This is a genomic window from Pseudonocardia hydrocarbonoxydans (assembly GCF_006539565.1).
GTDB classification, from domain to species: domain Bacteria; phylum Actinomycetota; class Actinomycetes; order Mycobacteriales; family Pseudonocardiaceae; genus Pseudonocardia; species Pseudonocardia hydrocarbonoxydans.
Genome location: NZ_BJNG01000006.1, coordinates 114,002 through 164,445 on the forward strand (window position 1 = coordinate 114,002; position 50,444 = coordinate 164,445).

General features: G+C 74.7%; 58 protein-coding genes and 3 pseudogenes. 21 read left to right on the top strand and 40 right to left on the bottom strand.

What is annotated here, in order from left to right:
- Positions 1–53: 53 nt before the first annotated feature.
- Positions 54–488, top strand: coding sequence for a DUF308 domain-containing protein (locus PHY01_RS04400; RefSeq protein WP_141277213.1), 435 nt, complete (start codon positions 54–56; stop codon positions 486–488).
- Here PHY01_RS04400 and PHY01_RS04405 read toward each other — a convergent pair.
- Genes PHY01_RS04405 through PHY01_RS04430 form a run of 6 tightly spaced genes read right to left on the bottom strand, consistent with a single transcriptional unit; the run spans position 485 to position 4,730 of the window.
- Entirely contained in the window at positions 485–1,420 is a 936-nt protein-coding gene (locus tag PHY01_RS04405; protein ID WP_141277271.1) for an ROK family protein, read from the bottom strand. The genes PHY01_RS04400 and PHY01_RS04405 overlap by 4 nt on opposite strands.
- Positions 1,421–1,443: 23 nt before the next feature.
- Positions 1,444–1,809, bottom strand: coding sequence for a hypothetical protein (locus tag PHY01_RS04410; protein ID WP_141277214.1), 366 nt, complete (start codon positions 1,807–1,809; stop codon positions 1,444–1,446).
- Positions 1,806–3,029, bottom strand: a complete 1,224-nt coding sequence (locus tag PHY01_RS04415; protein ID WP_141277215.1) for an ArsA family ATPase — start codon at positions 3,027–3,029, stop codon at positions 1,806–1,808. Before PHY01_RS04415 ends, PHY01_RS04410 begins: the two co-directional genes overlap by 4 nt.
- Before the next feature lie 21 nt (positions 3,030–3,050).
- Complete coding sequence (locus PHY01_RS04420) at positions 3,051–3,491, bottom strand: SRPBCC family protein (RefSeq protein WP_141277216.1); 441 nt, start codon at positions 3,489–3,491, stop codon at positions 3,051–3,053.
- Between the two features lie 22 nt (positions 3,492–3,513).
- On the bottom strand, positions 3,514–4,302 hold the full coding sequence (locus tag PHY01_RS04425) for a metallophosphoesterase family protein (RefSeq protein ID WP_141277217.1): 789 nt from the start codon (positions 4,300–4,302) through the stop codon (positions 3,514–3,516).
- Between the two features lie 32 nt (positions 4,303–4,334).
- Positions 4,335–4,730, bottom strand: coding sequence for a polyketide cyclase / dehydrase and lipid transport (locus PHY01_RS04430; protein ID WP_246085697.1), 396 nt, complete (start codon positions 4,728–4,730; stop codon positions 4,335–4,337).
- A 106-nt stretch (positions 4,731–4,836) separates the two neighbouring features.
- Between PHY01_RS04430 and PHY01_RS04435 the strand changes: the two genes are divergently transcribed.
- Positions 4,837–6,633: an AMP-dependent synthetase/ligase gene (locus tag PHY01_RS04435; protein ID WP_141277218.1), complete on the top strand. Its 1,797-nt coding sequence runs from the start codon at positions 4,837–4,839 to the stop codon at positions 6,631–6,633.
- Between the two features lie 3 nt (positions 6,634–6,636).
- On the opposite strand, the gene PHY01_RS04440 is transcribed toward PHY01_RS04435, so the two are convergent.
- The 6 genes and pseudogenes from PHY01_RS04440 to PHY01_RS04465 form a co-directional block, all read right to left on the bottom strand.
- Positions 6,637–7,770, bottom strand: coding sequence for a glycosyltransferase family 4 protein (locus tag PHY01_RS04440; RefSeq protein ID WP_141277219.1), 1,134 nt, complete (start codon positions 7,768–7,770; stop codon positions 6,637–6,639).
- Between the two features lie 74 nt (positions 7,771–7,844).
- Positions 7,845–8,072: pseudogene (locus tag PHY01_RS04445) on the bottom strand (C40 family peptidase); the annotation flags it as partial.
- 605 nt (positions 8,073–8,677) lie between these two features.
- The gene (locus PHY01_RS04450; protein WP_141277221.1) at positions 8,678–8,968 is read right to left on the bottom strand and encodes a hypothetical protein; all 291 of its coding nucleotides are present in this window, start codon (positions 8,966–8,968) and stop codon (positions 8,678–8,680) included.
- Positions 8,969–9,276: 308 nt separating this feature from the next.
- Positions 9,277–9,639, bottom strand: coding sequence for a hypothetical protein (locus PHY01_RS04455; protein ID WP_141277222.1), 363 nt, complete (start codon positions 9,637–9,639; stop codon positions 9,277–9,279).
- Positions 9,636–10,250, bottom strand: coding sequence for a DedA family protein (locus PHY01_RS04460; protein WP_141277223.1), 615 nt, complete (start codon positions 10,248–10,250; stop codon positions 9,636–9,638). Before PHY01_RS04460 ends, PHY01_RS04455 begins: the two co-directional genes overlap by 4 nt.
- A 26-nt stretch (positions 10,251–10,276) precedes the next feature.
- The gene (locus tag PHY01_RS04465; RefSeq protein WP_141277224.1) at positions 10,277–11,419 is read right to left on the bottom strand and encodes a phosphodiester glycosidase family protein; all 1,143 of its coding nucleotides are present in this window, start codon (positions 11,417–11,419) and stop codon (positions 10,277–10,279) included.
- A gap of 150 nt (positions 11,420–11,569) precedes the next feature.
- Here PHY01_RS04465 and PHY01_RS04470 point away from each other — a divergent pair, with 150 nt between their 5' ends.
- Entirely contained in the window at positions 11,570–11,851 is a 282-nt protein-coding gene (locus tag PHY01_RS04470) for a YggT family protein (protein ID WP_141277225.1), read from the top strand.
- Positions 11,852–11,931: 80 nt separating this feature from the next.
- Here PHY01_RS04470 and PHY01_RS04475 read toward each other — a convergent pair whose 3' ends face one another.
- On the bottom strand, positions 11,932–12,363 hold the full coding sequence (locus tag PHY01_RS04475) for an ICP22 family protein (protein ID WP_141277226.1): 432 nt from the start codon (positions 12,361–12,363) through the stop codon (positions 11,932–11,934).
- Between the two features lie 151 nt (positions 12,364–12,514).
- Here PHY01_RS04475 and PHY01_RS04480 point away from each other — a divergent pair, with 151 nt between their 5' ends.
- The 3 genes from PHY01_RS04480 to PHY01_RS26195 all read left to right on the top strand — a co-directional run bounded on the left by PHY01_RS04480 (position 12,515) and on the right by PHY01_RS26195 (position 15,365).
- Positions 12,515–13,201 carry a response regulator transcription factor gene (locus tag PHY01_RS04480; RefSeq protein WP_246085698.1) on the top strand — a complete coding sequence of 229 codons (687 nt, stop codon included), beginning with the start codon at positions 12,515–12,517 and terminating at the stop codon, positions 13,199–13,201.
- 9 nt (positions 13,202–13,210) lie between these two features.
- Positions 13,211–14,533, top strand: a complete 1,323-nt coding sequence (locus PHY01_RS04485) for a sensor histidine kinase (protein ID WP_141277228.1) — start codon at positions 13,211–13,213, stop codon at positions 14,531–14,533.
- Between the two features lie 352 nt (positions 14,534–14,885).
- Positions 14,886–15,365, top strand: coding sequence for a metallophosphoesterase family protein (locus PHY01_RS26195; protein WP_170183626.1), 480 nt, complete (start codon positions 14,886–14,888; stop codon positions 15,363–15,365).
- A 6-nt stretch (positions 15,366–15,371) separates the two neighbouring features.
- Here PHY01_RS26195 and PHY01_RS26970 read toward each other — a convergent pair whose 3' ends face one another.
- The 16 genes and pseudogenes from PHY01_RS26970 to PHY01_RS04555 all read right to left on the bottom strand — a co-directional run bounded on the left by PHY01_RS26970 (position 15,372) and on the right by PHY01_RS04555 (position 27,726).
- A complete protein-coding gene (locus PHY01_RS26970) occupies positions 15,372–15,578 on the bottom strand; it encodes a multicopper oxidase domain-containing protein (RefSeq protein WP_281283591.1) in 207 nt (68 codons plus the stop codon).
- A complete protein-coding gene (locus PHY01_RS04490; protein WP_218029997.1) occupies positions 15,579–16,340 on the bottom strand; it encodes a multicopper oxidase family protein in 762 nt (253 codons plus the stop codon).
- Between the two features lie 58 nt (positions 16,341–16,398).
- Positions 16,399–16,731 (bottom strand): annotated as a pseudogene (locus PHY01_RS04495) (TSUP family transporter); the annotation flags it as partial.
- A 34-nt stretch (positions 16,732–16,765) separates the two neighbouring features.
- Positions 16,766–18,151: an MBL fold metallo-hydrolase gene (locus tag PHY01_RS04500; protein WP_141277229.1), complete on the bottom strand. Its 1,386-nt coding sequence runs from the start codon at positions 18,149–18,151 to the stop codon at positions 16,766–16,768.
- A gap of 61 nt (positions 18,152–18,212) precedes the next feature.
- Positions 18,213–18,533 (bottom strand): rhodanese-like domain-containing protein, encoded by a 321-nt coding sequence (locus PHY01_RS04505; protein WP_246085702.1) that lies wholly within the window; start codon positions 18,531–18,533, stop codon positions 18,213–18,215.
- Between the two features lie 99 nt (positions 18,534–18,632).
- On the bottom strand, positions 18,633–18,902 hold the full coding sequence (locus PHY01_RS04510; RefSeq protein ID WP_141277231.1) for a metal-sensitive transcriptional regulator: 270 nt from the start codon (positions 18,900–18,902) through the stop codon (positions 18,633–18,635).
- Positions 18,893–19,747, bottom strand: coding sequence for a VIT1/CCC1 transporter family protein (locus PHY01_RS04515; protein WP_307723939.1), 855 nt, complete (start codon positions 19,745–19,747; stop codon positions 18,893–18,895). Before PHY01_RS04515 ends, PHY01_RS04510 begins: the two co-directional genes overlap by 10 nt.
- Entirely contained in the window at positions 19,639–20,625 is a 987-nt protein-coding gene (locus PHY01_RS04520) for an FAD:protein FMN transferase (protein WP_218029998.1), read from the bottom strand. The genes PHY01_RS04515 and PHY01_RS04520 overlap by 109 nt, the downstream gene beginning before the upstream one ends.
- On the bottom strand, positions 20,622–21,107 hold the full coding sequence (locus tag PHY01_RS04525) for an FMN-binding protein (protein ID WP_218029999.1): 486 nt from the start codon (positions 21,105–21,107) through the stop codon (positions 20,622–20,624). Before PHY01_RS04525 ends, PHY01_RS04520 begins: the two co-directional genes overlap by 4 nt.
- Before the next feature lie 22 nt (positions 21,108–21,129).
- Entirely contained in the window at positions 21,130–21,558 is a 429-nt protein-coding gene (locus PHY01_RS04530) for a ferric reductase-like transmembrane domain-containing protein (protein ID WP_170183627.1), read from the bottom strand.
- Positions 21,552–22,520 (bottom strand): ferric reductase-like transmembrane domain-containing protein, encoded by a 969-nt coding sequence (locus PHY01_RS04535; protein WP_170183628.1) that lies wholly within the window; start codon positions 22,518–22,520, stop codon positions 21,552–21,554. The genes PHY01_RS04530 and PHY01_RS04535 overlap by 7 nt, the downstream gene beginning before the upstream one ends.
- Positions 22,517–22,963 (bottom strand): hypothetical protein, encoded by a 447-nt coding sequence (locus PHY01_RS26200; protein WP_170183629.1) that lies wholly within the window; start codon positions 22,961–22,963, stop codon positions 22,517–22,519. Before PHY01_RS26200 ends, PHY01_RS04535 begins: the two co-directional genes overlap by 4 nt.
- 44 nt (positions 22,964–23,007) lie before the next feature.
- On the bottom strand, positions 23,008–25,668 hold the full coding sequence (locus PHY01_RS04540; RefSeq protein WP_141277234.1) for an ABC transporter permease: 2,661 nt from the start codon (positions 25,666–25,668) through the stop codon (positions 23,008–23,010).
- Positions 25,665–26,399, bottom strand: coding sequence for an ABC transporter ATP-binding protein (locus tag PHY01_RS04545; protein ID WP_141277235.1), 735 nt, complete (start codon positions 26,397–26,399; stop codon positions 25,665–25,667). The genes PHY01_RS04540 and PHY01_RS04545 overlap by 4 nt, the downstream gene beginning before the upstream one ends.
- Positions 26,396–27,085 (bottom strand): ABC transporter ATP-binding protein, encoded by a 690-nt coding sequence (locus PHY01_RS04550; RefSeq protein ID WP_141277236.1) that lies wholly within the window; start codon positions 27,083–27,085, stop codon positions 26,396–26,398. Before PHY01_RS04550 ends, PHY01_RS04545 begins: the two co-directional genes overlap by 4 nt.
- Positions 27,085–27,726: a hypothetical protein gene (locus PHY01_RS04555; protein WP_141277237.1), complete on the bottom strand. Its 642-nt coding sequence runs from the start codon at positions 27,724–27,726 to the stop codon at positions 27,085–27,087. Before PHY01_RS04555 ends, PHY01_RS04550 begins: the two co-directional genes overlap by 1 nt.
- A gap of 162 nt (positions 27,727–27,888) precedes the next feature.
- Here PHY01_RS04555 and PHY01_RS04560 point away from each other — a divergent pair, with 162 nt between their 5' ends.
- The gene (locus PHY01_RS04560) at positions 27,889–28,827 is read left to right on the top strand and encodes a S1C family serine protease (RefSeq protein WP_218030000.1); all 939 of its coding nucleotides are present in this window, start codon (positions 27,889–27,891) and stop codon (positions 28,825–28,827) included.
- On the opposite strand, the gene PHY01_RS27375 is transcribed toward PHY01_RS04560, so the two are convergent.
- The 3 genes and pseudogenes from PHY01_RS27375 to PHY01_RS04575 form a co-directional block, all read right to left on the bottom strand.
- A complete protein-coding gene (locus PHY01_RS27375; protein WP_307723940.1) occupies positions 28,787–29,656 on the bottom strand; it encodes an FAD-dependent oxidoreductase in 870 nt (289 codons plus the stop codon). The two genes, PHY01_RS04560 and PHY01_RS27375, sit on opposite strands and share 41 nt — an antisense overlap.
- Positions 29,628–29,981: pseudogene (locus PHY01_RS28155) on the bottom strand (FAD-dependent oxidoreductase); the annotation flags it as partial. The pseudogene PHY01_RS28155 and the gene PHY01_RS27375, both read right to left, overlap by 29 nt.
- Positions 29,885–30,268 (bottom strand): FAD-dependent oxidoreductase, encoded by a 384-nt coding sequence (locus PHY01_RS04575; protein ID WP_170183631.1) that lies wholly within the window; start codon positions 30,266–30,268, stop codon positions 29,885–29,887. The gene PHY01_RS04575 and the pseudogene PHY01_RS28155, both read right to left, overlap by 97 nt.
- 132 nt (positions 30,269–30,400) lie before the next feature.
- Here PHY01_RS04575 and PHY01_RS04580 point away from each other — a divergent pair, with 132 nt between their 5' ends.
- The 6 genes from PHY01_RS04580 to PHY01_RS04605 all read left to right on the top strand — a co-directional run bounded on the left by PHY01_RS04580 (position 30,401) and on the right by PHY01_RS04605 (position 35,559).
- Positions 30,401–30,607, top strand: a complete 207-nt coding sequence (locus PHY01_RS04580) for a heavy-metal-associated domain-containing protein (RefSeq protein ID WP_141277241.1) — start codon at positions 30,401–30,403, stop codon at positions 30,605–30,607.
- Between the two features lie 115 nt (positions 30,608–30,722).
- Positions 30,723–31,004 carry a metal-sensitive transcriptional regulator gene (locus tag PHY01_RS04585; RefSeq protein WP_141277242.1) on the top strand — a complete coding sequence of 94 codons (282 nt, stop codon included), beginning with the start codon at positions 30,723–30,725 and terminating at the stop codon, positions 31,002–31,004.
- Between the two features lie 105 nt (positions 31,005–31,109).
- On the top strand, positions 31,110–31,304 hold the full coding sequence (locus PHY01_RS04590) for a hypothetical protein (RefSeq protein ID WP_141277243.1): 195 nt from the start codon (positions 31,110–31,112) through the stop codon (positions 31,302–31,304).
- A gap of 38 nt (positions 31,305–31,342) precedes the next feature.
- Positions 31,343–33,706: a heavy metal translocating P-type ATPase gene (locus PHY01_RS04595; RefSeq protein ID WP_141277244.1), complete on the top strand. Its 2,364-nt coding sequence runs from the start codon at positions 31,343–31,345 to the stop codon at positions 33,704–33,706.
- 80 nt (positions 33,707–33,786) lie between these two features.
- The gene (locus PHY01_RS04600; protein ID WP_141277245.1) at positions 33,787–33,999 is read left to right on the top strand and encodes a YHS domain-containing protein; all 213 of its coding nucleotides are present in this window, start codon (positions 33,787–33,789) and stop codon (positions 33,997–33,999) included.
- A gap of 63 nt (positions 34,000–34,062) precedes the next feature.
- Complete coding sequence (locus PHY01_RS04605; protein WP_141277246.1) at positions 34,063–35,559, top strand: multicopper oxidase family protein; 1,497 nt, start codon at positions 34,063–34,065, stop codon at positions 35,557–35,559.
- Here the strand turns inward: PHY01_RS04605 and PHY01_RS26205 are convergent.
- Entirely contained in the window at positions 35,547–35,720 is a 174-nt protein-coding gene (locus tag PHY01_RS26205) for a hypothetical protein (protein ID WP_170183632.1), read from the bottom strand. The genes PHY01_RS04605 and PHY01_RS26205 overlap by 13 nt on opposite strands.
- Positions 35,721–36,203: 483 nt before the next feature.
- Here PHY01_RS26205 and PHY01_RS04610 point away from each other — a divergent pair, with 483 nt between their 5' ends.
- On the top strand, positions 36,204–36,458 hold the full coding sequence (locus PHY01_RS04610; protein WP_141277247.1) for an MFS transporter: 255 nt from the start codon (positions 36,204–36,206) through the stop codon (positions 36,456–36,458).
- Between the two features lie 823 nt (positions 36,459–37,281).
- Here PHY01_RS04610 and PHY01_RS26975 read toward each other — a convergent pair.
- Genes PHY01_RS26975 through PHY01_RS04625 form a run of 3 tightly spaced genes read right to left on the bottom strand, consistent with a single transcriptional unit; the run spans position 37,282 to position 38,735 of the window.
- Positions 37,282–37,698: a DUF1707 SHOCT-like domain-containing protein gene (locus PHY01_RS26975; RefSeq protein WP_141277248.1), complete on the bottom strand. Its 417-nt coding sequence runs from the start codon at positions 37,696–37,698 to the stop codon at positions 37,282–37,284.
- A gap of 34 nt (positions 37,699–37,732) precedes the next feature.
- Positions 37,733–38,191, bottom strand: coding sequence for a hypothetical protein (locus PHY01_RS04620; protein ID WP_170183633.1), 459 nt, complete (start codon positions 38,189–38,191; stop codon positions 37,733–37,735).
- Between the two features lie 4 nt (positions 38,192–38,195).
- Positions 38,196–38,735, bottom strand: coding sequence for a hypothetical protein (locus tag PHY01_RS04625; protein WP_141277250.1), 540 nt, complete (start codon positions 38,733–38,735; stop codon positions 38,196–38,198).
- A gap of 127 nt (positions 38,736–38,862) precedes the next feature.
- Between PHY01_RS04625 and PHY01_RS04630 the strand changes: the two genes are divergently transcribed.
- Positions 38,863–40,254, top strand: a complete 1,392-nt coding sequence (locus PHY01_RS04630; RefSeq protein ID WP_170183634.1) for a sensor histidine kinase — start codon at positions 38,863–38,865, stop codon at positions 40,252–40,254.
- Here the strand turns inward: PHY01_RS04630 and PHY01_RS04635 are convergent.
- Positions 40,197–40,904 carry a response regulator transcription factor gene (locus PHY01_RS04635; protein WP_141277252.1) on the bottom strand — a complete coding sequence of 236 codons (708 nt, stop codon included), beginning with the start codon at positions 40,902–40,904 and terminating at the stop codon, positions 40,197–40,199. The two genes, PHY01_RS04630 and PHY01_RS04635, sit on opposite strands and share 58 nt — an antisense overlap.
- A gap of 30 nt (positions 40,905–40,934) precedes the next feature.
- Between PHY01_RS04635 and PHY01_RS04640 the strand changes: the two genes are divergently transcribed.
- Positions 40,935–41,612, top strand: coding sequence for a DedA family protein (locus PHY01_RS04640; protein ID WP_246085699.1), 678 nt, complete (start codon positions 40,935–40,937; stop codon positions 41,610–41,612).
- Here the strand turns inward: PHY01_RS04640 and PHY01_RS26980 are convergent.
- The 3 genes from PHY01_RS26980 to PHY01_RS04650 form a co-directional block, all read right to left on the bottom strand.
- Complete coding sequence (locus PHY01_RS26980; RefSeq protein ID WP_218030001.1) at positions 41,592–42,227, bottom strand: hypothetical protein; 636 nt, start codon at positions 42,225–42,227, stop codon at positions 41,592–41,594. The genes PHY01_RS04640 and PHY01_RS26980 overlap by 21 nt on opposite strands.
- 241 nt (positions 42,228–42,468) lie before the next feature.
- A complete protein-coding gene (locus PHY01_RS26985) occupies positions 42,469–43,323 on the bottom strand; it encodes an APC family permease (protein WP_218030002.1) in 855 nt (284 codons plus the stop codon).
- A 291-nt stretch (positions 43,324–43,614) separates the two neighbouring features.
- A complete protein-coding gene (locus tag PHY01_RS04650) occupies positions 43,615–44,169 on the bottom strand; it encodes a PepSY domain-containing protein (protein WP_141277253.1) in 555 nt (184 codons plus the stop codon).
- 372 nt (positions 44,170–44,541) lie between these two features.
- Between PHY01_RS04650 and PHY01_RS04655 the strand changes: the two genes are divergently transcribed.
- The 5 genes from PHY01_RS04655 (at position 44,542) to PHY01_RS04675 (ending at position 50,389) form a co-directional block, all read left to right on the top strand.
- Entirely contained in the window at positions 44,542–45,846 is a 1,305-nt protein-coding gene (locus PHY01_RS04655; protein WP_141277254.1) for an alpha/beta hydrolase, read from the top strand.
- A 95-nt stretch (positions 45,847–45,941) separates the two neighbouring features.
- Positions 45,942–46,262 carry a hypothetical protein gene (locus PHY01_RS04660; protein WP_141277255.1) on the top strand — a complete coding sequence of 107 codons (321 nt, stop codon included), beginning with the start codon at positions 45,942–45,944 and terminating at the stop codon, positions 46,260–46,262.
- Positions 46,263–46,482: 220 nt separating this feature from the next.
- The gene (locus tag PHY01_RS27380) at positions 46,483–47,655 is read left to right on the top strand and encodes a rhomboid family intramembrane serine protease (RefSeq protein ID WP_141277256.1); all 1,173 of its coding nucleotides are present in this window, start codon (positions 46,483–46,485) and stop codon (positions 47,653–47,655) included.
- 266 nt (positions 47,656–47,921) lie between these two features.
- Entirely contained in the window at positions 47,922–49,034 is a 1,113-nt protein-coding gene (locus tag PHY01_RS04670) for a bifunctional lysylphosphatidylglycerol flippase/synthetase MprF (RefSeq protein WP_246085703.1), read from the top strand.
- A gap of 134 nt (positions 49,035–49,168) precedes the next feature.
- Positions 49,169–50,389, top strand: a complete 1,221-nt coding sequence (locus PHY01_RS04675) for a carboxylate--amine ligase (RefSeq protein WP_141277258.1) — start codon at positions 49,169–49,171, stop codon at positions 50,387–50,389.
- The last annotated feature ends 55 nt before the right edge of the window (positions 50,390–50,444 follow it).

The window sequence follows — 50,444 nt, forward strand, 5'->3', positions numbered from 1 at the left end:
TCAGGATGGCCCGACCGTCGTACGGCGGTGGGTGTACGGGGTGGGGAGATCACGTGGGCGGCGATCCGGACGAGCGTCCGCACCCCGGTGGCGGGATCGACGACTTCGATGCCATCGTGGCGGGCTGGCGCCGGGAGGGTCCGGTGCCCCGCTGGCCCGACCAGGAGCCCGACGACGCCCCGGCGGACCCCGCCCCCGCGGCCGCCGCGACCGTCCGCCCCCCGTCGGGCCCCGCGCCCGAGGAGGAGCACTTCGTCCCGCCCGAGCCGCCGCCGCTGCCCCGGCTGGCCCCGCCCGCGGCCGTCGGGTTGGTGCTGCTGGTCCTGGGCATCGTGCTGGTCGCCTCGCCCGGCTGGGTGGGGGTGTCCCAGGCCTACGGGATGCCGCTGGGCCTGCTCACCCTCGCCGCGGGCCTGGGCTGGCTGGTGCTGCGGCTGTGGCCCGCTCCGCCCCGTCCCGGCGAGGACGACGACGGGGCGGTGCTCTAACCCGCCTCCCTGGCCAGCCGGGCCGCCCCCACCACCGCGGCGTCCTCGCCGAGCTGCGCGGTGCGGATCCGGGCCAGCGGGCGGCGCCCCGCCCCGGTGAGCCGGGACGCGTAGTGCTCCCGGGCGTCGTCGAGGAACAGCGGTGCCGACGCCGCCACCCCGCCGCCGATCACCACCAGCTCCGGGTCGAAGACGTCGGCGACCAGCGCCAGCCCCTCGCCCAGCCAGCGAGCGAGGTCGGCGACGGCCGCGCACGCCAGCGGGTCGCCGTCGCGGGCCGCGGCGGCGACCCGGCGGCCGGTGATCCGCCCCGGGTCGTCGACGACGAGCCTGCGCAGCGCGGGCGAGAGGCCGGGCTCGCGGGCGATCATCTCCACCGCCGTCGTGGCCAGCGCGGTGCCGCTGCAGTAGCGCTCCCAGCACCCGGCCTTGCCGCACGGGCACGGCCGCCCGCCGGGGACCACCCGCAGGTGCCCGAGCTCGGGGGCGACGCCGTGCGCCCCGCGGAACAGCACGCCGTCGATGAGCAGGGCGGCGCCGATCCCGGTGCCGAGCGCCACGAACACCGTCGTCGACGGCGGCGGGGCGCCCGCGGCCGCCCCGAAGTGCAGCTCGGCCAGCGCGGCGGCGTTGGCGTCGTGCTCGACGACGACGGGCAGCCCGGTGCGGGCGGCGATCCGGTCGGCGACGGGGGCGTCGCGCCAGGACAGGTGCGGGGCGAAGCGGACGCCGCGCCGGTCGGGGGTGATGAACCCGGCCAGCGCCAGGCCGGCCGCCTCCACCGGGTGGCGGCCGGCCAGCTCCCCGATCACCCGCGCGACGGTGGCCTCGAGCGCCGCCTCGGCCCGGGGGGTGGGGGCGCGCGCGGTGTCGAGGACGGCACCGTCGGCGTCGACGACCCCGGCGCGCACGCTGGTGCCCCCGACGTCCACCCCGACGGTCAGCGCGGCAGCGCTCAGCAACGGGCCGCCTCGCGCACGACCGGGATGTGCTGGACCCGCCGCGCCGGACCCGCCGGAGGCGGCGTGGGCGCGGATGCGGGCGGCGGCGTCCCCGCCCCCTCGTGCAGCGCCGTCTGCAGGACCTCCAGCAGGCCGGCGGCGTGCTCGGCGAGGCGGACGGCGAGCTCGGGGCGCTCACCGCGCAGCAGCGCGACGGCGGCGCACACCGGGCACACCGAGCAGGCGGGCGGGCCGTCGGCGCGGGCGCCCTCGGTCCGCGCGCGGTCGAGCACCGGACCGAGCCGGTCGAGCAGCAGCACCGCGACGGCACGCAGCTCGGCACCCAGCCCCGCGTGCGTGCCGCAACCGGGGGCGCTCACCGGACCCAGACCGCCGGGTCGGGGGTGAACACCACGCACAGGTCGTCGCCGACCAGGCGGGCACCGGTGACCTCGCAGCGGCGCAGCACCGACGGCAGCGCCACCATCCGGCGCGTGCCGCCCGCGGTGACCGCGAGGTCGTCGCCGACGCGGGCGAGGTCGAGGGCGCCGTCGGCGGCGCCGGGCAGGGCGAGGACGAGCTCGAACTCCGAGTCCGCCGACGTGCCGGTGCCCGCCGTGCGCCGCACGTCCAGCAGCGGCGGGGCCTGGCCGCCGGGGGCGGCGGGGTCGTCGTCGCCGTAGAGGCCGCGGGCGATCTCGCGCAGCGCGGGGATCCCGGTCGGCTCGGCCGCGGTGTGGTCGGCGGTGCGCAACGGCACCCCGAGCGCGTCGAGGTCGGCGAGCACGGCCTGCTGCTCGGTGAACCGCTCGCGCAGCCAGCGGGCGGCCGGGCCGCGCAGCGAGGGCGGCGGGCCGGGCACCAGCCGGTTGACCACGCAGTCGTCGACGCGCAGGCCGTGCAGGGCCAGCGCGGTCAGGGTGCGGCGGGTCTCGGCGGCGACGACGCGCTCGGGGGTGAGCACGAGCCGGATCGAGGTGCGGGTGTGGTCGCCCAGCATCGCGCGCAGGCCGCCGAGGTCCTCGGCCAGCGCGTCGAGCGCGACGATCGTGGACTCCCACGCCGACGCGGCCTCCTTCCCGCCCGCCGCCATGCCGGCCAGCATCCCCCGCACGGCCCGGCGGTGCGCGGGGAACAGCCGCTCCACGTAGCCCGACAGCGCCTCGGGCAGCCCGAGCAGCCGCAGCGTCTCCGCGGTCGGCCCGCAGTCGACGACGACGACGTCCCACGGCCCGTCCTCGGCCAGGCGGCGGACCTCGCCGAGGGCGAGGAGGTCCTCGACGCCGGGCAGCACCGTCAGCTCGTCGGCGACGAGCTCGTCGACCCCGGCCCCGGACAGGATGGTGCGCAGGTGGCCCTGCAGCTGCGACCACGAGCGGTCCAGCAGCGCGTGGGTGTCGACGTGGGCCGCGTGCAGGCCGGGCTCCAGCTCCACCGGGTCGCCGCCCAGGTCGGCCTCCAGGGCGTCGCCGAGCGAGTGGGCGGGGTCGGTGGAGACGACCAGCGCGGAGCGGCCGGAGCGGGCCAGGTGGGCGGCGGTCGCCGCGGCGAGGGTGGTCTTACCGACGCCACCCTTGCCGGTGAACAGGACGACGCGCACGGGGCGGAGGGTATCCGGCGGTCAGCTCGTGCTCTCGACCCGCCGCTTCAGACCCTTCAACGCCGTGTCGATGATCACCTTTTCGGCCTTGCGGCGGAGCATGCCGATCATCGGGATGTTCAGGTCGACCGCGAGCGAGTACGTGACGGTCGTGGAGCCCTTCGCCTCGGTGAGGGAGTAGGAGCCGTCCTGCGCCTTCTGCATCTGGCCCTTCACCAGCGTCCAGCTCACGGAGCGGTCGTCGGGCGCCCAGGCGTAGTCGAGGGTGTAGGAGTCCTTGATCGGGCCCGCGTCCATGGTGAACCGGACTCTGGCGGGCCGCCCGCCGTCGCCGGGCTCGAGCACCTCGACGCTCTTCACCTGCTCGGCCCACTCCGGGTAGGCCTCGAAGTCGGCGATCACCGCCATCACCTGCTCCGCGGGGGCGGCGATGTCGATCGATGAGGTGGTCGCGTTGGCCATGCGGGCAGGTTACCGGTGGGTTTCACCACCGCAGCACGTACGGCACGCCGGTACGCCGGAAGTACCCCACGTTGACGCACTCGGTACGCCCGACCCGCGCACGTGCCGCCAGCGGCTGGTGCACGTGGCCGAACAGCGCGGCGCGCGGGCGGTCGGTGCGGCAACGGTCGAGCAGCGCGACCGAGGACGCCTCGGCGCTGCGCGACACCACGTCGTAGGCCAGCTCGGGGACCGCGGGCGGCACGTGGCTGCACAGCACGTCGACGGGTCCGACCGCGGCCACGCGGGCGTCGAACTCCCCCGCGGGAAGCAGGTTGGGCCGCCACGGCCCGCCCCGGCGCGGCTCGGCCCCCACCGGCAGCGGCGCCCCGCCGACGAACCCGAACCGCAGCCCGCCCAGCTCCACGACCCGCCCCTCGGCCGCCACGACGCCGTCGCGCACGAACTCCGGCCACAGCTCGGGCAGGTCGACGTTGCCCGCGATCGCCCAGGTCGGGGCGGACATCGCGGCGAACAGCTCGGCGTACTGCTCGCGCACCGCGTCGGCGACGACGGCGGGCGGGTCGTCCACCGCGGCCCACGCCGTGCGCGCGAACTCCCGCAGCTCGCCCGGGCGGCCGTTCGTCCGGATCTCGCCGAACCGGCGGCTGACCTCGGGCCCGAGGACGCGGCCCAGGATGCCGCGGTGCGGGTCGTGGTAGTCGACGAAGTCGACGAGGTCGCCGAGCACCAGCAGGGCGTCGGCGCCGTCGCCGGCACGGGCCAGCGCCTCGGCGTTGCCGTGCACGTCGGAGACCACGTGCACGCGCATGGCCCCACCGTATCCGCGGCGGCGCGCGGCCGTCAGCGGGGCGGGGGTTCGCCCGGGGCCCGGCCCGCCTCCAGGCGGTCCTTGCAGGCGAACGCGACGGCCTTGGCCGCACGCTGGCGGCGCCGGGCCTCCGCCGCCCCCCGCCGGGGCGAGGCGGGCACCGGGCGCCCGCCGGGCCCGGACGGGTCGGCCCGCAGGAAGTAGTGCAGGACGGTGCCGTCGAGGACCGGTTCGAGCCAGACCTCCATGCTGCCCACGAGCGCGCCCGTGACGGTCCAGCGGATGCCCTGCACCCCGCGGTCGGTGTCGACGGCCACGCTCAGGTCGGGCCACCAGCGGGCCCAGCTCGCGGGGGCCGCGAACTCCGCGGCCACCACCTCCGGCGGCACCGCCAGGAACGTCTCGTCCACCACGTCGACCGAGGGCACCGCGACAGCCTGCCGGAGCGGGCGAATCGGACACCCGTCACCCCTCCCCCACAAGGGTTACGGCGCGGTAGGTTACCGCGAACCGCAGCCGAGGAGGACTGGTCCAGTGCGCGAGTACAGCGTTCCCGCCACCATCACCGTAGGTGACGAGGAGAATCTCGTCGACGCGGTCTACGACAACGCGGCCGCCCACGGCGCCGACGTCGTCTACCGCCGCCGGGGGGCCGACAAGCAGTGGTCCGACGTCACGTCGGCCGAGTTCGCCGAGCAGGTCACGGCCGTCGCGCGCGGGTTGATCGCGTCGGGGGTGTCCGCGGGCGACCGCGTGGCGCTGCTGTCGCGCACCCGCTACGAGTGGTCGTTGCTCGACTACGCGATCCTCGCCGTCGGCGGCGTCACCGTGCCGATCTACGAGACGTCCTCGGCCGAGCAGATCAACTGGATCCTCGACGACTCCGGCGCCGTCGGGATCGTCGTGGAGTCCCCGAAGCACCAGGTGCTCGTCGAGCAGGTGGCGCCCGGGCTGCAGACGTGGCAGATCGACGGGGGCGCAGTCGACGCGCTGACCGCCGCCGGCGCCGACACCCCCGCCGACGAGGTGCACGCCCGCCGCCGCGCGGTGCGCGCGGGCGACCTGGCCACCCTGATCTACACCTCCGGCACCACCGGGCGCCCCAAGGGCTGCGAGCTGACCCACCACAACCTGCTCACCGAGGTCCGCACGATCGCCGGGGTGTTCCCCGAGCTGCTCACCGCGGGCGGATCGGTGCTGCTGTTCCTGCCGCTCGCGCACGTGTTCGGCAAGGTCATCCAGTGCGGGGCGGTCTACACGCGCACGATCGTCGGGCACACCGCCGACGTCACCGAGCTGCTGCCCGACCTGGCCGCGTTCCGGCCGACGTTCCTGCTGGCCGTGCCGCGGGTGTTCGAGAAGGTCTACAACGGCGCGCGGCAGCGGGCCCACAACGACGGCAAGGGCAAGATCTTCGACGCCGCCGCCGACACCGCGATCGCCTGGTCCAAGGCGCAGGACACCGGCGGACCCGGCATCGCGCTGCGCGTCAAGCACGCGCTGTTCGACAAGCTCGTCTACGGCAAGCTGCGCCAGGCCGTCGGCGGCAACGTGGTGGCCGCGGTGTCCGGCTCCGCCCCGCTGGGCGCCCGTCTGGGGCACTTCTTCCGCGGTGTCGGGCTGCCGATCCTCGAGGGCTACGGCCTCACCGAGACCTCCGCGGGCATCACGGTCAACACCCTGGCCGCCCAGCGCGTCGGGAGTGTCGGGCGGCCGGTGCCCGGGCACGCCGTCCGGATCGCCGAGGACGGCGAGATCATGCTCTCGGGCCCGATCGTGTTCCGCGGGTACTGGAAGAACGAGACGGCCACCGCCGACGCGATCGAGGACGGCTGGTTCCACAGCGGCGACATCGGCGAGCTCGACGACGCCGGGTTCCTCACCATCACCGGGCGCAAGAAGGAGATCATCGTGACGGCGGGCGGCAAGAACGTCGCCCCGGCCGTGCTGGAGGACCGCCTGCGCGCCCACCCGCTGGTCAGCCAGTGCATGGTCGTCGGCGACGCGCAGCCGTTCATCGGTGCGCTGATCACCATCGACCCGGAGGCGCTGCCCGGCTGGCGCGAGCGCAACGGCAAGCCGGCCGCCGAGGGGGTCGCCGACCTCGTCGACGACGCCGACCTGCGCGCCGAGATCTCCGCGGCGGTCGACGAGGCGAACAAGGCGGTGTCGCGCGCCGAGCAGATCCGCGAGTTCCGGATCCTGCCCGTCGACTTCACCGAGGCCGGCGGCGAGATGACCCCCACCCTGAAGGTCAAGCGGCAGGTCGTCGCGAAGACCTTCGCCGGGGACATCGCGGCCATCTACACCGGGACCACCACCGGGTCCTGACGCTCACCCGGGCGGGTGCAGGAGCGCGCGCAGCGTCGCCACCCGCCCGGGCCACGTCCAGTCCCGCAGCATCCGCGCCCGCCCGGCGTCGCCCATCGCGGCGGCCCGGGCGGGGTCGGCGAGCAGGCCCGTGACGGCGTCGGCGACGGCGGTGACCCGCCGGCCGTCGACGACGTGCCCGGTCACGCCCGGCCGGACGGTCTCGGGGGCGCCACCGGAGTCGCCCACCACGACCGGCAGCCCGGTCGCCGACGCCTCCAGCACCGCGATCCCGAGCCCCTCGACGTCGAGCCCGCCGCGGCGGGTGCGGCACGGCAGCGCGAAGGCGTCCGCGACGGCGTGGTGTGCCGCCAGCTCGCCGGGCGGCACCTCGCCGGTGAACACCACGTCACCGGCGACGCCGTGCGCGGCCGCCAGCCGGTGCAGCCGTGCGGCGTCCGGGCCGTCCCCGACCAGCAGCAGGCGCGCGCCCGGCACCCGGTCCCGGACCCGCGGCCACGCCCGTACCAGCACGTCCTGACCCTTGCGCCGCACCAGCCGGGACACGCACGCCAGCACGGGGGCGTCGCCGAGCCGGTGGCGGCGGCGCAGCCGCGCCCTGGCGGCCGGGTCGGGGGCGAACCGGACGGCGTCGATGCCCGAGGGCAGCGGCACCAGCGCCGCGGTGGGCCCGAACGCGGCGGCGGTGCGGTCGCGGGTCCAGCGCGAGATGGTGGTCAGCGCGTCGGCGTCGGCCCCGATCCGCCCCAGCGCCTGCCGGGCGCCGGGCAGCAGCGGCCAGCCCGCCTCGTGCCCGTGCGTGCTCGCGACCACCCGGTCGATCCCGCCGTGGCGGCGCAGCCAGGGCCCGAGCAGCGCCAGCGGGGCCGCCGCGCCGAACCAGACCGTCCGTGCACCGTGGCGGCGGGCCAGCTCCGCAGCCCGGTGCGCCACCGCGCGGCCGGGCAGCATCAGCGACGTGGTGTGCCGGTCCACGGGGTGCGGGAACGCGGCGTCGAACTCGCGGTCACCGGGCCAGGCCGGGGCGTAGACGGCCAGCTCGCCCGGCGGCAGGCGGTGGGCCAGCTCGTGGAGGTAGGTCTGGATGCCCCCGGTGCGCGGCGGGAAGTCGTTGGTCACCAGCAGGGTGCGGGGCACGCCGGGAAGGCTAGGGGCCCGGACGGCGGCCGGTGGACCCGACCGCCGCCCGCACCCCGGGGAGCGGACGTGGTCTAGATGCGGCGGGCGCCGCTGAACGCGCTGCTCGACACGGTGGCGTACTTGACGACGTCACCGGTCTGCGGAGCGTTGATCATCTTGCCGTCGCCGGCGTAGATGCCGACGTGGCTGACGGGGCTGTAGTAGAAGACCAGGTCGCCGGGGCGCATGTCGTCCCAGGCCACCGCCCGGCCGACCCGCGCCTGCTGCGACGACGAACGCGGCAGCGTGACGCCGGCCTCGGAGAACGCCCACGAGCGAGCACGTCGACCTGCTGACGGTACTGCTTCCGGCCCGGGCGGCGTCGGCGGCCTGGCCGGCGGGCTCGACGGCCGCGGTCATCCGCGCGAGCTCGTCCTGGCGGGCGGTGAGCTCGTCGTTCGCCGCGTGCCACTCCACGGTGAGGGCCTCGGCCTCGCGCTGCACCTGCTCCAGGGCGGTGGCGGCGTCGGCGGCGTTGTCCGGGGGTGCGGGCTGCGCGGCGGCCGGTGCGACCCCGAGCGTCGGGGCCAGCGCCCCGGCCAGCAGCATCGCCGGCACCGCCGACACACCGGGCCGGGTACCGCCGGGTGACACCACGCGGACGCGTCTCCTTCGTCTGCACCATCGATCGCAACCGTGCGCGCGATCGCTCACCCTTACGGGCTAACAACGCTCGCCGAACGGCGTAACGTTGGTGACCGTGCGTCGACATTCGCGTTCGAATGGCTGACGGTCCGCACGGCTCCGGGAAGGTTACGGAGACGACCGGGGGACGTCCACCAAGGGGGTGCCCCGGCGTGGCGCGGTCGACACGCCCCGCGAGGGCGACGCCGACCAGCGGGAACCGTTCGGTAACGGCGTGATGTCACCCGACGTCACGGCCCGCTCCCCCGCCGTGGCCGGGGCCGGTCGTCCACCGATGCGGCGCGGCCACCAGCCGCAATCTCGGCACCAGGCCTTGATCGGCGAGCACATCGAGGGCACGGCGCTCCGGTGCGTCGAGCTGCACCGTGGACGCGCCGGGCGGTCCGCCGTCCGCCCCCGCGGCGTCGTCGCCGCCCCGCCGGGGCACCGTGGGCACCCCCAGCAGCACCCCGATCACGCAGTCGCCGCAGGCGTCGCCCCGGACCTCGCAGCTGTCGCAGTCGACGATCATGTCGCTCCCCTCGCGGACGGTGGCTCGTGCTCCGCCACGCTAGGGACGACCCCTGACATTGAAGATGTAGGTGCCCCGGCAGGTCGTGACTCAACCCCTGTCTGTCCTCACGGACCGACCTTGGATCGGTCGGTCCGGCCTGCTGGAGTCCCGCTCGCCGGCAGGGCGGACATGACCTGATAGGAGCCTGGCGAGCGTCTCATCCTGTCTGCTCGCCCGACCGGCGTCGACCTCCAGTGCGACGACCATCCAACGCCCGCCGCTCGGCGGTCAAGGCCGCGACCGCGGCGATGAACCAGATCCACGCCCTACTGGTCACCGCACCCGTCGCGGTCCGCGAGCACTACCGCAGGCTCACCGCTGCCCGCCTGGTCGACGCCCTGGCGGGCGCCCGGCCCGACCCCCACACCGGTACCGCCCGGGTCGTGCTGGGCGCGTTGCGGACACTCGCCCAGCGCCACCAGTTCCTCACCCCCCAGGCCGGCGAGCTGCAAGAACACCTCCGGGAGCTGGTCGCCGAGCTCAACCCGACCCTGCTCGCCGCCCACGGCGTCGACCTTGCGGCGCTGTTGATCGCCGTCCACCCTCGAAGCGACCGGCCACGACACCGGCGCCGGCGGCCAGGGCTGCGGCGGTACCTCCGGCGACGAGCACCGCGGGTCGACGGTCATCGGTGCACCGCCCGGCGGCGCCTGAGCAGCTCCACACCGAGCGGGACGAGCGAGGCGACGACGATCAGGCCCACGATCGGCAGCAGGTAGCGATCGACCCCGGGAACGGCGGTGCCGAGCAGGTGCCCGGCGAGGACGAGACCGACGGTCCACACCAGGCCGCCGATCACCTGCCAGACCAGGAAGACCCGGGCAGGGGTGCCGAGTGCGCCGGCCATCGGGTTGAGGACGGTGCGGACGACCGGGACGAAGCGGGCCAGGACGATGGCGCGCCGGTGCCCGTAGGCGTCGAGCAGCCGCTGCGAACGGTCCATCGCGGCAACCAGGCCCGGCCGGGTGGCGCGGTGCCGCAGGGCCGTGCCGGCCCGGCGACCGATGAGGTAACCGGTCTGCGCTCCGAGCAGCGCGCCGGAGGCGGCGGCGATCAGGACGGCGGGCAAGGGCAGCGCGGTGGCCCCGACGGTCGTCGAGGTCAGCAGCCCGGCGGTGAACAGCAGGGAGTCGCCGGGCAGGAAGAAGCCGACGAGCAGGCCGGTCTCGGCGAACAGGATGACGAACACGCCGATGACACCGAAAGTGGCGAGCAGGGTGGCGGGATCGAGGAACGGCACAGGGGTCCTTCCCGGACGTACAGGGTTCAGCGGAGGGTGATGGCCACGAAGTCGCGCTGGTCGGGTACCAGGTAGCGGTCGGCCGGGCCGGGCATGTTCGGCAGCAGCTTCGTCGCCGTGCTCAGCGCGCCCGACGGGTCGTGCCGGTATGTGAACAGGTCGACCATGTTGTCGTGGATGTCGAGCTCCATGCCCGTGACCGCGCCCGCCCGGGTGAGGGCGTCCGCGAGTGAGGCGAGGGTGAGGTCCTTGCCCCCGACGTAGATCAGGTTGCCGGCGGCGTCGGTGCCCAGGCCGGACCGCCACGTGTACTGCAGCTGGTTGCGCGCGCTCCCCCACGTCCCGAAGGCGTTGACGTCGAGCCCCGGCACGGGCCGGCCGCCGTCGACGATCAGGTCGAGGTTCTGGCGCACGGTGACCACGTCCGGCCCGGCGGTGACGTCGCGTCCCCACCGGCCGATCGTGGCTGTGCCGTCCCGGTGGATGACCAGCGAGGCGGCTCCGTCCCGCAGCGGCACGCGGACCTGCCCGTCGGCGTAGTAGCCGCCGTTCGCATCCTTCATCTTGAAGCCGGAGTTGAACGTCGCGACCAGCGCAGAGCGGGCGACCGCGGGGACCTGGGCACCCTCGGGCCCGGCGGACCCGGTGGGCTCGCGGGTGCCGGCGATGACCTGGGTGCGGGTCAGGCCCTGGTCGAAACGGGCGACCCCGGCGACGACGCTGGGGTGCTGCGGATCGGGCCGGATGAACGTGGTGTAGACGGCGGGGGTGCCGCCGGGTGCGGCCTGCCCGGCGGTCCAGACGCCCTCGCCGGGAACGGGTGTCGCTCCCTGCAGCACGGGCAGCGGTGCCGGCGCGGGCGCGGCCGACGAGGTGGCGGACGGCCGGGGCAACCCGGCCGGATCGGGCGCGGTGGCTGTCGGCCCCTGGCGATACCAGATGCTCTCGACCAGGTCCACCAGCCCCCCGCCGCCGTTGTCGCGGACCCACTCGACGGTGCGGACCGCGAAGCTGGCGTTGCCGGGGTAGGTCAGGGCCTGGGTGTAGGACGCGAGAGGCCAGATGGACAGTGCGACCACGGCCGCCGCGACCCAACGCCTGCGACGGTTCGGCCGGGGCGGCGGGGGCGGGGGCGTGTCGATGGGACGTTCCGGAGCGGTGGTGGTCATGGTCGCGACGCTAGGAGCGAGATCCTCTGCGGTCGCCCTGCGGACGGTTAGCGGACGGCCAGACGGCCCGGGGGCGACTCAGCGTCCTCTCAACCACGGAGTCCGACGCTGGAGGCACGGCGAGATCCGCCCGGACGGAAGGGGAACGGCATGAGCGCGATCGGGATCGTGTTGTCCACGGTGCTGCTGGTCTTCCAGCTGCTCCTGGTGGCCCGGGTGGTGGCGGACTGGATCGGAGTGCTGGCCGGCGGCCCGGAGCCGGCGTGGCGCAGCGGGTTGCGACGGGTCACTCACGCCACCACCGAGCCGGTGCTGGCACCGGTGCGGCGGGTGCTGCGGCCGGTCCGGATCGGGTCAGTATGCCTGGACCTGGCGCTGCCGGCGGTGCTGCTGGTCGTGATCCTGCTGCGTCAGCTGGCCCTGGGTCTCTAGCCAGTCGACGCCCGTTCATCACGTGGCCCGCCACCTGATCAGGTGGCGGGCCACGGATGCGTCGACCGGTGGGTCTGGAGCTACCTGGCGGTCGCCGAGGAGGCCGGCTCGTCGGCGTGGTTGCCCTCGTCGCCGGTCGCCTCGTGCTGGACGTTGTCGTTGTCCGGCCCGCCGGCGGTCTCGCCCGCCTCCGGGGCCTCCGGTCCCTCGGCCGCCTCGCTCTGCGGGCTGTCGGGGGTGTCGCCCGGTTCGGGAGCGTCGGTGCCCCCGTTGTCCGTGCCGTTGTGCCCGGCTGTGCCCGGCCGGTCGGGGGTGTCACCGGGCTCGGGCGTGTCTGTCGTGGGGCCGGCCTGTCCGCCGAGCTGGGGGTTCGGGGACGACGCGACCGCGGCCTGGGTGGCCACGGTCTTCGCCGCGGGAGCCGGGGTGGATGCCAGCGCCGTGCCCGCCCCCAACCCACCGAGGGCCAGGACGGCGAGCGCGCCGACCGCCACCTTCTGCTTGATGTCCACGATTCCTCCTTGTCGCCGGTGTCGGTCACCGGCGGTCCCGAGGCTGTCGGTCGGTCCCTGTACGGACGCTGAGAGGAGCCGGCTCCTCACCGCCCACAGGTGCGCTCGTGTCCTGACCGGCGGTTCACCGGACGGGGATAGTCTCGCCCCCGTGAGCCCTCGGGTGCTGGTGGTGGAGGACGACGACCTGATCGGTCCCGGCCTGCTGCGCGCGCTGAAGGCCGGCGGCTACGACGCCGAGCGGGTGGACGACGGCACCGCCGCGTTGGACCGGGTCCGCGCCGGAGCCGTCGACCTGGTGCTCCTCGACCTCGGGCTTCCCGACGCCGACGGCATCGATGTCGCCCGCGAGATGCTGACGGCACAGCCCGGTCTGCCGATCGTGATGCTCACCGCCCGCAGCGAGGAGTCCGACGTGGTGGCGGGCCTGCACGCCGGGGCGGTCGACTACGTCACGAAGCCGTTCCGGCTCGCCGAGCTGCTCGCTCGGGTACAGGCGCACCTGCGGGCGGCACGGGAGCGCGGCGAGCTGGAGCAAACGGCGGTCGCGGGGGACCTGCGGGTGGATCTGGCCGCCCGGCGGACCTGGGTGGGGGCCGACGAGGTCGACCTGCGGGCCAAGGAGTTCGACCTGCTGGCCCGGCTGATCAGGTCGGCGGGCACCGTCGTGACGCGGGAGCAGCTGATGGCCGACGTGTGGGACGAGCACTGGTTCGGCCCGACGAAGACTCTCGACGTGCACGTGGCGAGCCTGCGCCGCAGACTCGGCGAACGGCCGGGTATGCCCAGCCGGATCACGGCGCTACGCGGGGTCGGCTACCGGCTCGAGACGGGCTGAGGCCACCGCATGCGCCGGCGCATCGTGCTCACCGTCGTCGCGGTGTGCGTCCTCGGGATCGCGGTGCTGTTCGTGCCGCTCGCCCTGGTCGTGGGCGAGCAGAACCGCAACGAGGACCTGCTGGAGCTGCAGCGCATGGCCGCGGTGGCCGCGCACCGGCTGCCCGATCTCGCCGCGTCGCCGTTCGACGCCGACCTGCTCGGCGACGGTGAGCCCGACCAGCGCTACGCCGTGTACGACGCCGCCGGACGGAAGGTGGCCGGGGACGGTCCTCCGGCCGCCGACCCGGTGGTCGCCGCAGCGCTGGCCGACACCGCCGCCGCCGGGACCGTGGGCTCCGAGATCGTCGGGGCCGTGGCCACCGGCCCGGGCGGCGGCACCGTCACCGGCGCCGTGCGGGTCGCGGAGCCGCTGGCCGACAGCGTGGCCCGTACCCGGAACACGATCGCGATGATCCTCGGCGTGGCTTTGTCCGCGATCGGCGTCGCGGCGCTGGCGGGTGCCTTGCTGGTCCGGCGTCTGCTGCGGCCGCTGGACCGGCTCCGCGAGGCCGCCACCCGCCTGGGTGACGGCGACTTCACGGTCACCGCGCCGCGCAGCGGTCTGCACGAGCTCGACCAGGTCGCCGCGGCCGTCGACTCCGCGGCGAGCCGGATCGGGCGCCTGGTCGAGCGGGAGCGGGCGTTCTCCGCGGACGCCTCGCACCAGCTCAAGACGCCGCTGGCCGCCGCCCGAGTGGTCGTCGAGACCGAGTTGATGGTGCCCCGACCGGACCCGACCGAGGCCCTCCGCGAGACCCTGGAGGCGCTGGAGCGGATGAACCTCACCGTCACCGAGCTGCTCACCCTCGCCCGCGACGACCACACGACTCGCACCCCGGTCCGGATCGCCGACCTGCTCGCGGACGCGGAGCGCCGCTGGTCCACCGCCCTGCGCCGGTCGGGCCGCACGCTGGTCGTCGACACGAGCTCGGACGCCATGGTGCGGGTCTCCGCTGTGGCACTGGGCCACGTGCTCGACGTCCTGCTCGACAATGCCCGCGGCCACGGGGCCGGGCCCGTCGTCGTGACCACCGAGCCCGTCGCCGGTGGAGTGGCCGTGGCCGTCGCCGACTCGGGATCGTTAGGGGCCACCGCCGGACTGTTCCACCGCCGGCAGGCCGGCGCGTCCGGAACCGGTATCGGCCTCGCGCTCGCCAGGGCGCTGGCCGAGGCGGAGGGCGCGCGCCTGCGCCTGCGGTCGGCGTCCCCGACGACGTTCGAGCTGCTGATCCCCGCCGTCGCGGTGCACTCAGCGTCCGCACAGGTGCGGGCAGCAGGATCGGCGGGGTGACCGAGGGTGGCTGGTGGCGACGCGGCCGATGGGTTGCGCTCGCCCTGCCCGCAGTGCTGGCGACCGCGTTCGTGGCCGTGCAGTCTGCCGCGTCCGGTCCCCCCGGGCGGGCCGTCGCCGTCGGCGGTGGCGGGTACACCCGTGCCGCCGCTGCCTGGGTCGCCGCTCGTCCGCATCGCTGTGGCCGGCGACCCGGGCACGGCCGACGAGTTCGAGGCCCGCACCGCCGCCGTCATCGACACCCAGGAGACCGGCCGCGAGTTCGATGCGCTGCTGCTGCTCGGTGACCTCGTCTACGGCAGCGGAGATCCCGCGCTGGTGGACGCAGCGGTGACCCCGACCGTTCGCCGGCGTGCTGGACGGCCCGACCCGGCTGGTGCCCGTGCTGGGCAACCACGACGTCGTACGCGGCGAGCAGGACGCGCAGACGGCGTGGCTCGACCGCGCGCTCGCCGTCCCCGACCCACCGGGCGCGTGGACGATCGTCGCGATGCACCACCCGGCCTTCTCCGCCGGAGCCCACGGCACCGACGCCGACGTCCTCGACCTGCGGGCCCGCTGGGCCCCGATCTTCGCGCGCCACCGCGTGCCGCTGGTGCTGGCCGGGCAGGTTCACGACCACCAGCGTTCGCGACCGCAGGATGGCGTCACCTACGTGGTCTCCGGCGCCGCCGCCAAGCTGCGCCCGACCGAATCGCAGCCGTTCACCGCCGTGAGCACCTCGACCCGGCACTTCCTCGACCTCGCCGTCCACCCCGACCGGCTGGAGCTGCGCGCGGTCGACCAGGACGGCCGGCTGGTCGACACGGTGACGCGGACCCGTCCGCGGTGAGCCCGCTCAGCCGCGGACGTCCACTGTGGCCATCATCCCGGCGTCCTCGTGGTCGAGGATGTGGCAGTGGTAGACGCTGCGTCCGGGTTGGGTGGTGAACGGGATACGGAGTCGGACCCAGCCGCGGGCTGGGATGAGGACGACGTCCTGGGGCACCCCGGTCGGTGAGGCGGCGTCGTTGTACTCGAGCACGGTGAACGGCCAGACGTGCAGTTAGAACGGATGTGCGAGCGGGCCGGGGTTGTCGATCGTCCATTCCTCGATGGCGCCCAGGGTGACGGTCTGGTCGTAACGCTCGGGGCCGAAGGTCCGGCCGTCGATGGTGAAGGCCATCCCGCCCGTGCCCATGCCCATCTGGAAGGCGATCCGCCGCCGCCCGGTCACCGGCCCGGCGGCGGGCGCCTCGGCGGGCAGGGCTGCGGGCAGCGACGGGGCGGTGACCGGTGCCCCGGCGGTCACCATGGTGGCCAGGGTGACCGGCCCGCTGCTCGCGGCGCTCCCGCCCATCATCCCGCCCATGCTTCCCCGGTCGACGGCGTCGGCGATCAGCGAGAAGCGGCCGGTGCCGGTGGGACGGACGATCACGTCGGCCCGGTTGCCCGGGGCGAGCATCACCCGGTCCGCGGCGACCGGGGCGGGCAGGAACCTGCCGTCCTGGGCGACCCGGACGAGCTGGTGGGCGTCGAGGCGGATCGACAGCACCCTCGACACCCAGCCGTTGACGATCCGCCAGCGCTGCGTCGCGCCGGGGGCCGCGGGGATGGTGGGCTGGTGCTGGCCGTTGACCAGGACCAGCTCGCCCTGGCGCCCCATGACCCGGTCCATCGCGCTCACCTCGACCAGCCCGCCGACACCGTCGAGGGTGGTGTCGGTGACCAGCAGCACCCGGTCCTGCGCCACCGCCACGTCGGGGTCCGGCCCGGGTGGGGCGACCAGCAGCGCACCGGCGAGCCCGCCGAAGATCTGATCGGCCACGCCCGTCGCGGACCCGGCACGCACCACCCGGCGCCTCCTCGGAGCTCCCGCGCAGCATCGCGACCGCGACGACGACCATCAACACCGAGAACGCCACCAGCAGCCACCGGTCGGCGACCAGGCGGCCCAGCGCGGCCCCGGCGAACGCGGTGGGCACACCCGCGGCGCCGAACACCAGCGCCACCGGCCACCGGATCACCCCGGACCGCAGCCGCACCGCCAACCCGCCCGCAGCCGACACGGCCACCAACAGCAACGACCCGAACACCGCGGCCGCCACCGGCTGGCCGGCCCCGTAGACCAGGGCCGGGACCGCCAGGATCGAACCACCCGCACCGAGCAGCCCCAGCGCGGCACCGATGACCAGGCCGAACACTCCGGCGAGGATCACCGCGCCTGCCTCGGGCTGCAGGGCCGCGGGCCGCTCACGGGGTGGTGGTCAGCGGGACACCGGCTCTTTCGGCATCGCCGTAGTTGTCGTCGATCACGACCACGGTGCGCCCGGCGCGCGCGAGCAGCGACGCGGCCGCGGTGGCGCGGTAGCCGCTGCCGCAGTGCACCCACACCGACCCGGCCGGGACCTCGTCGAGCCGGTCCGGTAGCTCGGGCAGCGGGACGTGCACCGCGCCGCGCACGTGCGAGGCGTCCCACTCGGTGCCCAACCGCACGTCGAGCACCACCTCGGCCGGCGGCAGATCAGCGCTGCGCCGGCCGTCGAGCTCACCGGCGAGGTCGACGAAACCGGCGCTGGGCAGCTCGCCCAGCCGGGCCGGGTCGACGGCCAGCTCGTGGGGATCACCTGTAGCGGCGGCGACGATCCGGTCGACACCGATCCGGACCAGCTCGCGCTGCGCCTGCGCCACCTGGTCCGGGGTGTCGCCGAGCAGCGTGATCGGGGCACCGTGCGGGGCCATCCAGCCCAGCCAGGTCGCCATCGGCCCGTCCAGCCCGAGACTCACCGTCCCGGCGAGATGGGAGGCGAGGTAGGCCTTGCGGTGGCGCAGGTCGACCACCCACTCCCCGTCGCCGAGCCGGCGCGCCAGCTCGGCCGGGTCGGCTGTGGTCGGCGGGCGCAGGTCCACAGGGGCCGGGCCGGCGGTGTTGAGCGCACCCATGTGCGCGTAGTAGGCGGGGTAGGCACCCAACCCGGCCAGGGTTTCCCGGACGAACTCGTCGCGGGCCAGCCGCAGCACCGGGTTGACCTGCTTCTCGTGCCCGATCGTGGAGTCGTTCCCCGAGGCGGGGGTGGCGGTGCAGAAGCTGCCGAACCCGTGGGTCGGCCACACCTGCGCCCCGTCGGGCAGCGCGTCGGCCATCGCCGCGGCCGAGGCGTGCTGCGCGCGGGCCAGTGCCTCCGCGTGCTCGTCGCCGAGCAGGTCGGTGCGCCCGGTGGTGCCGTAGAGCAGTGACCCGCCGGTGAACACCCCCTGCGGCCCGTCCGCGCCCTCCAGCACGTAGGACAGGTGGTGGAAGGTGTGCCCCGGGGTGGCCAGCACCCGCAACCGCAGCCGCGGCGAGGCCTCCAGCACGTCCCCGTCGACGACGCCGGTGCGTTCGAACGCGAGGTCGTCCTGCGCCGACATCACATAGGCCGCTCCGGTGAGGCGCGCGAGCTCCAGACCACCGGAGACGTAGTCGTTGTGCACGTGGGTCTCCACGACGTGGGTGATCCGCACCCCGAGCCGCCCGGCCAGGGCCAGGACCCGGTCCACGTCGCGCTGCGGGTCGACCACCACCGCCACCTCACCGTCGGAGGCGAGGTAGCTGCGGTCACCCAGCGAGGATGTCTCGATCACTTCGACGTCGATCACGACAGATCTCCTTCGTCTCGTCGGTTCGGCCGGATCGGCCGGATCGGCCGGTTCGGTGGGCTCATCGGGCGCCGGTGTCCACGGGGCGTCCGGAGCTGATCCAGCCGGCGGTCCCGCCGGCCACCGACACCGGTCGCGCCCCTGCAGCGGTCAGCGCCTCGGCCGCCTTGGCACTGCGGCCCCCGGACTGACAGATCACGTACAGCTCCTGCCCGGCGTAGCGGCCCGGGTCGGTGACCACCCGCTCCAGCGGCACGTTCACCGCGCCGGGCACATGCCCGGCCGCGAACTCCTCGGCGGAGCGCACATCCACCACCGCCACATCGCTGCGACGTCCCGTCGCGAACTGCTCCACATCAACCTCGTGCATCTGCACGACCATCACCTCCTCATCAGGGATACCCGGGGGGGTATCCGCACAACACAGCTCTGCCATCGGTCACATCCTCAGACAACCCGGGGTGAGACCCGGAGGCGCTGATCAGGCCAGCGAGAGGAACAGCTTCTCCAGCTCGGCCTCGGTCATCGGCGGCTGCTCGCCCCGCTCCCGGGCCGCCTGGCAGTGGCGCATCCCACTCGCGACGATCTTGAAACCCGCCCGGTCCAGGGCACGGGAGACCGCGGCGAGCTGGGTCAGCACCTCGGCACAGTCCCCACCCCCCTCGATCGCCCGGACCACCCCGGCCAACTGCCCCTGCGCGCGGCGCAACCGCACCAACGCATCGCCCACCAGGGCGGGAGTCATCTCCACGTCGCCACCTCCACCCACGCCAACATACCTCCGGGCGTATATGTTCCGGGCACTTCATGAAGGCCAGAACCACCGCGGATCAGGCGACGGCGGCGCCGAACACGGAGCCGATCACGTAGGTGATGGGCCAAGCCCAGGCCACCGCCGATCACGACGCGCAGCACCGCACGCCCCGCGTGACCGCCGCCGATCCGCGCTCCCACCCAGCCGGCCGCTCCGAGCGCGCCCAGGACCACCAGCACCGTCACCGGCACCCGCCACGCCGCGGGCGGCAACAGGATCGCGAGCAGCGGCAGTACCGCTCCCGCGACGAACGCGAGTGCCGAGGCACCGGCGGCCTGGAGCGGGCTGGTCAGCTCGTCGGCGTCGAGCCTGAGCTCGGCGTCCAGATGTGCGGCCAGTGGATCGCGCGCGGTCAGCTCCTCGGCGACCGTGCGAGCGGTCGACGGGCTCAGACCTCTCGCCTCGTACAGCGCGGCGAGCTCGGTGAGCTCCTGCTCCGGGTTCTGCTGCAACTCCCGCCGCTCCTGCGCGACCTGGTCGAGTTCCGCGTCGCGTTGGCTGCTCACCGACACGTACTCACCCAACGCCATCGGCACCGCTCCGGCGGCCAGCCCGGCGATACCGGCGGTGAAGATCGGGCCCCGCTCGGTCGTCGCCCCGGCCACCCCGACCACCAGCCCGGCCACTGAGACGATCCCGTCGTTCGCGCCGAGTACCCCCTCTCGCAGCCAGTTCAGCCGCGCAGCCAGCCCACCCGCGTGCGACTCACCGCTGTGCACGACCCGATCCGCGATCTCGCCGCCCGCCGGGTCGTGGCCGCCTGTCCGGTCATGGTCACGCATGCCGGGTCCCCTCTGTGCACGGCGGCGACGCGGGCCGGTTCATCGACGACGGAGCTCCGACCGCGACCCTCGCGACGGTACCCAGGCGCGGGACCGGGTGCCCCCTGTCCGGGGCGGCGTCCGGCGGGCCCGACCCAGCCCGGGGTGGTGTGCACGGCCTCACCCCGGGTGACGACGAGGGCCTCGAAGCCATCCAGGCTCGCCAACCACGGCAGGGCGTCGAGACCGGCCGCGGACGCCGCGGTGGACAGCGCGTCCGCGACCGCCAGGTCCGGGCCGGTCACCGTGGCGGATCGCAACGGCTCGACCCGGCGACCCGAATGCGGATCCACGGCGAGGGTGCCCCGCTCGTAGGCACCGGACGTCGCGACCGCGCCGTCCCGCACGACGAGCACGTCGAGCATCCGGGTGCGATCGGCCGGGTCGACGACGCCGACCTGCCAGCCCGGCCGTCCGTCCACGCCCGGGTTCGCGTCCCCGCGGACGCGGACGTCACCGCCTGCGTTGACGCAGTGGTCGTCGAAGCCGTGGGCGACGAGCACGTCCGAGGCCCGCTGCGCGGCCCAGCCCTTCACCAGCCCGGTCGGGTCGACCCCGCCCGGGATCGCCCACGGGTCGAACCATCCGGCGGTCAGATCCCGGCGGCGGGCGCACAGCGTGAGCACCTGCTCGACCCAGGGGTGGCAGGCGTCGAGCGCGAGCGTTCCCGCGCGCAGGCGGCTGACGTCGCTGTCGGGTCGCCAAGTGCTGAACACTCGGTCGACCTCATGGAGCAGCGCGACCACCTCGGCCACGGCCCGGTCCGCCGGGCCTGCGACGCGCAGGTCCACGGTGACGGCGGTACCCATGACGTGCTCGACGTGCAGCCGCCCGCTCACGCCGACCCGCCCGACGTGGTCGCCGCGGCGCGGGCCGCGTCGAGGGCGGCCTGCAGGCTCGTCCGGTAGCCCTGGCTGGTGTAGGTCGCACCGGACACGGTGTCGATCCCGGCCCCCTGCCGGTCGAGCACCTGGCGGGACAGCAGCGGCTCGGCCCGTCTGTTGATCTGGTCCGACTCGCCACCGGCCGGCAGCTGCAGGGCCCGCGCCGCGGTGATCCGCCCGCCGGTCACCGTCACCTCCACCTGCACCGGGCCGTAGTCCGTACGCACGACCGTCCCGGTCCCGACCACCGTCAGTGGCCCCGCGGGAGCGGGTGACGGGGTCGAGGAGGTATCGGGGCCGGTGGCGGGGGCCGCCGCGACGACCCGGGACGTCGCCGGCGGACCGCCGGGCGCGACGGCGTCGGCCACGGTCAACACGGGGACCGCCACCGCCAGGCCCAGGGCCACGCCGGCGAGGGTGCGCTGGATCGGTCGCACGGGGCATCTCCTTGGAAGGTGTTCAGAGGACGAGGGTCTCGGTGTGGACGGCGTCGGCCGGGACGCCCAGATCGGTGAGCGTGGCGATCAGGTCCGCGGTCAGCGACGGCGGTCCGCACAGGTACACCTCACGGCTCGCGACGTCGGGGACCAGTGCCCGCAGGTGGTCCGCGCCCAGCGGACGCCCCGGTGCTGCCGCGGGACCGCGCGGGTCCGTGACCAGGTGGACGCGTGCCGCCGACCGCTCGGCCGCGATCCGGCTCAGCTCACCGTGCGGGACCGCGTCGTGCAGGGTGGACGCGCGGTGCACGACGACCACGTCGACGTCGCGGGGCAGGTCCTCGAGCAGCGCGCGCACCGGCGCGATGCCGGATCCCACCCCGACGAGCAGGACCCGGTGGTTGCGCCGCACCACGTCCGTGAGGACGCCGTAGGGGCCCTCGATCAGCACGCGCGTACCCCTGCCCAGGCGCGCCAGCGCCCGGCTGCCGCCGCCGACCTCGCGCGCGGTGAACCGCATGCCGTCCCGGTCCGGGACGGCGGACAGGCTGTAGGGAAAGGCTGCGCCACCAGCCGTCCGCGATCAGGAAGCGCCAGCGCAGGAACTGCCCCGCCGCGGACACCGAGCCGGTCCAGGTCACGACCGGTGAGGTGGACCGAGACGACGTCCGCGGATTCGCGCACCACGGCGTCGACACGGACCCGGTGGCGCGCGCTGCGCCACAGCGGCAGCCCGACGCGGTAGAGCGCGACCGCCGCGCCGGCCACGACGAGCTGCGCGGTCCACCAGGTCGAGAGCCACGGCGGGCCGAGCACCGCCGAGCCCGCGGAGAGTTGGTGGCCGAACGCGAGCAGCACCGCCGCGTAGGTGCCCAGGTGCAGCAGGTACCAACCCTCATATGGCAGCCAGCGTCGCGCGGCGCGCACCGACGCCGCACCGGCGAGCACGATCAGGACCGTGGCGGCGACCGCATCGAGGTAGTCGCCGCCCAGCGTCCACAGCTGTGACCACCACCCGCCGCCGCCCCGTGCGGTGGCGGCGGCGGCGAGGAGCAGCGGGTGGGCGAGCACGGCGGTGAGCGTGAGCGGGCCGAGCGTGCGGTGCCAGCGCAGCAGCCGGTCCTGCCCGGCGGCGTTCTCCAGCCACGGCACCCGCGCGGCCAGCAGCACCTGCGCCAGCACGAGCACCTCGGCGAGCAGGCCGGCCGTGCGCCCGCCCCACAGCGCGAGACCCCCGGCCCCGGAGGCGTCGAGCGGGAACCGGACGACCGCCAGCGCGAGGACCAGGCCGACGTCGACCCCGCCGAGCAGAAGCAGTGTGTCCGCGGCCCGGCCGGGCCGCACCCGGGGCCCGTCGCCGCAGTCGGCGGGCGGCCCGGACACGCCGGGCCACGCCACCGTCGACCGGGTCACGACGCCTGCCCGGCGACGTGCCGGCCGCCCCGGATCGATCCCGCCCGCCTCCGCAGGTGTGCCCGCAGCCGGGCGACGAGCTCCTCGGGATGGACGCGGGCCGGGACGCAGTCGTCGGCCCCGGCCTCCAGCGTGTCGACGACGCGTCCCGGGACGCCTGCGGCGTCCATGACCACGACCACCACCCACGGCGCCACGCGGCTCAGCTCGCGGCACAGCCCCACCGCGACGCGGGTCGACCGGCCGGCCACCACCAGCACGGCGACGGGGCCGTGGTTGCCGACCTCGTCGAGCCACCGCGACGCCGCGGCTCGTCCGCTGCAGCGCTGCACGGCGAAACCGGCACCGTCCAGCGCTGCCGCGAGCGGGTCGCGGGGAACGGCCCCGGCGTCCCGGGGGTCCACGACGAGCTGCACACACGGGCGTTCGGCCTGCTGGTCCATCTCACGTCCTCTCGATCGGAACGGGTCTGTCCGGTGCGTACGGGTCACAGCCGACGCACCACCTCGAGTGCCGGTCGCCGGGCGAGGCGCGCGGCGCCGGCGGCGGCCGCGGCGAGCGCCGCCACGGTCAACGCGGCGATCAGGGCCAGGTAGCTCCAGGGCACGGCGGCCACCGAGGGCGGGGGGTCGAACACCCCCTTGAGCACGGTCACCAGCATCGCCGAGAGCAGCCAGCCGCCGACCGCGCCGAGGGCCAGGCCCCCGACCGCCAGTACCGCGGCCTCGCCCAGGACGAAGCCGCGCAGCTGGCCCGGGCTCGCGCCCAGTGCCCGCGCGATGGCGAAGGAGCGCCGTCGTTCGGCCAGGCCGAGCGCCAGCACCAGCCCGCCGGAGGCCACGGCGAGGACGAGCGCGAAGCCCAGCTCGACGCGGGTCAACCCGGCGAGGTCCACCGAGGTCAGGCTGGAGCCGATCCGGGTGCGGGCGTTGGCGATGTCGGTGACCGTCGCCGAGGCGCCCAGCTGGGTCCGGATCCGGTCGGCCACGGCGGTGGTGTCGCGACCGCCCGTGTCGACCAGGAAGGACCCGACCGCGTCGCTGCCCGTCGCCTGCGCCAGGTAGGCGGCGTTGGCGACGAAGAAGCTGTCCTTCGGCGCGGTCGGGAACTCGGTCACCACGCCGACGTAGTGGAACGGCACGGAGACCAGGGCACCGCTGCGCCCGTCCTTGATACGCAGGTTGAGCAGGTCGCCGGGCTGGAGCTGGAAGTCCTTCACCGTCTCCGCGCTGACCAGGACGGAGTCGGGCCGCGCGGCGAGGGTGTCCATCAGGCCCCGCGCGGTGCCACCCTGGAAGTAGGCGTCCTGCAACGCCGTGGCGCCCGTGATCGTCGCGGGGTCGACGCCGTAGACGTCCTGCAGGTCGGCCCCGACGTAGCCGAACCGGTGCTGCACGGGTTCGACGCCGCGTACGCCGGGCACCGCGGCGAGCGCGCGGGCGGCGTCGGGTCCGACGACGACACCGGGCGACTCGGTCACGGTCACATCGGCCCCGTTGGTGAGCAGCGCGTCCACCTCGGCCTGCTGCCGGTAGGTCGCGTTGAACGTGGCCGTCGACGCCGCGAACGACAGTGCGAGGGCCAGCAGCACCACCGACCGGCCGAGTGGGCGGCGTTGCCGTGCCAGCGTCGCCGCGACCGTCTGTGACAGACCTCCGGCCAGCGGGCGCAGCCCGCTCCCGACCAGGCGCCTGCCCCGGCCGAGCACCAGGTCGGCGATCCGCCAGCCGAGCAGCCCGACCCCCACCCAGAGCAGGGCCGGTCCGGCGAACGCCCAGTAGGACACCGAGATCGTCGGCACCCCCTCGGGCGCGAGCACCAGCGTGTAGTTCGACGCGCCGGCCGCCCAGAACACCAGCCCGGACAGTACGAGCAGTACGACGTCGAGCCCGAAGCGTGCCCACCACGGCGGGCGCGGGCGCTCGGCCGCGCTACGGCCCGCGGCAACCGTCGAACCGCGCAGATCGCGCCACGCCGGCAGCAGCACGGTCGCCCCGGCCACGGCGAACCCGAACACGGCCGCCGCGGCGATCCACCCGGCGGCCGCGAGCGGGGTGGCGCCGAACGCGGCGGAACCGAAGGCGAGCTGCCCGACCACCGCGGCCACCCCGAGCCCGGTCACGGCCCCGAGGAGGCCGACCGTCGCGGCCTCGGTGGCGGCCAGCGCCAGTACCTGCCGGGCCGACGCGCCCCGGGTGCGCAACAGGGCCTGCTCGCGGCGGCGCCGGGACGCGCCCGCGCCGGTCACGGCGGCGGTCAGCAGCCCGGCGAGCACGGCACCGGGCACGCCGAGGAACAGGAACAGCACCTGCGCGTACGCGGCGTCGCTGCGGGCCGCGCCGAGCGCCGCACCCAGGTTGTCCCCGACGAGCGCACCGCCCGCGGTCGCCGCCTCGAGGTTGCGGGCGGCACCGGTCTCGGCGATGTATGCCGATGCCGGGTCGGCGGGCAGGTCGTGGGTACGGGTGGCGTGCACCTGCGTCGTGGCGACGTCGGGCCGCGACCCGGCCAACGACGCGTACAGGTCCTGCCAGCGGTTCTGCGGCAGCAGCAGCACGTTGTCCGGTGGCGCCGAGGGTTGACCGCCCGGGGGCGCCCCGACCTTCTGGAACAGCGAGTCGGCGGCCGGCAACTCGACCACGCCGTCGACGCGCACGGTCGTCGCGGGCCCGCCGAGCACGTTCACGGTGATCGAGTCACCCGGCGCCACCCCGAGGTTGGCGGCGGTCTGCTGGGCCACCAGGACACCGTCGCCGGCGCCGGCCAGCACACGTAGCTCGCCGGGGAACGTCGTGGCGTACCCGTCGGGCAGCCCCAGGACGACCGCGGCACCGGTCGTCTGCGTCGTCGCCCCGGTGGTCGCGGACAGCCCGTCCGCGCGGCCGAAGCCGACCGGCTGCGCCGCGACCGTGCCCGGCGCGGCGCGGACCGCGTCGAGCACGGCGGCCGCGTCGCCTCCCGGTTGCACCTCGACCTGCCAGTCCACCGGGACGGACCTCGCCGCCCGCTCGGTCATGCTCGCCTGGGCACCGGTGAGGAAGGCACCCAGCGAGGCCAGCAGCGCGACCGCCACCGCCACCCCGGCCGAGGCGGCGAGGATGCGTGCGGCCCGGCGCGCGACCAGCCCCCGCCACCAGAGCGCGATCACGACGGACCCCGCAGGCCGGCACCCGACGCCGACGCCCCGGTGTGCACCCGGCCGTCGGCCATCCGCCAGCTCGTCCGCATCCGGGCGGCGACGGTCTCGTCGTGGGTGCCGATCACCAGGCCCGCGTTCAGCTCGTCCGCGGTGTCGATCAGCACGTCGACGACCCGGTGCGCGGCGGCCCGGTCCAATCGGCCGGTCGGCTCGTCGGCCAGGATCAGGGCGGGCCGCGCGGCCAGTACCCGGGCGACGGCGACCCGCTGGGCCTGGCCCCCGGATATCTCGTCGGGAAGTTTCGCCGCGAGCTCCCCGATGCCCAGCGTCGCCAGCGCCGCGCCCGCGGCGAGTGCCGCGGCGTCGGTGGGGACCCCGGCGATCAGCAACGGGAGCGCGACGTTCTCGGCCACGTCGAGGTCGGGCAGCAGGCTCTGACCCTGGAACACCACCCCCACCAGGCCCGGCCGGCCGGCCGGGGAGCCGCGCCAGGTCGGCCAGGCCACGATGCCCGACGTGGGGGTGTCCAGGCCGGAGAGCAGGTGCAGCAGCGTCGACTTGCCCGACCCGGACGGACCGCTCAGCGCGATGCGGTCCCCCCGGTGCACCGCGCAGTGCACGCCGTGCGCCGCGGCCACGGCGCCCGGGCCACGACCGTGCACCCGTGCCGCACCGACGCACTCCACGAGCAGCTCCCCCTGCGGGCGTGACGCCCACCGGATCCGGTCCAGGACGGTCACGACGCCAGCCGCCCGTCGGTGAGCGTCAGAACCCGGTGCGCCGTCGCGGCCACGACCGGGGAGTGGCTGGCCACCAGGACCGCGGTGCCCCGGCGGGTGGCGTCGACGATGAGGTCGAGCACGACGGCCTCGGTGGCCGCGTCGAGCTCACCGGTCGGCTCGTCGGCCAGCAGCACGGGTGGGTCGTTGGCCAGCGCCACGGCCAGCCCGGCGCGCGCGGCCTCGCCACCGGACAGGGTCGCCGGCACGGCCCGGGCCCGGTCCGCGATCCCGACGGTGGCCAGCAGTTCGGCCGGTCGGATCGGGTCGTCCCGCCCGGCCAGCTGCTGGGCCAGCGCGATGTTCGCCTCGACGGACAGGTGTTCCACGAGATTGCCGCTCTGGAACAACACCCCGACCGATCGGGCGCGCAGCCGGGCGCGCACCGGCTCCGGCCGGTGACTCATCCGCTCCCCGCCGACCGTCACCGCGCCACCGTCGGGCTCGTCGAGCCCGGCCAGGCAGGCGAGCAGGGTCGACTTGCCCGATCCGGAGGGTCCGACGACGGCGACCAGCTCGCCCGGCTGGACCGACATGCTCACCCCCTGCAGCGCGAGGGTCTCCTCGTCGCCGACCCGGAAGAACCGGTAGAGCGACCGGGCCTCCAGGGCCGGGCCCGTGGTCCCGTCGACGGTCGCGCCGCTCATCAGAGCCACCCGACCGAGTCGCTGACGATCCGCCAGGGGTCGACGTTGTCGGCGCCCTGCGGCCCGGACAGGGTCACGATCAGCTCCTGGCCGCCGCGCCAGAACTCGTAGCGCTCCACGGCCGTGCGCACCGACTTGCCGGTCACCGGGTCGGCGGGCGAGCTCGCGGTGTAGGTGACGAGCACCGCGGGGCCGCCCTTGCGCTGCACCGCCGTCACGTCCCCCGGCTGGAAGCCCGGCACCGACGACGCGAGCGCGGGCACCTCCTGCGCGGTCGCCGACGCGACGTCCGGAGCAGCCGGGCTCGGGACCGACTCGATGCGCACCGAGTTGAACTTGTCGGTGAACACCACCGCGGCGCCGTCGGTGCTGCGGGCCCAGCCCTCGGGCACCGAGACCCGGAACGCGCCGCCGGGCGGCGAGAACGGCACGAACACCTGGTTGTCGGGGATGTCGCCAGCCGCGTTCACCTCCGGCGCGTTCGGGTCGACCGCCCCTGGCGGGGCACCGGGTGCCGGGGCGGCGCTCGGCGGTGCCGGGGAACCGGTCGCGGTCGCCGCGGCCCCACCGCAGGCGGCGAGAGCCAGGACGAGGGCGGTCAGGCCGATCGCGATGGCGCCGCCGCGCCGAACCGTTGCCATGGGGATCCTCCGGGTGCGTCGTTCCGTTCGAGCGGGTCGATCGCGACGCTAGGGACGGTCGGCACAGGCGGCGGTGTGCCCGCGCACAGCGGACGGTTAAGCGGAGGTGGCCCGGCGCCTCGCCCTCAGCGTCCGCACAGCGAGGCCGCGAACCGTGGTGCCATGACCACCGGATCCCTGCGCACCGATCCCGCCGACCCGGCCCTCGCCGACGCGACGCCGACGGACCCGGCGATGCCCGCCGTCCCCGGCCGGCACCGGATCGCCGGACCGCCACCGGGGTGGGCCGCACCCCCGCCGGGGCCGCTGCCCCCCGGCCCGGTCGGTCATCCGTCCGGTCATCCCCGGCGGCGCGGGATCGCGGCCGTCGCGGCGGTTGCGATCGCCGCCGCGGCGCTGGGCGGCGGGGTGGGCGGGTTCGTCGGGTACGAGGCCGCGGCCACCGGCGTCGTGGCTGCACCGGCCGCGGCCGGCACCGTCGCCCAGGTCGCGCAGAAGGTCCTGCCCAGCGTGGTTCAGCTGCAGGGTTCGTCGAGCGAGGGGTCCGGCGTGGTGCTCTCCGCGGACGGCCTGATCCTGACCAACGACCACGTCGTCGCCGGCGCGGGTGGCGGCCTGACCGCCCTGTTCCAGGACGGCGGCACCGCCCCGGTGACCGTGGTGGGCAGCGATCCGGCGGCCGACCTGGCCGTGGTGCGCGCCCGCGGGGTGTCCGGGCTGACCCCTGCAGACGTCGGCACGTCGGCCGGCCTGCAGGTGGGTCAGCAGGTCCTCGCCGTCGGCTCGCCGCTCGGGCTGACCGGCACCGTCACCAGCGGCATCGTCAGTGCCCTCGACCGGCCGGTGACGCCGGGCGGCCACGTCGTCGTCGCCGCCGGCTCGGCACCGGTCTCGGCCATCCAGACCGACGCGGCGATCAACCCGGGCAACTCCGGCGGCCCGCTGGTGGACATGCAGGGCCGCGTGGTCGGTATCAACACCGCCATCGCCACGCTCGGCCGTGCGGGATCCGGGCAGGCGGGATCGATCGGCCTGGGCTTCGCCATACCGATCGACGAGGTCATGCAACTCGTCGGCCGGCTCGCGTCACAGAACGGGTGAGGTGCCATGCGTGTGGGGTCGGGCCCCGGCGCGGGCGGTGCGGGAGAACAGCAGTCCGGCGGTGAGGGCGAGCAGGACCGCCGCGATGGGGCAGTGTGGCGGCGGCACCGAGGGTGTCCACACCGGTGAGCACGGCGATCGGGACCAGCGCCGCGCCGGCGGTGCCGACGGCGGAGAACACCGCCAGCGGCAGCGCCTCGCGCCCTGCCGGTGCGGCGCAGGCGACCATGGCCCCGGCTCCGGGGTGGAACAAGGCCGCGCGGGCTCCGCCGACCCCGACCGCGGCGACGACGCGGTCGGCGGCGTCGAGCAGCGCCACGGCGAAGCGGGGGTCGCCGACCCGGCCGAGCACGGGGCGGTCGGTGACCGCGGTGGCGGGCCAGCCCAGGATGGTGAGTTTCACCCCGTGCACGTAGGTGCTGTAGCCGGGCACGGGGGCCCGGGCGGGGAGGTCGGCGGCGGCGGGGATGCCGAGATCGGTCAGCAGGGTGGTGGCCGCGACGGCGGCCTGGCCCAGGGCGGCGCCCCAGTGCTCGACGCGCACAGTTTGGCCGTCCGGGCCGGGGAACGCGGCGAGATCACCCACGGCGTAGAGGCCAGGCCGCTCCGGGGCCCGCTGGGCGGCGTCGACCAGCACACCACCGCCGCCCGGCGCGGTCACGTCGTTGCCGTGCAGCCAGCCGGTGGCCGGTTCGACCCCGAGACAGGCCAGCACCACGCGGGCGGGCACACCGGTCCCGTCGTCGAGTTCGATGAGCAGGTCCCCGTCGTGCTCCTGGGATGGGCCCGCTTCCCCGACCGCGCTGAATCCTGGTGCCCAACCGCAGATCGACGCCGACGGCGCGGTGGGTCCGGGCGATCCAGTCCGCGACGGTGGCGCCGACCTGGCGGGCCATCGGCCGCCGGGCCGGGTCGACCACGGTGACCGACGCGCCCGCGGCCGCCAGCACCCCCGCGGTCTCGTTACCGATCAGCCCGGCCCCGGCGACCACCACCGGCCCCGCACGCTGCGCGAGCAACCCGCGCAGCCGTGCGGTGTCGGCCGCGGTGCGCAGCGTCAGGACCCGGTCGGGCACGCCCTCCTCGACGGGGGCGGGCAGGGTCCGCGGGGTGGCGCGCCGGTGGCCAGCACCACCACGTCCGCCCCCAACCATCTGCCATCGGCCAGCTCCACCGCCGGGCCGGCGGCGTGCAGGGATCGGGCCACGGTCGCGGTGCGCCAGTCGATCCCGAGCCCGTCCATCCCCGGCAGCGCGACGCCCGCGTCGTCGACCGCACCCGAGAGCAGGCCCTTGTTGACCGTGGTCCGGTTGTAGGGGGCACGGCCCTCGGCGCCGAGCACGATCACCTCGACCTCCGGTGCCGCCCGGGCCACCGCGACCGCCGTGGCGCTGCCCGCTCCCCCGGCTCCCACGATGACCACCCGTGTGCTGTGTCGCATCGGTCGTTCCTGCCTTTCGATCGTCGATTCCGGCCGGCCCATCTGTACCATGTACACCTAGGGGGTATCGTTGTCGGTACCCGGGAGAACCTGGACGAGGATCGAGATTTTCGACGAGAGGAGCACGCCGCGATGGCGAGCAGCACCTACACCGTGCGAGGCATGACCTGCGACCACTGCGTGAGCTCGGTGACCGCCGAGGTCACCAAGATCCCCGGCGTCACCGGCGTGGACGTGGACGTGGCCCAGGGACGGCTGACCGTGACCAGCACCGAGACGGTCCCGGTCGAGGCCGTGACCGAGGCGGTCGAGGAGGCCGGCTACACGGTCGTCGGCTGAGATCCGGGACGGGTGGGCCCGGAACCGTCCGGGCCCACCTGGCGGAATAACCCCCTAGGGGTATAGAGTTGGGTCAGAGGCCGGGACAGACCGGCGACGAGGCGAGGGAGACATCGTGGCCAGCTACGGCAACGACAAGGAGGACTATCTCAAGCGGCTGCGCCGCATCGAGGGCCAGGTCCGCGGGCTGCAGAAGATGATCGACGACGACAAGTACTGCATCGACATCCTCACCCAGGTCTCCGCGGTCACCCGCGCCCTGCAGTCGTTCTCCCTGGGCCTGCTCGACGAGCACCTGGCGGGGTGCGTGGTCGACGCCGCCGCCAAGGGCGGCCCCGAGGCCGACGCGAAGGTCCGCGAGGCGTCGGAGGCCATCGCCCGCCTGGTCCGCTCCTGACCGACCGCGGGCGCGCACCAGCGACCGCACCCGATCATCCGGGCACCTCCGGGGCCCGACACCGCCGCCCATCCAGCGGCCAACCACCAGGAGGGTGGGACAACCATGCCCACATCACTCAAGCTCGCCGGTTTCGCCGCGGCCGTCGCACTGGTCTTCGGCGGCGCGCTGGGCGTCGGCGCCGCGGTCGGCAGCCCGGCCCCAGCGGTCTCCGCCGAACGCGACGGGATGACCGGAACGGACGGCATGCCGGGCATGGGCGGCCCGCAGGCCCCCATGGCGCCGATGCCCGGTCACTGACCGCCAGCACGCACCGATCACGCTCGAGGAGGATCGCCATGAGCACCACCGCGCACAGCACGACCCCGCCGCCGGCCACCGCCGGCGGCGGGCAGGTCGAACTCGCTATCGGCGGCATGACCTGCGCGTCGTGCGCCAACCGGATCGAGCGCAAGCTCAACAAGATCGACGGGGTGACCGCGACGGTCAACTACGCGACCGAGAAGGCCAAGGTCACCTACGTCGACGGGATCGCGACCGACGACCTGGTCGCCGCGGTGGAGTCGGCAGGCTACACCGCGAAGCTGCCCACCCCGCCGCGCCCCGCGGGCGACGAGACACCGGCCGCCACCGAGGAGGCCGACCCGCTCACGGCGCTGCGGACCCGGCTGCGGGTCAGCGCCGCACTGTCGATCCCGGTCATCGCGATGGCGATGATCCCCGCGCTGCAGTTCACCTACTGGCAGTGGCTCTCGCTCACCCTCACCGCCCCGGTGCTGGTGTGGGGGGCGCTGCCGTTCCACAAGGCCGCCTGGGCCAACCTCAAGCACGGCGCCGCGACCATGGACACCCTGATCTCCATGGGCACCAGCGCCGCGTTCGCGTGGTCGCTCTACGCCCTGTTCTTCGGCACCGCAGGCGTCCCCGGGATGATCCACCCGTTCGAGCTGACCATCGCCCGGACCGACGGCAGCGCCAACATCTACCTCGAGGTCGCCGCCGGGGTCACCACGTTCATCCTGCTCGGCCGCTACCTGGAGGCCCGGTCCAAGCGCACCGCGGGCGCCGCGCTGCGCGCGCTGCTCGAACTCGGCGCCCGCGACGTGGCCGTGCTGCGCGAGGGCCCCGGCGGGCGCACCGAGGAGCGCATCCCGGTCGAGCAACTCGCCGTGGGTGACCTGTTCGTCGTGCGGCCCGGGGAGAAGGTCGCCACCGACGGCACCGTCGCCGAGGGCAGCTCCGCGGTCGACATGAGCATGCTCACCGGCGAGTCGGTCCCGGTCGAGGTCGCCCCCGGCGACGGCGTCGTCGGCGCCACGGTCAACGTCGGCGGGCGGCTGGTCGTGCGCGCCACCCGGATCGGGTCCGACACCCAGCTCGCCCAGATGGCACAGCTGGTCGAGGACGCCCAGAACGGCAAGGCCCAGGTCCAGCGCCTCGCCGACCGCCTCTCGGGGATCTTCGTCCCGATCGTCATCCTGCTCACCGCGGCCACCCTCGGGTTCTGGATCGGCACCGGCAGCGGACTCGCTCTCGCCTTCACCGCCGCCGTCGCCGTGCTCATCATCGCCTGCCCGTGCGCGCTCGGCCTGGCCACGCCGACCGCGCTGTTGGTGGGCACCGGTCGCGGCGCCCAGATGGGCATCATCATCAAGGGCCCGGAGGTCCTGGAATCCACCCGCCGCGTCGACACCGTCGTGCTCGACAAGACCGGCACCGTCACCACCGGCAAGATGACCCTGGTCGACGTCCACACCGCCCCCGGACAGGACCCCCAGGAGCTGCTGCGCCTGGCCGGGGCCCTGGAGGACGCCTCCGAGCACCCCATCGCGGCGGCCATCGCCAAGGGCGCCACCGAACGGGTCGGCACCCTCCCGCCCGTGGAGGACTTCGTCAACGTCGAGGGCCTCGGCGTGCAGGGCATCGTCGACGGGCACGCCGTGCTCGTCGGACGCACCAAGCTGCTCGCCGACTGGTCCCAGCCCCTGACCGCCGAGCTCGCCGCGGCCAAGGCGGCCGCCGAGGCCGACGGCAAGACCGCGGTCGCGGTCGGCTGGGACGGCGCCGCCCGCGGCGTCCTGGTCGTGGCTGACGCGATCAAGGACACCAGCGCGGAAGCCATCCGCCAGCTGCGTGACCTCGGGCTCACCCCGGTGCTGCTCACCGGTGACAACGAGACCGTCGCCCGCTCGGTCGCCGCCCAGGTCGGGATCGAGGAGGTCATCGCGGAGGTGATGCCCGCCGACAAGGTCGACGTCGTCAAGCGGCTCCAGGCCGAGGGCAAGATCGTAGCCATGGTCGGTGACGGCGTCAACGACGCCGCCGCGCTCGCCCAGGCCGACCTCGGCCTGGCCATGGGCACCGGCACCGACGCCGCCATCGAGGCCTCCGACCTCACCCTGGTCCGTGGGGACCTGCGCGCCGCCGCCGACGCCATCCGGCTGTCCCGCCGTACCCTGGGCGTCATCAAGGGCAACCTGTTCTGGGCATTCGCCTACAACGTCGCCGCCCTGCCACTGGCCGCGATGGGACTGCTCAACCCCCTGCTCGCCGGCGCCGCCATGGCGTTGTCCTCGGTGTTCGTGGTCACCAACAGCCTGCGCCTGCGCCGGTTCAAGGCACTGGCCGCCAACCGCGACGTCCGGGCCGGGCGCCCCGCCGGCACCCGGCCCGCCGGGGAGACACTCACCACCGACCGGTGACGGTGCCGCACACCGACCCGGCGCGGGCGCGTGTCACCCCGGCGCGCGCCCGCGCCATCCAGATCAGGAAGGACCTGCTCATGTCCGATCACCAGCACAGCCACCACGCCGGCCCCGACACCGCGGCCGAGGACATCGCGAACTGCCCCGTCATGCCGGGCAGCACCATCGCGAAGGCCGAAGCCGAGGAGGACGGCCTGGTCCGCGACCACGACGGCACGCGCTACTACCTCTGCTGCGCCGAGTGCCTCCCGATGTTCGACGCCGACCCGGCCCGCTACGCCAACGCCTGACCGCCGCCGGTCGTGTCCCCCACCCCGGCCGGTACGCGGTCGAGCGATCACCGAGGAGCAACAGTGACCCACCACGACCGCACGACCCGGACGCTGTCGCGGCGACGCTTCCTGACGCTCGGCGGTGGCGTACTGGCGACCGCGACCCTCGGCGCGTGCGCCGCCCCGACCGCGATCGGCCCCAGCTCGCCGCTGGTCGCCCAGACCGAGCAGGCCCGCCGCGCCGCCGACGCCCGGGTGGTGACCAGGGCGCTCACCGCCGCACCCGCCACCGTCGACCTGGGCGGGGTACAGGTCCAGACCTGGGCGTTCGACGGGCGGCTGCCCGGCCCGGAGATCCGCCTGGCCCGCGACGAGGTGCTGCGCGCCGAGCTGCGCAACACCCTCCCGCAGCCCACCACCGTGCACTGGCACGGGATCGCGCTGCGCAACGACATGGACGGCGTCCCCGACCTCACCCAGCCCCCCGTCGCCGCGAACAGCTCCTTCACCTACGAGTTCGCCGTCCCGCACGCCGGCACCTACTTCTTCCACCCCCACGTCGGCACCCAGCTCGACCGCGGCCTCTACGCACCACTGATCGTCACCGACCCCGACGAACCCGGCGACCACGACGCCGAGGCCGTCATCGTCCTCGACGACTGGCTCGACGGAGTCGCCGGCGATCCCGACCAGGAACTCGAACGCCTCGGCCGCGAGGGCATGAACATGGGCGGCATGGACATGGGCGGGATGGGCGGGATGGCCATGGGCACCCCGCAGGAGCCGCTGGGCGCCGACACCGGCGACGTCACCTACCCCTACTACCTGATCAACGGCCGGATCGGGGCCGACCCGGTCACCGTCACCGCCACCCCCGGGCAACGCCTGCGGCTGCGGATCGTCAACGCCGGATCCGACACCGCGTTCCGGGTCGCGCTGGGCGGGCACCGGATGACCGTCACCCACACCGACGGCTTCCCCGTCGCACCCGCCGAGACCGACTGCCTGCTCATCGGCATGGGCGAGCGCTACGACGTCACCGTCACCCTCGCCGACGGGGTGTTCCCGCTGGTCGCGTCCGCCGAGGGCAAGGACGGGCAGGGCTTCGCGCTGGTCCGCACCGCGTCCGGCGACGCCCCGGCACCCGACGTTCGGCCCGTCGAGCTGAACACCGCCCCCCTGGACGCCAACCGTCTGCGCGCCACCGACACGGTGCTGCTCCCGGCTCGCCAACCCGACCGCACCCACGTCCTGGAACTCGGGATGGCCGACACCGGCTACCGGTGGACGATCAACGGCGCCGTCTACGGCGAGCACGAACCGCTCCCGATGCGCAGCGGCGAACGGGTCCGCCTGAGCTTCGTCAACAACACGATGATGTTCCATCCCATGCACCTGCACGGCCACACTTACCAGGTCGGCCCCGCCGGACCCCGCAAGGACACCTCGATCGTGCTGCCCATGCAGACCCTCGACGTCGACTTCGACGGCGACAACCCCGGCCAGTGGCTCATCCACTGCCACAACCTCTACCACGGCGAAGCCGGAATGATGACCGTGCTGTCCTACACCGGGTAGTCATCCGGGTCGGGCCCCTGCGGCGTGCCGTCGAGCAGCGGCCCGATACCGCAGGTCGCGAGGCGCTCGAATCGGTCGTACATCTCGGCCGACAGGCGCACCCGCCCGTCCAGCCACCAGGTGAGCAGCCCCATCAGCCCGCTGACCGGGAAGGCCACCACCGCGTCGAGCTGGCTGCTCGTCGTGTCGCGGCAGCCGGGCGCGCAGGTGTTGCGCGACCACCAGGCGGAACGACGCGAGCGCGGGGCCCGACGCGCGCGCGGAGCCGGCGCCCGGCCCGTCCGGCGGGTCGATGAGGACCGCTCGGAGGTGGTCCAGCCCGCCGCCCAGGAGCAGGTCGTCCTTGCTCCTGATCCGCTCTCCCGATCTGCGTCTCGTCCTCGTCACCGCCGCCGACCCCGACATGGTGGCGACGGCACGCCGGGTCATGGCCCCGTTCGGTGCGCGGGCCGAGGTGTGTCGTGCCGATGCGGCCGCGCTGCCATGTCGCACTCGCCGGCACTCCTTGCAGCGCTACCTCGAGCCGTCGCGCGCGATGAAGCGCGTGAACTCTCGGCGAGAAGGTCTCCCTCGCCGTCCAGGAGTGATCGGGTGCCAGCTGTGCCAGCAGGCTCGCCTACGATCTCGCCGGCGAACAGGCCACCGTGGTGCTGGGCACCGCGCTCGCGATCAAGATGGCCGCCTACGTCGCCGTCGCACCGGTGGTCGGCGCCGTCGCGGACCGGGTGCCCCGCAGGCTGATCATGCTGGTCGCGAACCTCGTCCGCGGCGGGGTGGTCGCGATGCTGCCGTGGATCACCGAGGTGTGGCAGGTCTTCGCGCTGATCGCGATCCTGCAGGCGACCTCGGCGACGTTCACCCCAGTCCTGCAGTCCATCGTGCCCGACGAGGACGACTAGGCACGGGCGGGGTCGGCCACCCAGGTCGCGGTGAGCATGGAGACACTGCTCAGCCCCCTGCTTGCGGCCGCAGCCCTCGCCGTCGTCAGCTACTCGTCGCTGTTCGGGGCCACGGCGTTCGGGTTCGGTGTGTCCGCGGTGCTCGTCGCGGCCACCGCGGTGCCGCCGGTCGCCCGGCGGGCCGGCAGCCGGTTCGGCACCCGCCTCGCGCTCGGCGTGCGCCTGTTCCGGCGCTTGCTGCGCGACGCGGCCGCCGCCCCGCAACGCCCGCGCTGTTCAGCGCACAGTTCTCGCTGTCCCACGCCTGCTGGCTGCTCGACTACCCGCTCACCGGCTGGCTCGCCGCCACCACCGGGTTCGGCGCCACCTGGGCGGTCCTCGGCGCGATCGCGGTGGCCGCGGCGGCCGGCGCCGTCCTCGCCTGGCCGACCCGGGCCGCGGACCAGATCCGTCACCGACACGACGACGACACCGACGAGGGCCACCTCGACGCCGCACAGTGGAACGGCGACGGCTGGACCACTCCCACCAGGTCGTCCTCGACGACACCCACCCACACGGCCCGAAACCCGTCTGACGTGGGGCCACCGAGACCCCCGACGTCCGAGACCGTCAGCACGCATCGCCACATCGCAGGCGATCCCGATCGCAGGCACTCCTTCGAGCGGCCCTCCGCGGAGCGCACCGTCCTGGTCCGCGCGCCCACCTCCTCGGCCAGGCCGACAACCCGGGCTACTCCGACAGGCGAGGCGGCGATGGGTGAGCGCCCCGGTTCCTGACCGGCCCGGCCGGCCGCAGGTTCCGGCGAGTCGGTCGTGCCATGTCAGGCGAGGTCGAGACCCGACCACCGGGCCAGCAGCACCAGGCCGACCAGCAGCAGAGCCGTGACGACCGCCGCAACGGCGGGGTGGGCGGCGACCAGGCGCACCGCGCGACGCCGCTGCGCCGACGCGGCCACCCCCGTCCGCAGCTGCAGGGAGACGGCGGCCGTGATCGCAGACCAGCCCGGCGCGACAGCGACGGACCCCTCCGTAGCGGGCGGGAGGTCGGCGGTGAGCGGCGCCAGCTCGCTGAGGTGCCGCGCCGCGTAGGCAGCCGCGAGCCGGTCGTCGACCTCGTCGAGGGTGAGAAGCCCGTTGCCGGCGGCCGCGTGCAGGTGCGCAGCGACCCGTTCGCGGTCGGCGTGGGACGCTCGCAGGTCGGCAGCGGGTTCGGTGAGCGGCGGGGTGGGGTCGGGCATCAAGGGTCCTTCCGGTCGGCGGAGTCAGATCTCGTCAGGCGGAACGAGCCGGGGGGTAGCCGCGAACGAAGACCGGGCGACCGCCGGGGGTCCAGCCGCGAGCGGCGAGCTCCACACCGGCCCGTAGGGGCCCTCCGGCGACCCGGGCCCCGACCAGCCGGCCGCGGTGGGACAGCATCACATCGACCGGAGGCGCCGCCGCGGCGCGGGAACCGTGCACCACCAGCGGTGCGCCGAGGGAGCGCGGGACGGCGTCGACCTCCAGCACCGTGCCCGCGCGCCCCGCCTGCAGGCCGACGACGCGGACGACGGTGCCGGTGGCGACGTCGAGCACGGGCAGGGTGACGTCCACCCGCACGACCGGCTGGGCAAGGCCGCCGATCCGACACATCCGCAGCAGACCGGCCACCACGTGCCGCGCCACGACGGTCCGTACGCCGCGCAGGACCAGGACCGCACGGTCGGTGCGACCGGCGCGATGCCAGGCGCGCAACGCCTCACCGACGGCGTCGACGCGCTCGGGCAACCGGTCGGGGGGGGAGACCGGTGAGGTCGAGGTGGAAGCCCTCCACCGGAATGGGCCGGCTCAGCGCCCAGGGCGGCAGCGGCTCGTCCGCCGAGCCGGTGCTGAGATCCAACAGCACCGCCTGCGGCAGGCGTTCGTCGCCGACCGCACCGAGCTGCTCGACGGTCAGCACGACCAGGTCCGCCTGCGCGGTGGGGCCCGGTGTCCTGGCCCGCGCCCGGCCGTCGGCGACGACGGTGCCCGCGGGGCGCATGGCTCGCCCCACCGACCTGGCCGCGGCCAGGTCGGTGAGCCACGCCCAGGTCCCGCTGCCGGGCAGGTACGGCCGCAGCGCGACCAGGGCCGGGTGTCCGATGTCGACGAGGGTCCCACCCCGCGGATCCGGCACGACCTGCAGGCCCGCGGTGTGGATCGCGTTCAGCGCCACCGGCAGATCGAGCTCGATGCGTGGCGTGGGGCGGGCGGCGTCGCCCGGGCGGACAGGTCCCGCGGTCAGGGTGGAGGTGCTCATCGGACCGTCTCCTCGTTCTCGGGGGCTCGGTGAGCCCGTCTGCCTCCGAGGATCGTGACCGGGTGCTGTGCGGTCGCTGAGTACGACGACCGCCGTACCGGGCACTTCTGCCGGTAGCGTCCCTACGGTGAACCCGGCACCGGCCTGGCTGCGGCGACGGTGGGGCGTGCGCGTCGCCGCAGCCGCGGCCGCGACCGCGGTGGTCGCGGTCGCGCTGGTGCTCGCCGCGGTCGCGCTCGTGCTGCTGCAGGAGCGGGCGGTGCGCGGATCGGTCGAGGAGCAGGCCCGGGCGATCGCCGAAAGCGCTGCGGACCGGCTCACCGAGGGCGAGGACGCACCGGAGGTGGTGCGCGAGGTGTCGACCGGGTTCGTGCTGCTCCAGGTGGTCGACGCCGGTGGCCGGGTGCTGGCGGCCACCGCTCCGCTGTCCGCAACGGACGCGGTCGACGGCGGGCGCACCGCCGCCGACCCGGACGCCGCGGTCGCCGTCACCGTCGACGACGACCCGCTGCTCGTCGTCCGCGCCGAGGCCGGGAACCGAGCGGTGCTCGTGGCCGGGTCGCTCGACGCGGCCCAGCAGAGCACCGAGACGGTGACCGACCTCGCCGTCATCGGGGTCCCGCTGCTTACCGTCGTCGCCGGAGCCACCACGTACCTGTTCGCCGGACGGGCGCTGCGTCCGGTCGAGGCGATCCGCGCCCGGGTGGCGGCGATCTCCGCCCGGGACCTCACCCGGCGGGTGCCCGAACCGGACACCGTCGACGAGGTCGGGCGGCTGGCCCGGACGATGAACGACATGCTCGCCCGGCTCGACGCCGCCCAGGCGGCGCAGCGCCGCTTCGTCGGCGACGCGGGTCACGAGCTGCGCAGCCCGCTGGCCACCATCGCCGCCCGCCTGGAGCTGGCGCAACGGCGGGGCCCGACCGGCGGCGACATTGCCGCGATGATCCCGGAGGCGCAGCGCATGACACGCCTCGTCGAGGACCTGCTGCTGCTGGCGCGCGCCGACGAACGCGGTCTCACCCCGCGTCGCGACGACGTCGACCTCGACGAGCTCGCCGAGAACGAGGCGGCCCGCCTGCGCACAGCCGGGGACGTCCGGGTCCGGGTCACGACGGTGCCGGTGCGCGTCACGGGGGACCGCAGCCAGCTCACCCGGGTGCTGGGCAACCTGGCCGAGAACGCCGCGCGGCACGCCCGGACCGGGGTGGAGGTGCGACTGCGGACCGAGCGCGGGCAGGCTGTGCTGGAGGTGGTCGACGACGGGCCCGGGATCGCCGTCGGCGATCGGCGCCGGGTGTTCGAGCGGTTCGTCCGGCTCGACGAGGGACGGGCCCGCGACGCCGGTGGGGTCGGGCTGGGGCTGGCGATCGTGGCCGAGGTGCTCGCCGCGCACGGCGGGTCGGTCGAGGCGGGCGCGGCGGACGACGGCGGGACCGTGATGACCGTGCGGCTACCCGCTCAGCCGCGCGACACCGCGGCCCCGTCCGACCCCGCGTCCGCGTCGCGCATGCGGTAGCCGACACCGCGCAGCGTGTCGATGCTGTCCCGGCCGAACGGAATGTCGATCTTGCGGCGCAGGTAGCCGACGTAGACCTCGACCACGTTGACGTCGCCCTCGTAGTGCGGGTCCCACACGGCCTGCAGGATCTCGGTCTTGGTCACCGCACGACCCACGTTGCGCATGAGGAACTCCAGCACGCCGAACTCTCGCGGGGTCAGCACGAGCTTCTCCCCCGCGCGCTCGACGCGGTGCTCGGCCGGGTCCAGCACCAGGTCGCCGACCCGCAGCACCGCGGGCCGCGGCGCCGCACCTCGCCGCAGCAGGGCCCGCAACCGGGCCAGCAGCACGACGAAGGAGAACGGCTTGGTCAGGTAGTCGTCGGCACCCAGGTCGAACGCGTCCGCCTCGTCGTACTCACCGTCCTTGGCGGTGAGCATGAGCACCGGGGTCCACACCTCACGGGCCCGCAACGCCTGCAGCACCCGGTAGCCCGACAGCCCCGGCAGCATGATGTCGAGGACGATCACGTCGTGCTCGGCGCCGAGCGCCGCGGCCAGACCCGCGGGGCCGTCGTGCGCGACCCGCACGACGTGCCCCTCCGCAGCGAGACCCTCCCGGATCGTCTCGGCGAGCGCCCGCTCGTCCTCCACCAGCAGCACCTGCACGGCACCCAGCCTGCCAGGTCGGCGCTCCCGGTGGACACGACGGGCCTGCTCGACGCCGGTGGCCGCGAGGCGGACGATGAGGTGGTGAACGTACTCGTCGACGCCATCGTGGGCATGCCGCCGTGGCTCGTGGTCGTACTCGTGTTCGCGTTGCCCGCGCTGGAGGCGTCGGCGTTCGTCGGGCTGGTGGTGCCCGGTGAGACCGCGGTGCTGGTCGGGGGCGTCGTCGCGCACGGCGGCGGCCTGCCGCTGTGGGCCGTGATCGTCGCCGGCGTCGCGGGAGCCGCCGTCGGCGACCAGATCGGCTATCTCGTCGGCCGCCGCTACGGCGACGCGTTGCTGGCCCGGGTTCCGGCTCGCGTCCGGCGGTCCGGCGAGCTGGACCGGGCCATCGGACTGGTGCGCCGCCGCGGGGCGATGGCCGTGGTCATCGGGCGGTGGGCGGCGGCTCTGCGCGCCCTCGTGCCCGGAATCGCCGGGATGAGCGGGGTTCCCCGCACGCGGTTCACCGTGGCCAACATGGCCGGCGGGGCGCTGTGGGCCGGGGCGGTGGCGGTGCTCGGCTTCGCCGCGGGGGCGTCCTACAGGGCGCTGGAGGCGCAGCTCAACCTCGGGGCCGAGATCCTGCTCGGGGTGATCCTGGTCGGCGCCGTCGGCTGGGTCTGGTGGTCACGGCGACGGAGCCCGTCAGCCGGCGACCCGGGCTGATCCGACGGGCGGCGAGGCGCCCAGCCACCCACGCTCCCGGCGGCCGAGATGGTAGGGCACGTCGATGACGACCACCCCGGGCTGCTGGAGCAACCTCGCCTTGAGCCGCAGCGCGCTCTGGTTGTGCAGCAGGTTCTGCCACCAGCGCGCCACGACGTACTCGGGCAGGAACACGGTGACGACCGCCCGGTCCTCGCCGCCGAGACCCGCGATGTGCTCGACCAGCGGTTCGCCGATGTCGTGGTAGGGCGCGTCCAGCACCCGCAGCGGCACGGGCAGGTGGTGGCGCAGCCAGTCGACGCGCAGCTGCTCGACGGCGCCCGCCTCGCCGGCCGCGCTGACCGCCTCGACCGTGTCCGGCCGCAGCGCCGAGGCGAGGGCGAGTGCGCGAAGGACGGGCCGGTTGACCCGGGCGACCAGCACGACCGCGTGTACCCGGGCGGGCGGCGCCGGCCGCTCGTCGTCGTCGACGAACAGCTCGGCCTCGACCCGGGCGTAGTAGCGGCCGATGCCGCGCATCACCGCGTACAGCACGGCCATCGCCAGCACCGCGAGCCAGGCCCCCTGCAGGACCTTCGTCGCGAACACGACGAGCAGGACGACACCGGTGAGCACGGCCCCGGCGAGGTTGAGCGCGCGCCCGCCGGATCGGGCCGCGCTGCGCGTCGTCGGCGGTGGCGAGGCGGCGTGACCAGTGGCGCACCATCCCGGCCTGGGACAGGGTGAAGCTGGTGAACACCCCGATGATGTAGAGGTGCAGCAGCGCCTCCAGGTCGGCGTCGAACAGCAGGATCAGCGCGGTCGCCACCGCGGCGAGCAGCAGGATCCCGTTGCCGAACACCAGACGGTCGCCGCGCTACGCGAGCTGGCGGGGCAGGTGGCCGTCCCTCCCGAGCACGGAGGTCAGCATCGGGAACCCGTTGAACGCCGTGTTCGCCGCCAGGATCAGGATGCCGGCCGTCGCGGCCTGGTAGAGGTAGAACAGGGCCGACCCGGGGCCGATCCCGCTCGCCGCCAGCTGCGAGAGCACCGACGGGTTGCCGCCCGGAGCGGCCCGGGCGGACAGCGCCACGGCGAGCACGGTGATGCCGGCGAACATCGTCACCGCGATGGCGCCCATCGCCACCAGGGTCATCGCCGCGTTGCGGGCCTGGGGCGCGCGGAACGCGGGCACGCCGTTGCTCACCGCCTCGACCCCGGTCAGGGCGGTGCAGCCGGACGCGAACGCGCGCAGCAGCAGCGCTGCGGCGAGCAGGCCGCCGACGGCCGTCGTCGGTGGCACCGGGAGCGCCGCGGACTCGGCGGGCGGGAGCGTGCCGGTGGCCGCACGGACGCCCGCGACGACGAACAGCAGGTAGGTCAGGCCGATGAACAGGTAGGTCGGCACCGCGAACGCTCGCCCCGACTCCCTCACCCCGCGCAGGTTCACCAGGGCCAGTGCCACGACGAGGACGGCGGCGATCGGCGCGGCGTAGGGCACGAGCGAGGGGAACGCCGATGTCACGGCGATCACCCCGGAGGTCACCGAGACCGCCACGGTCATCACGTAGTCGACCAGCAGCGCGCTCGCCGCGACCAGCGCCGCGGGCTCGCCCAGGTTCTCCCGGCTCACCACGTACGCGCCGCCGCCGTTCGGGTAGGCGTACACGGTCTGCCCGTAGGAGGCGACGACGACCAGGAGCAGCACCGCCACCGCGGCCGCGACCGGCACGGACAGCGACAGGAACGCCAGTCCCCTGCCGCGAGCACCAGCACGATCTGCTCGGTGGCGTAGGCGACCGAGGAGATGGGGTCGCTGCAGAACACCGGGAGCGCGATGCGCTTGCGCAGCCGGGTCTCCCCGAGGCGGTGGATGCTCACCGGCGGACCGACCACGAAGCGTTTGACGACGTTGACCACGGGCTCGTCCTCCCCGATCGGTGCCGCCGGTCTCACGGGTGGGCCCGCCGCACCCTGAGGGGAAGGGTGCGGCGGGCCCGGTGGGAACCAGTCGGCCGGATACTCAGCGGGTCGGCACCGGAGCGCCCGTCGTGCTCCCCGCGTCGTCGGTCTCCGGCTGCTGCTCCCCGTTCTCGGGCCCTTCGGCGGCCTCGTTCTCCCCGCCTGCGTCCTCGCCGTCGTCGGGCTCGGAGGCCAGTACCGCCGCGTTGCCCGCGTCGACCTTGACCTCGACGGCCGACCCGTCGGCCCGGGTCACGACGATCTCGTAGACCAGCGAGCCGTCCTCGTCACCCAGATGCGGGGCGCCCGCGGTGCCCGGTTCGGCCGCGGTGGCCGCCGCGACGGCCTGGTCCGGGGTGACGGTGGCGAGCCCGGCGAGCGCCTGCGCCTCGGCCGCCTCGTCCTGCTCGCCGGCCTGCTCGGGCACGCTGATGCTGCCGCGCACGGTCGCCTCGCCGGACTCGTCGCCCTCGGCCTGCTCGGAGGTCGACGGCGGCGCGGGCTGGCCGGTCTGCGCGAGCGCCACGGCCGTGCCGCCGCCGAGCAGTACCGCGCCTGCGGTCACGACCACCGCCGTCCGGGCGATCCGGGTGCGGGTCGTCGTTCTCGGGTTCATCGGGAGGGGGTTCCTTCCTCGGGGTCACCGGCCCGTGCGGGCCGACGGCTTCACCGTGTCGCCCGAACGCTGTGGAGACGCTGAGTACGGGGCCCGCCGCCGCCCCCGACGCAGGCACGTGGAGCGGGCCGGCGGGGCGGCGGCAACGAGCGCGTCACCCCCCGCAGCACCCGCCCCATCACCAGCGCCACCACCACCGCGGTGACCGGCCACACCGCGAGTACCACCCACCACCAGCTCATCGCTCTGCCCTGCCTCCGTGACGTGACACCGTGCCCCGGACCACGGCCGGTGTGCGCTCGGCCGACGATCCGCGCGGCCGCTGTGGAGGCGCTGAGCGACACGGCCACCGCCGTGGGGGAGACTGGCGACGTGGGTACCGTGGCCGAGTGGTCGTTGCTGACCGGACCGATCCCGGTGCTGCTCCTGGCCGGCGGGGGGATCGCTCTCGCCGTGCTGGCCGTCGGCGACCGCGACCGGCGGTGGTACCACCGAGTGGTGCCCCGGGCGCTGATCGGTGCCGCGCTGGCGGTCGCGCTCGCGTGGCTGACGTTGACCGCGCTACGGCCGTTCCCCGACCCGCTGCCCACCGTGGTGTGGGTCGCCCTCGCGGCGGCGCTGGTGGCGGTGGGGCTGGCGGTGGGCCGCGCCCGACGCAGTAGGCGGCAGGTCGTGGTGGCCGTCGGCGGGGTCGTTCTGGTGGTGGCGGCCGCCCTGGGCCTGGTGAACCTGCAGTACGGGGCGTACCCGACCGTGGGGGTCGCGCTCGGCCTGCCCCCGGCCAACCAGGTCGACTTCGCCCAGGTTTCAGAAGTTGCGCCCGGCGTGGTGGTGCGGCCACCCGGGCAGCCGCTGTCGACGGTGTGGCGGCCGCCGCCCGGGCTTCCGGCCGCCGGGACGGTCTCCGAGGTGCCGGTCCCGGCGCCGACGTCCGGGTTCGTCGCCCGGCCCGCCTGGATCTACCTGCCGCCCGCGTACCAGGCCGTACCCCGTCCTCAGCTCCCGGTGCTCGTCCTGCTCAGCGGGCAGCCGGGCGGGCCACGGGACTGGCTCGACGGCGGAGGTCTGGCGGCGATGCTGGACCGGTTCGCCGCGACGCACGCCGGGCTCGCGCCCGTCGTGGTGATGCCCGACTGGCTCGGCGCGCCGCTGACGAACACCCTGTGCCTGGACTCCCGGCTCGGCAACGTGCAGACCTACCTGACCGTCGACGTTCCGGCGTGGGTCCGCGCGTTCCTGCAGGTCGATCCCGACCCGTCTTCCTGGGCGGTCGGCGGCCTCTCCGCGGGTGGCACCTGCTCGTTGCAGCTCGCCGTCAACGCCCCGCAGGTGTATCCCACCTTCATCGACCTCTCCGGCCAGTCCGAGCCCACGCTGGGCGACCGGGCCGGCACGGTCGCCGCTGCCTTCGGTGGCGACCCCGCCGCGTTCGCCGCCGTCAACCCGCTCGACGTCCTCGCGGCCCGCAGCTTCCCCGGCAGCGCCGGGCAGGTCATCGTCGGCGCGGCCGACGCCGCCTATCGCGGCCAGGCGATGCAGGTGGCCGACGCGGGCAGGCGGGCCGGTATGCAGATCGACTACCGCGAGCTCCCCGGCGGCCACGACTGGCGGGTGTGGTCGGCCGGCCTCGAATCGTCACTTCCGTGGCTGGCGACCCGGATCCACCTCACCCCGTAGACGCGTTCAGCGTCCTCTCAACGTCGTGGCGGCACCGTCGCAGGTGCAGGACACCGGTGGTTCGGCCGGCGCCCACGACAAGAGGAGACATCGACATGGCATTCGTTCCCTGGACCATCAGCCCCCCACCGGACGGCACCGGCCGCGGCTCGATCGCGCTGCCGCTGGACCCGCTGGGCGAGTCGGCGGTGCTGCCCGAGGGCAGTGGCGCCTGGGTGCGCGTCGCGGCCTACGCCGACAAGATCACGGTGTCGCGGCTCGCCTGCCACGGCACGACCCACACCGAGTACGAGCCCGGCACGCTGGAGGCCGGCGGTGACCACGCCTGGGAGATCCCCGAGGGGACTTACCAGGTGGAGCTGGACTACGAGTGCTCCGCACCCTTCGCGGTGCTCGTGTCCACCCTCGCGCCGTAGGCGTCGACCCGGGCCGGTCCCGCGAGCGATCCGCGGGACCGGCTCTGCCGTGCGGTGGTGTGGTGGCCCGCTATCGTTCCCAGTCGATGCGGGTGCTGGACACGATCCGACGGGACGGCATGCTCTTCTTCCACCGCGGCTTCCCCCGCGGTAACGACCGACGGCTGTGGACGGCGAGACACGGGTCGTCGCTGCCCCGGCACGCGACCTGGATCCGTTCATGACCACGCAACGTGACACCGCCTCGCCGCCTGGCCCACGGGATCGGTGGTCGGGTGCGGCGGCGCTGCGCCTGCGCGCGACACTGCGGCACGCCCCGGTGACGACGGGGCTCGTCGCAGCCCTGTGGGTGATCGGCATCTCGACCGGCAGCCTACTCGGCGGGCCTGCGGCTCCGCTGCGCTCCACGATCGCGATCGGCGTCCCGACGCTGTCCACGGGCTCCTGGTGGACCCCGCTGACCAGCATGCTGTGGTGCTCGGGGCCGGTCGGCTACCTGGCCACGACCGCGCTGTTGCTGGGACTCCTCGCGCCAGTGGAACACCGCGCCGGTCCGGTCCGCACCGCGGCCCTGCTCATCGGCTCACACGCCGTCGGTGTGCTGGGTGGCACCGGGCTCGTCGCCCTCGGCGCCGCCGCCGGTGAGCCCTGGGCGCTGCGCCTCGCCACCGACGTCGCGGTGGGGCCCTCCCCCGGTGTCGTGGGCGCGGCGTTGGCGGTGAGCGTGCGGCTGGGCGCGCTGTGGCGGCGCAGGCTGCGGGTTCTGGTGGTCGTGGTGCTGGTCATGCTGGCCCTGTACTCGGGGTCGCTGCAGGACGTGCTGCGCCTGGGCGGCGGCCTGGTCGGGCTGGCCGCCGGTCCGGTGCTGCTCGGCCGCCCGCGGGGGCGCGTGCCGGGTGCGGCCACCGGCCCCGAGGTCCGCACCCTGGTGGCCCTGGTCGTCGCAGCCTCGGCCGCCGGGCCGCTGATCGCCGCCCTGTCCGGCACCGCGATCGGCCCGCTGTCGGTACTGCGTTTCCTCGTGCTCCCGCCCCCACCCGACCCCGCCACGGTAGCGGCGATCTGCGCCGATCCCGCCACCGTCGACGACTGCGCGGGCCTGCAGTTCCGGCTGCGCCTGGGTGGCGTCGGGCCCGCGGTATGTCGGTACTGCCGGTGCTGGTCCTGCTCGCCCTCGCCGAGGGGCTGCGTCGGGGCCGGCGGTTCGCATGGTTCGGCGCCGTCGGCGTCAACGTGCTGTTCGCCCTGCTCGGCCTGGTCCTCGCGGTACTCACCTTCGCGACCCCGGTCGAGCGGCTCGTCGCCTTCGGCGGCGCGACGGACGCCCAGTTCTACGCCGGAGTGGCGACGAGCGTCCTGCAGCCGCTGGCCGTCGTGGCCCTGCTGCTGGTGACGCGGCACCGGTTCCGCGTGCTCGCACCGGCCCGGGCCTACCGCGGATGGAGCCGCGCCGTCCTCGGCACCCTGGTGGGGGTCTCGGTGCTCTACATCCTGCTGGGGTACCTGCTCCGGAACCGGTTCGACCCCGTCCCCGACCTGGTCGACCTGCTCCTCGACCTGCCGACCCGGTTCCTGCCGCCCGGGTATTTCGGCGAGATCGAGATCGCGTTCCTGCCGGTCGACACCCCCGCCACGGTGCTCTACGAGTGGACGGGCGTGGTGTTCTGGACCGTCACGCTGGCTGCCTCGCTGTGGCTGGTCACCCGCGTCCGCCCCGTCACCGGCGACGCCGACGCCGCCCGCTCCCTGATCGTCGGCGGCGGCGGCTCCACGCTGTCGTGGCTGGCCACCTGGGCGGGCAACAGCTACTGGTTCACCGCGGACGGCCGCGCCGGCGTCGCCTACCGGGTGATCGGCCGCGTGGCCCTCACCACCGGAGAGCCCTTCGGCCACCCCGACGCCCGCCCGGACGCGGTCGAGGAGTTCACCCGCTTCTGCGCCGAGCACGCCTGGACGCCGTGCCTCTACAGCGTCGGCCAGGCCGTCCGGGACCACGCCGTCGAGCTGGGCTGGCAGTCGGTCCAGGTGGCCGAGGAGACCGTCGTCGCCCTGCCCGGTCTCGCGTTCACCGGGAAGCGGTGGCAGGACGTCCGCTCCGCACTGAACAAGGCGGGCAAGGCCGGGATCACGGCCGAGACGCTGGCGTTCGCCCACGCGCCCCTGAGCCTCACCGAGCAGATCCGGGCACTGTCCGAGGAATGGGTCGGGGACAAGGGCCTGCCCGAGATGGGCTTCACCCTCGGCGGGCTCGACGAGCTGCGCGACGACGCCGTGCGGTGCCTGGTCGCCGTCGACGCCGACCGGACGGTGCACGGCATCACGAGCTGGCTGCCCGTGCACGAGGACGGCCGTATCGTCGGCTGGACCCTGGACTTCATGCGCCGTCCCGAGTCGGGGTTCCGCGGCGTGATGGAGTTCCTCATCGCCGCCGCCGCGCAGAGGTTCCGCGACGAGGGCTGTGCGTTCCTGAGCCTGTCCGGCGCCCCGCTCGCCCGCGTCGACCGCGGGCAGGAGCCCGATGCCCTGCAACGCCTGCTGGACCGGATCGGCAGCGCGCTGGAGCCGGTGTACGGGTTCCGCTCACTTCTCGCGTTCAAGGCCAAGTTCCAACCGGAGTACCGGCCGCTCCACATGGCATGTCCCGATGTCGCGACCATGCCCGCCGTCGGCACGGCGATCGCCCGGGCCTACCTGCCGGGGATGGGACCCACACACGCCCTGCGCCTCCTGGGCAGGCTGCGAACCGGACGTCGGGCACCGGACGAAGGGTGACCGCTGCCCGGGAGCCGTACTCGCCGTCTCACGACCACGCACTCCCCCGAATCCCGCGGATCCCCACGCAGAATTGGGCGTTGGCTAACCCGATTCGACCCGGCCACTAACTGGCCGTCCTTAACGTGAGAGGCATGGTGCACCCCTGCCCGTCCGAAGCTCCTTCTCGGCACGCTCTGCCCCGCGCCGTCCTGCTCTGTCCCAACGACGGCGCATTGACCGTCGCACGGCGGTTGGTGCGCCGCGGTGTCGCGGTACACGCACTGACCGACGAGCGGTACGCCTACGTCCTCGCCGCGAGGGGTGTGCGGGGCCGGGTGATGCCGGACATACGGCGAAATCCGCACGTGTGGTTACAAGAACTGTCTGAACTGGCCACCGCCGGCGGGGAGGAGGGCGGGGTCGTCCTGTCGGGCTCCGACGCAGCGACCGAGTTCCTCGCGCACAACCGCACGGAGATCCCGGGCTCGCTCCGCACCTTCGAGTCGAAGGACGGCATGCACCTCGCCCTGATGAACAAGAGCGAGCTGTATCGGCAAGCCACGGCGGCCGGAGTTCGCACCCCCGGAATGTGGCACGTACGCAATCACGAGGATCTCGTGGCACTCGACGGTCAAGTGGCCTTCCCGTGCATTCTCAAGCCGTCGCTGGGCCATGTCGCCAAGGAGCTCGTCGGGGTGGGGACGGTACGCGTCGAATCCGACGATCACCTGTTCACGCACGCGCGTGCGCTGCTCGACCACGACCTGGACCTGGTCGTGACCGAACTGGTGCCCGGCCCCGAGACCGCGTTGCTGGGTGCGGTGACCATCCGAAACGCAAACGGCGACTACCTGCTCGAGTACGGCCGGCGGAAGATCCGCCAGTGGCCACCGGACTACGGCACCGGATCATTGCTGGAATCGGCAGACGTGCCGGACATGCTCGCGCTGAACCGGCGACTGCTCGACCACGTCGGCTACGTGGGCCTGTCCAGCTGCGAGGCGAAGCGGCACGCCGTGACCGGGGAGCTGTACCTCATCGAGATCAACGTGCGGATGCCGGCGAACTACGGTTTGTCGCAGGCATGCGGCGTCGACGGCGCCTGGCGGCTCTACGCGGCGCTGGCGGGGCTCCCACTCGACCCGCAGCCGGCCCAGGTGAACGGCCGCAAGGTGATGATGCATCCCGACCTGCTCGCCGCAGCGGCCCAGCTGCGCTCCCGGCCACGGTCGCTCGGAGCGCTGCTGGCCAGCTGGCGCGGCACACGTGATTTCGGGGTGTTCTCACTACGTGACCTGCGCCCAGCGGTCGCGCTGGCCCGTCAAGAGCTGCGCGAGCTCGGCGCCGGTCAAGTCCCTGGACGTGGTGTTTGACGACGGTCGCGTAATCTTCGTGTAGCTGGTTAGGCGCTGAGCGCCGGGATGTCGA

What these genes read in the sequence shown, in the direction of transcription:
- PHY01_RS26975 (WP_141277248.1), bottom strand. Translation starts at nt 37,698, where the DNA reads ATGCCCGACCCCACCCCGCCGCTCACCGAACCCGCTGCCGACCTGCGA.
- PHY01_RS04600 (WP_141277245.1), top strand. Translation starts at nt 33,787, where the DNA reads ATGTCCGATCACCAGCACAGCCACCACGCCGGCCCCGACACCGCGGCC.
- PHY01_RS04650 (WP_141277253.1), bottom strand. Translation starts at nt 44,169, where the DNA reads ATGAACCCGAGAACGACGACCCGCACCCGGATCGCCCGGACGGCGGTG.
- PHY01_RS04550 (WP_141277236.1), bottom strand. Translation starts at nt 27,085, where the DNA reads ATGAGCGGCGCGACCGTCGACGGGACCACGGGCCCGGCCCTGGAGGCC.
- PHY01_RS04660 (WP_141277255.1), top strand. Translation starts at nt 45,942, where the DNA reads ATGGCATTCGTTCCCTGGACCATCAGCCCCCCACCGGACGGCACCGGC.
- PHY01_RS04420 (WP_141277216.1), bottom strand. Translation starts at nt 3,491, where the DNA reads ATGGCCAACGCGACCACCTCATCGATCGACATCGCCGCCCCCGCGGAG.
- PHY01_RS04575 (WP_170183631.1), bottom strand. Translation starts at nt 30,268, where the DNA reads ATGCGACACAGCACACGGGTGGTCATCGTGGGAGCCGGGGGAGCGGGC.
- PHY01_RS04590 (WP_141277243.1), top strand. Translation starts at nt 31,110, where the DNA reads ATGCCCACATCACTCAAGCTCGCCGGTTTCGCCGCGGCCGTCGCACTG.
- PHY01_RS04455 (WP_141277222.1), bottom strand. Translation starts at nt 9,639, where the DNA reads ATGACCGTCGACCCGCGGTGCTCGTCGCCGGAGGTACCGCCGCAGCCC.
- PHY01_RS04625 (WP_141277250.1), bottom strand. Translation starts at nt 38,735, where the DNA reads ATGAGCACCTCCACCCTGACCGCGGGACCTGTCCGCCCGGGCGACGCC.
- PHY01_RS04505 (WP_246085702.1), bottom strand. Translation starts at nt 18,533, where the DNA reads ATGGTCGTGCAGATGCACGAGGTTGATGTGGAGCAGTTCGCGACGGGA.
- PHY01_RS04595 (WP_141277244.1), top strand. Translation starts at nt 31,343, where the DNA reads ATGAGCACCACCGCGCACAGCACGACCCCGCCGCCGGCCACCGCCGGC.
- PHY01_RS04465 (WP_141277224.1), bottom strand. Translation starts at nt 11,419, where the DNA reads ATGACCACCACCGCTCCGGAACGTCCCATCGACACGCCCCCGCCCCCG.
- PHY01_RS04675 (WP_141277258.1), top strand. Translation starts at nt 49,169, where the DNA reads ATGGTGCACCCCTGCCCGTCCGAAGCTCCTTCTCGGCACGCTCTGCCC.
- PHY01_RS26200 (WP_170183629.1), bottom strand. Translation starts at nt 22,963, where the DNA reads ATGGACCAGCAGGCCGAACGCCCGTGTGTGCAGCTCGTCGTGGACCCC.
- PHY01_RS04555 (WP_141277237.1), bottom strand. Translation starts at nt 27,726, where the DNA reads ATGGCAACGGTTCGGCGCGGCGGCGCCATCGCGATCGGCCTGACCGCC.
- PHY01_RS04470 (WP_141277225.1), top strand. Translation starts at nt 11,570, where the DNA reads ATGAGCGCGATCGGGATCGTGTTGTCCACGGTGCTGCTGGTCTTCCAG.
- PHY01_RS04515 (WP_307723939.1), bottom strand. Translation starts at nt 19,747, where the DNA reads ATGCGTGACCATGACCGGACAGGCGGCCACGACCCGGCGGGCGGCGAG.
- PHY01_RS04425 (WP_141277217.1), bottom strand. Translation starts at nt 4,302, where the DNA reads ATGCGCGTGCACGTGGTCTCCGACGTGCACGGCAACGCCGAGGCGCTG.
- PHY01_RS04560 (WP_218030000.1), top strand. Translation starts at nt 27,889, where the DNA reads ATGACCACCGGATCCCTGCGCACCGATCCCGCCGACCCGGCCCTCGCC.
- PHY01_RS04580 (WP_141277241.1), top strand. Translation starts at nt 30,401, where the DNA reads ATGGCGAGCAGCACCTACACCGTGCGAGGCATGACCTGCGACCACTGC.
- PHY01_RS04485 (WP_141277228.1), top strand. Translation starts at nt 13,211, where the DNA reads ATGCGCCGGCGCATCGTGCTCACCGTCGTCGCGGTGTGCGTCCTCGGG.
- PHY01_RS04450 (WP_141277221.1), bottom strand. Translation starts at nt 8,968, where the DNA reads ATGATCGTCGACTGCGACAGCTGCGAGGTCCGGGGCGACGCCTGCGGC.
- PHY01_RS27380 (WP_141277256.1), top strand. Translation starts at nt 46,483, where the DNA reads ATGACCACGCAACGTGACACCGCCTCGCCGCCTGGCCCACGGGATCGG.